Annotated in this window: 46 protein-coding genes (1 of these 46 running past the window's edge); 8 read left to right on the top strand and 38 right to left on the bottom strand. The window is 38.0% G+C overall.

Going from position 1 to position 57671, the window contains the following annotated elements; genetic code table 11:
- A partial coding sequence (locus tag VZD24_RS02455; RefSeq protein WP_342686955.1) for an FIDD domain-containing protein occupies positions 1-1915 on the bottom strand: 1915 nt, incomplete at its 3' end.
- A gap of 76 nt (positions 1916-1991) precedes the next feature.
- Between VZD24_RS02455 and VZD24_RS02460 the strand changes: the two genes are divergently transcribed.
- From VZD24_RS02460 to VZD24_RS02480, 5 genes are all read left to right on the top strand, one after another.
- Positions 1992-2912, top strand: coding sequence for a NifU family protein (locus VZD24_RS02460; RefSeq protein WP_342686954.1), 921 nt, complete (start codon positions 1992-1994; stop codon positions 2910-2912).
- Positions 2913-3023: 111 nt separating this feature from the next.
- The gene (locus tag VZD24_RS02465; RefSeq protein WP_279449955.1) at positions 3024-3227 is read left to right on the top strand and encodes a dodecin family protein; all 204 of its coding nucleotides are present in this window, start codon (positions 3024-3026) and stop codon (positions 3225-3227) included.
- 71 nt (positions 3228-3298) lie between these two features.
- Complete coding sequence (locus VZD24_RS02470) at positions 3299-5413, top strand: thioredoxin domain-containing protein (RefSeq protein ID WP_279449954.1); 2115 nt, start codon at positions 3299-3301, stop codon at positions 5411-5413.
- A gap of 6 nt (positions 5414-5419) precedes the next feature.
- The gene (locus VZD24_RS02475; protein WP_279449953.1) at positions 5420-6265 is read left to right on the top strand and encodes a mechanosensitive ion channel family protein; all 846 of its coding nucleotides are present in this window, start codon (positions 5420-5422) and stop codon (positions 6263-6265) included.
- Positions 6266-6315: 50 nt separating this feature from the next.
- A complete protein-coding gene (locus VZD24_RS02480; protein ID WP_342686952.1) occupies positions 6316-7020 on the top strand; it encodes a hypothetical protein in 705 nt (234 codons plus the stop codon).
- On the opposite strand, the gene tsaB is transcribed toward VZD24_RS02480, so the two are convergent.
- From tsaB to VZD24_RS02535, 11 genes are all read right to left on the bottom strand, one after another.
- A complete protein-coding gene (tsaB, locus tag VZD24_RS02485; RefSeq protein ID WP_342686951.1) occupies positions 7021-7680 on the bottom strand; it encodes a tRNA (adenosine(37)-N6)-threonylcarbamoyltransferase complex dimerization subunit type 1 TsaB in 660 nt (219 codons plus the stop codon).
- Positions 7681-7684: 4 nt separating this feature from the next.
- Entirely contained in the window at positions 7685-8959 is a 1275-nt protein-coding gene (locus tag VZD24_RS02490) for an efflux RND transporter periplasmic adaptor subunit (RefSeq protein WP_342686950.1), read from the bottom strand.
- A gap of 2 nt (positions 8960-8961) precedes the next feature.
- Positions 8962-10293 (bottom strand): TolC family protein, encoded by a 1332-nt coding sequence (locus VZD24_RS02495; RefSeq protein ID WP_279449949.1) that lies wholly within the window; start codon positions 10291-10293, stop codon positions 8962-8964.
- Positions 10294-10396: 103 nt separating this feature from the next.
- Complete coding sequence (locus tag VZD24_RS02500; protein WP_342686949.1) at positions 10397-11566, bottom strand: efflux RND transporter periplasmic adaptor subunit; 1170 nt, start codon at positions 11564-11566, stop codon at positions 10397-10399.
- A gap of 32 nt (positions 11567-11598) precedes the next feature.
- Positions 11599-12870 (bottom strand): ABC transporter permease, encoded by a 1272-nt coding sequence (locus VZD24_RS02505; RefSeq protein WP_279449947.1) that lies wholly within the window; start codon positions 12868-12870, stop codon positions 11599-11601.
- Positions 12863-14107: an ABC transporter permease gene (locus VZD24_RS02510; protein ID WP_279449946.1), complete on the bottom strand. Its 1245-nt coding sequence runs from the start codon at positions 14105-14107 to the stop codon at positions 12863-12865. The genes VZD24_RS02505 and VZD24_RS02510 overlap by 8 nt, the downstream gene beginning before the upstream one ends.
- On the bottom strand, positions 14100-14807 hold the full coding sequence (locus VZD24_RS02515) for an ABC transporter ATP-binding protein (protein ID WP_342686948.1): 708 nt from the start codon (positions 14805-14807) through the stop codon (positions 14100-14102). Before VZD24_RS02515 ends, VZD24_RS02510 begins: the two co-directional genes overlap by 8 nt.
- A 138-nt stretch (positions 14808-14945) precedes the next feature.
- The gene (locus VZD24_RS02520) at positions 14946-15182 is read right to left on the bottom strand and encodes a CAMCR motif-containing small membrane protein (RefSeq protein ID WP_279449944.1); all 237 of its coding nucleotides are present in this window, start codon (positions 15180-15182) and stop codon (positions 14946-14948) included.
- 59 nt (positions 15183-15241) lie between these two features.
- Positions 15242-15769 carry a DUF420 domain-containing protein gene (locus VZD24_RS02525; protein ID WP_279449943.1) on the bottom strand — a complete coding sequence of 176 codons (528 nt, stop codon included), beginning with the start codon at positions 15767-15769 and terminating at the stop codon, positions 15242-15244.
- Positions 15770-15772: 3 nt separating this feature from the next.
- Positions 15773-16396, bottom strand: a complete 624-nt coding sequence (locus VZD24_RS02530) for an SCO family protein (protein WP_342686947.1) — start codon at positions 16394-16396, stop codon at positions 15773-15775.
- A gap of 55 nt (positions 16397-16451) precedes the next feature.
- On the bottom strand, positions 16452-17096 hold the full coding sequence (locus tag VZD24_RS02535) for a hypothetical protein (protein ID WP_342686946.1): 645 nt from the start codon (positions 17094-17096) through the stop codon (positions 16452-16454).
- A 247-nt stretch (positions 17097-17343) separates the two neighbouring features.
- On the opposite strand from VZD24_RS02535, the gene VZD24_RS02540 reads away from it, so the two are divergent.
- Positions 17344-18720, top strand: a complete 1377-nt coding sequence (locus VZD24_RS02540; RefSeq protein ID WP_342686945.1) for a T9SS type A sorting domain-containing protein — start codon at positions 17344-17346, stop codon at positions 18718-18720.
- 1 nt (position 18721) lies between these two features.
- On the opposite strand, the gene VZD24_RS02545 is transcribed toward VZD24_RS02540, so the two are convergent.
- The 6 genes from VZD24_RS02545 to cyoE form a co-directional block, all read right to left on the bottom strand.
- The gene (locus tag VZD24_RS02545; protein WP_342686944.1) at positions 18722-19090 is read right to left on the bottom strand and encodes a helix-turn-helix domain-containing protein; all 369 of its coding nucleotides are present in this window, start codon (positions 19088-19090) and stop codon (positions 18722-18724) included.
- A 1-nt stretch (position 19091) separates the two neighbouring features.
- On the bottom strand, positions 19092-19388 hold the full coding sequence (locus VZD24_RS02550) for a type II toxin-antitoxin system HigB family toxin (protein ID WP_342686943.1): 297 nt from the start codon (positions 19386-19388) through the stop codon (positions 19092-19094).
- Between the two features lie 203 nt (positions 19389-19591).
- On the bottom strand, positions 19592-19981 hold the full coding sequence (locus VZD24_RS02555; protein ID WP_279449940.1) for a cytochrome C oxidase subunit IV family protein: 390 nt from the start codon (positions 19979-19981) through the stop codon (positions 19592-19594).
- Positions 19982-19999: 18 nt separating this feature from the next.
- Positions 20000-20983: a cytochrome c oxidase subunit 3 gene (locus tag VZD24_RS02560; protein ID WP_279449939.1), complete on the bottom strand. Its 984-nt coding sequence runs from the start codon at positions 20981-20983 to the stop codon at positions 20000-20002.
- 46 nt (positions 20984-21029) lie between these two features.
- Entirely contained in the window at positions 21030-21611 is a 582-nt protein-coding gene (locus tag VZD24_RS02565) for a cytochrome c oxidase subunit 3 (RefSeq protein ID WP_342686942.1), read from the bottom strand.
- Between the two features lie 44 nt (positions 21612-21655).
- Positions 21656-22552 carry a heme o synthase gene (gene cyoE, locus VZD24_RS02570; protein WP_342686941.1) on the bottom strand — a complete coding sequence of 299 codons (897 nt, stop codon included), beginning with the start codon at positions 22550-22552 and terminating at the stop codon, positions 21656-21658.
- A 125-nt stretch (positions 22553-22677) separates the two neighbouring features.
- On the opposite strand from cyoE, the gene VZD24_RS02575 reads away from it, so the two are divergent.
- Positions 22678-23661, top strand: coding sequence for an MBL fold metallo-hydrolase (locus tag VZD24_RS02575; protein ID WP_342686940.1), 984 nt, complete (start codon positions 22678-22680; stop codon positions 23659-23661).
- 6 nt (positions 23662-23667) lie between these two features.
- Here VZD24_RS02575 and remB read toward each other — a convergent pair whose 3' ends face one another.
- The 18 genes from remB to VZD24_RS02665 all read right to left on the bottom strand — a co-directional run bounded on the left by remB (position 23668) and on the right by VZD24_RS02665 (position 52650).
- Positions 23668-25755, bottom strand: coding sequence for a gliding motility outer membrane protein RemB (gene remB, locus VZD24_RS02580; RefSeq protein ID WP_342686939.1), 2088 nt, complete (start codon positions 25753-25755; stop codon positions 23668-23670).
- 107 nt (positions 25756-25862) lie between these two features.
- The gene (locus VZD24_RS02585; protein WP_342686938.1) at positions 25863-26645 is read right to left on the bottom strand and encodes an energy transducer TonB; all 783 of its coding nucleotides are present in this window, start codon (positions 26643-26645) and stop codon (positions 25863-25865) included.
- A gap of 115 nt (positions 26646-26760) precedes the next feature.
- On the bottom strand, positions 26761-27483 hold the full coding sequence (locus tag VZD24_RS02590; RefSeq protein WP_279449933.1) for an energy transducer TonB: 723 nt from the start codon (positions 27481-27483) through the stop codon (positions 26761-26763).
- 54 nt (positions 27484-27537) lie between these two features.
- Positions 27538-27924, bottom strand: coding sequence for a VanZ family protein (locus tag VZD24_RS02595; RefSeq protein ID WP_342688761.1), 387 nt, complete (start codon positions 27922-27924; stop codon positions 27538-27540).
- Complete coding sequence (gcvH, locus tag VZD24_RS02600) at positions 27914-28294, bottom strand: glycine cleavage system protein GcvH (RefSeq protein WP_279449931.1); 381 nt, start codon at positions 28292-28294, stop codon at positions 27914-27916. Before gcvH ends, VZD24_RS02595 begins: the two co-directional genes overlap by 11 nt.
- Before the next feature lie 26 nt (positions 28295-28320).
- On the bottom strand, positions 28321-35538 hold the full coding sequence (gene sov / locus VZD24_RS02605; RefSeq protein WP_373693809.1) for a T9SS outer membrane translocon Sov/SprA: 7218 nt from the start codon (positions 35536-35538) through the stop codon (positions 28321-28323).
- A 3-nt stretch (positions 35539-35541) separates the two neighbouring features.
- Positions 35542-36123 carry a Holliday junction branch migration protein RuvA gene (ruvA, locus tag VZD24_RS02610; protein ID WP_342686936.1) on the bottom strand — a complete coding sequence of 194 codons (582 nt, stop codon included), beginning with the start codon at positions 36121-36123 and terminating at the stop codon, positions 35542-35544.
- Between the two features lie 85 nt (positions 36124-36208).
- Positions 36209-38503, bottom strand: coding sequence for an NADP-dependent malic enzyme (locus VZD24_RS02615; protein WP_342686935.1), 2295 nt, complete (start codon positions 38501-38503; stop codon positions 36209-36211).
- A gap of 129 nt (positions 38504-38632) precedes the next feature.
- Entirely contained in the window at positions 38633-39556 is a 924-nt protein-coding gene (gene queG / locus VZD24_RS02620; RefSeq protein WP_342686934.1) for a tRNA epoxyqueuosine(34) reductase QueG, read from the bottom strand.
- A 45-nt stretch (positions 39557-39601) separates the two neighbouring features.
- Positions 39602-40624, bottom strand: a complete 1023-nt coding sequence (gene ruvB / locus VZD24_RS02625) for a Holliday junction branch migration DNA helicase RuvB (protein WP_342686933.1) — start codon at positions 40622-40624, stop codon at positions 39602-39604.
- Between the two features lie 240 nt (positions 40625-40864).
- Entirely contained in the window at positions 40865-42694 is a 1830-nt protein-coding gene (locus VZD24_RS02630; RefSeq protein WP_279449926.1) for a cytochrome c oxidase subunit I, read from the bottom strand.
- Between the two features lie 17 nt (positions 42695-42711).
- Positions 42712-43782, bottom strand: coding sequence for a cytochrome c oxidase subunit II transmembrane domain-containing protein (locus VZD24_RS02635; RefSeq protein ID WP_279449925.1), 1071 nt, complete (start codon positions 43780-43782; stop codon positions 42712-42714).
- 28 nt (positions 43783-43810) lie between these two features.
- Positions 43811-45187 carry a quinol:cytochrome C oxidoreductase gene (locus tag VZD24_RS02640; RefSeq protein ID WP_279449924.1) on the bottom strand — a complete coding sequence of 459 codons (1377 nt, stop codon included), beginning with the start codon at positions 45185-45187 and terminating at the stop codon, positions 43811-43813.
- 25 nt (positions 45188-45212) lie between these two features.
- Entirely contained in the window at positions 45213-45872 is a 660-nt protein-coding gene (locus VZD24_RS02645; RefSeq protein WP_342686932.1) for a c-type cytochrome, read from the bottom strand.
- 1 nt (position 45873) lies between these two features.
- Positions 45874-46410, bottom strand: coding sequence for a DUF3341 domain-containing protein (locus VZD24_RS02650; protein ID WP_279449922.1), 537 nt, complete (start codon positions 46408-46410; stop codon positions 45874-45876).
- A 2-nt stretch (positions 46411-46412) separates the two neighbouring features.
- Positions 46413-48212, bottom strand: coding sequence for an NrfD/PsrC family molybdoenzyme membrane anchor subunit (nrfD, locus tag VZD24_RS02655; protein WP_279449921.1), 1800 nt, complete (start codon positions 48210-48212; stop codon positions 46413-46415).
- Positions 48213-48246: 34 nt separating this feature from the next.
- Entirely contained in the window at positions 48247-51312 is a 3066-nt protein-coding gene (locus tag VZD24_RS02660; RefSeq protein ID WP_342686931.1) for a TAT-variant-translocated molybdopterin oxidoreductase, read from the bottom strand.
- A gap of 30 nt (positions 51313-51342) precedes the next feature.
- Positions 51343-52650: a c-type cytochrome gene (locus tag VZD24_RS02665; RefSeq protein WP_342686965.1), complete on the bottom strand. Its 1308-nt coding sequence runs from the start codon at positions 52648-52650 to the stop codon at positions 51343-51345.
- A gap of 315 nt (positions 52651-52965) precedes the next feature.
- Between VZD24_RS02665 and VZD24_RS02670 the strand changes: the two genes are divergently transcribed.
- The gene (locus VZD24_RS02670) at positions 52966-53361 is read left to right on the top strand and encodes an SPOR domain-containing protein (RefSeq protein ID WP_279449919.1); all 396 of its coding nucleotides are present in this window, start codon (positions 52966-52968) and stop codon (positions 53359-53361) included.
- Between the two features lie 4 nt (positions 53362-53365).
- Here VZD24_RS02670 and VZD24_RS02675 read toward each other — a convergent pair whose 3' ends face one another.
- Both VZD24_RS02675 and infB read right to left on the bottom strand, forming a co-directional pair.
- Entirely contained in the window at positions 53366-55864 is a 2499-nt protein-coding gene (locus VZD24_RS02675) for a DUF5916 domain-containing protein (RefSeq protein ID WP_342686930.1), read from the bottom strand.
- A 136-nt stretch (positions 55865-56000) separates the two neighbouring features.
- Positions 56001-57671 carry the 3' portion of a translation initiation factor IF-2 gene (gene infB / locus VZD24_RS02680; protein WP_342686929.1) on the bottom strand. Its footprint extends 1161 nt past the window's final position, so the window shows 1671 of its 2832 coding nt (coding positions 1162-2832); the start codon falls outside the window, past its right edge — the gene reads right to left on this strand; its stop codon occupies positions 56001-56003.

The following is a 57671-nucleotide window of genomic DNA, read 5'->3' on the forward strand; positions in this document are numbered from 1 at the left end:
CGTTGTCCGCATCGGCCTGGCTGCCGTGGTAGGTAATGTTGTAGCGCGAGGAGGGCTCGCCGTCAAGGACAAGGGAATTGAACTCCGTGGCAAGGTCCACGAACTCCCCGCCATCGCCATCGGAATCGCAATAACTGGCCGTGGCGGGCACCAGACCGGCAATGGCGCGGCTGAAGTAGATCTCAAAATCGGTCAGGTCAAAACAGCTCCCGCTGTTGTCCTCGATACGGGCATAGATCGTCTGAGGCGAAGGGGGAACTATAATATGTACCCCGCCAAGGATCTCGTTGGTGTCGTCAAAACTGTCCTGGTAGCTCTGGTAGTACTTTATCGTGAACTGCGCCGGGTCCTGCGCCCCCAATATGTTCGCGTCGTTGTCAGTTAAATTGAAAACGCCCGCCGTGGTGCCATCGTCGCACTGGTAGAGATCTACAGGTGGGTTGGCCGTGGGCTGGGGTCTAAAAGTAATTACCACTGAATTACTATCCACCCTACAGATACCATCTACCGCTTCCACTCTATAAATACCATCTGTAGTAACCACCAATGTTGAGTTTGTAGCACCAGGAATAGCAATATTATTTCTAAACCACTGTATATTAAATGGTGGATCTGTAACCCCAGAATCTAAAATAACCGGTCTCCCCAAACAGGCTGGGCCTGGGTTAAGTAAAATACCAGCTGCACTAAGATCAACGGGGTAAACGTCTTCATTATTACTCTCGTTGGTTTCTGAAACAATACCAGTTCCATTCCCAATATCATCAACTACAGCTCTTAAATTAAAGTTATTCGGGGTGGCAACGGGAATATTAAGTGTAATAGTACCGCTTTCAGAGCCACCTATCGGTATAATGTTGTTTGTAGTGGTTTGGCCAATCAATACTGCATCGGCATAAAATGCGATAGGTACATTGGCAGGTAACGGACTCGTACTATTTACATTGTAAACTGTATATTCAACATCAATATCATTGTTTTCACAAAGTACGCCAAGATCATCAATTTCTATGGTAGCATCTGGTAATTCAGAATTTACGCTGGTGATAATATTATTCACCATTATAAAATCTTGGTGAGATTCCAATTCAATGAGAATACTCGTATCTCCTTGGGCTACGATTCCTGTTAAATCGTAAAAATCCAAATCCATATTATAGTTTTGGGCATTACCTGGCGGTCCTATGTAAGAATTTGTACCATTAAATGCATTGGTTGGAGGATTTAAAGCATTTGAAATTAAAGTTCCATTTATGAACAGACTTTCACCATTTGCAATTTCTTCCTCGCCTTCCCAAGCCAAAAATCCGATCTTTGACAAAACATCGGAACTTACTTCAATATTGGTTAAAGTTATATTTAAATTATTGTTATTAGCCGAAACACTTTCCAAACCATCAAAAAGACTTATCTGATTTAATCTAAGCGATGGATCTTCAAAAATTACATAGATAGCCCAACCACCAAAATTAGTACCACAATACTGAGGAAGCAATGCCTGCACATCCATATCAGAAAAGGTATAGGTGCCGTTTCCAGTAGCACCCACCAAGGCAGTTACATCCGCATAGGCAGAAAAATATGGATTGCCGTTAAAGGTATGGCTAAAAATTCGCTGGGCAGAAATAGCAGTTCCGTTTAAAGCAACATCAAAATCGCCAGTTCCAATAGACCCCCAATAGAGATGTGCAGAAACAAACGTTTGTCCCGGATTCAGATTTAACGTGGCACTGCTCTGTAACAACTGCCCACAATAAACATTACCATTGTTATCCGGAAAGTTTGGGAATTCATTTAAGGTATTTCCTACAGCTGTAAAATCATACCTCCCATTAAATTGCTGAAATAGATCAATGGGTTGTGAAAAAACAAAAACGGGAAAAATTATAGTAAAGAAAAGTATTAATTTTTTCATAAATCTGGGTATTACAGTGCCAAATATATTGAATACATTGTTTTTCTTTTTATATTTTCGCAAAAAAAACAGCTTAATGTCCCAATTTAACATAGATATTTCAGAAACCTCGAATCCAAATATCATAAAATTTGTTGCAAATTCCTTCTTAACCCGCTCTACCAGCTACGAATTTAAAAATATAGACGAGGCAAAACCGAGCCCTTTGGCCCAACAGCTATTTTACTTGCCCTTTGTAAAAACTGTTTATATTTCGCAAAATTTCGTCGCAATTGAAAAATATAATATTATTGAGTGGCAAGATGTGCAAGAAGAGGTTGCCGACTCTATTTTGGAATACCTCAATACGGGAAAATCAGTAATTGTTGAAGATAGCACTCCCAAAAAAGCTGCCGTTACAATCTACGCCGAAAGCACTCCAAATCCTTCGGTAATGAAATTTGTAGCAAATAAATCTTTATCATCTGAAATTTTAGAGTTTAAAAACATAGACGAAGCTGCAAATTCGCCCTTGGCAAAATCGTTATTTAACTTCCCTTTTGTAAAAGAAGTTTTTATTAGCGGCAATTATATTTCAGTAATGAAATACAATATGGTTGAGTGGCAAGACATTGTTTCAGAAATGCGCGACTTTATTAGAGTTTACCTCTACGAAGGGAAACCAGTTTTAAACGAAGAAACCGCAGCCACTGCAAATCCCGCAGTAAATAATGATTTATCTGAAAACTATTCAGAAAACAGCACACATAGCTATTCAGCACTTGAAAAGGAAATAATTTCAATCTTAGACGAGTACGTAAAACCGGCTGTTGCCAAAGACGGAGGAAACATTCGCTTTGAATCGTTTAACAGCGAAACCAAGACGGTTAAGGTAATCTTGCAAGGTGCTTGCAGCGGCTGCCCATCGTCTACCATTACCTTGAAAAATGGCATTGAAACTATGTTAAAGCAAATGCTTCCAGATCAAATAAACGAGGTAGTTGCAATTAATGGATAAACTGTTCAGAACACACATCAATAATTCCTTTTAACTTAATTTTCAGAAAATTGACCGTTAATAGTTGTACTTTGAGGGTTAATCATTTTTTTAATTTAAAATCTAAAAATTATGGCAGTATTAAAAGTTATTGAAGTACTCTCAAGCTCACCTAAAAGCTGGGAAGACGCCACCAGAAACGCAGTTAAAGAAGCATCTAAAAGTGTGAAAAATATTCGTTCAGTATATGTTAACGAGCAGAGTTGCGTTGTAGATGGCGGCGATAATATTACCCAATTTCGCGTAAATGTAAAAATCACTTTTGAAGTGAACTAATAATTAAGAATGTACAATAAATACGCTTTTGGCACCTCAAAAGCGTATTTTTGTTTTCCGGAAGCCTAACTATGCGATTATTAATTACACTTTTTACATTACAAATTTTAATATGTTGTAATTCTTCAACAAAAAATACTTTGGAAACACACAGCTTCACCAACGATTTAATCACTGAATCCAGCCCGTATTTATTGCAGCACGCCCACAATCCAGTTAATTGGAAACCTTATAACGAGGCTGCCCTTCAGCAGGCTAAGAAAGAAAAAAAACTTGTAATTATAAGTATTGGCTATGCTGCATGCCATTGGTGCCACGTTATGGAACACGAAAGTTTTGAAGACAGCACCGTTGCAGCGGTAATGAACAAAAATTTTATCTCAATAAAAGTAGATCGCGAAGAAAGACCCGATGTAGATCAAACTTATATAAATGCCGTACAGTTAATGACAGGTAGTGCGGGTTGGCCATTAAATGTAGTAACGCTTCCCGATGGGCGCCCAGTTTGGGGCGGCACCTATTTTAGAAAAAACGATTGGATAAATGCTTTGGAACAAATTCAGGAAGTTTACAGCTCCGAGCCAGAAAAATTAATTGCTTACGCTAACCGATTGGAAGAAGGAATTAAAAGCATGGATTTAATTAATCTAAACACCGAAGATATAAGCTTTAAAGATTTTCCTACTGAAAAAATCGTCGCAGCGTGGGCGCGGAAATTCGATACAGAAAATGGCGGTTTTAGTGGCGCTCCAAAATTTATGATGCCCAATAACTTGCAGTTTCTATTACGAAAAGCAGTGGTAGAAAACGACACCGAACTGCTAAAGTTTGTAACCTTAACCTTAGATAAAATGGCCTATGGAGGGCTTTACGATCAAATTGGCGGTGGTTTTTCTCGCTATAGTACAGACGAAAAATGGCACGTGCCACATTTTGAAAAAATGCTTTACGATAACGCGCAACTGGTTAGTCTGTACAGCAACGCTTTTCTAATTACAAAAAATCCACTTTATAAAGAAGTAGTAGAAGAAACCTTAAATTTTATAGCAACAGATTTAACCAATGAAGAAGGCGGTTTTTACTCGTCGCTCGATGCCGATAGCCTAGATGAAAACGGCAAACTTGAGGAAGGAGCGTTTTATATTTTTACTTTGGAAGAGTTGCAGGAATTATTACAAGACGACTTTAATATTTTTAAGGAATATTTCAATATAAACAGCTACGGAAAGTGGGAAAACAACCACTATGTTTTAATTCGGAAGAAAACGGATGCTGAAATTGAAAAAGAATTCAATCTTACTACTGAAACGTTACGGCAGAAAAAAGAAGGTTGGAAAAAAACACTGCTTACCTATCGCAATAAAAGAGATAAACCTAGGCTTGATGACAAGACCCTAACCTCGTGGAATGCGCTAATGCTAAAAGGGTATGCCGATGCTTATAAAGCATTTGGCACTCGCAAATATTTAGATGCGGCCGTAAAAAATGCAACGTTTATTGCTAATAAACAACTTCAAAAAAACGGAGCATTATTTCACAATTATAAAAACGAAAAAAGCAGCATTAACGGCTTTTTGGAAGATTACGCCTTCACTATTGAAGCATTTATAGATTTATACCAAATAACACTGGATGAAAAATGGTTGCTTCTGTCTAAAAAAATGACAGAATATACAATTAACAACTTTTTCGATTCGGAAAAACACATGTTTTATTTTACATCCAAAAAAGATCCGGCCATCGTTTCCCGAAATTTTGAATACCGCGACAATGTAATTCCCGCTTCAAATTCTGTAATGGCAAAAAATTTATTTCTGCTTTCAAAATATTTTGAAGAAACGGGCTATGCTGAAATTTCGCATCAAATGTTGAAAAACGTTTCCGGAGAAATAGAACAGTATCCTAGCGGATTTTCAAATTGGTTAGATTTGTTGCTCAACTTTAAAAACAGCTTTTATGAAGTTGTGGTTGTGGGCGCAGATGCACCAAAAATAGTAACAGAGCTCAACACCAACTATTTGCCAAATTGTATTATAGCGGGCACCAAAACCGAAAAAAACAACCCGCTTTTCACAAACAGATTTGTGTCCGGCGAAACCCTTATTTACGTTTGCGAGAATAACACTTGCAAATTACCCGTAACAGAATCAAAAATTGCAATTGAATTAATAAACAAAAAAGAATAAGTTTTTATGGATAAATTTAGTGACTTAGATATTTATATTGAAGAATATGGTCAAAAATTAATAGATTTTCTACCAAGCGTAATTGCCGCAGTTTTAATGTTGGTACTTGGTTGGTGGTTAATTAAAATCATAAATAGATATACAAGAAAGTTTTTCGACAAAAAAGATTACGATCCCACTTTAGAAAATTTTGTTGCGAGCCTTATAAACTGGGGATTAAAAATCGTGCTCTTTGTATTGGTAATTACCCAACTTGGCGTAGAATCTGCTTCGTTGGTTGCGATTATTGGTGCAGCTGGTTTAGCGGTGGGCTTGGCTTTGCAGGGTTCGCTTGCAAATTTTGCAGGAGGTATTTTAATCTTACTCATTAAACCATTTAAAGTTGGCGATTTTATCAGTGCCCAAGGCGTAGATGGAACTGTAAAGGATATTTCAATCTTTAATACAAAACTCACCACTTTTGGCAATCAGCTGGCTATTATTCCCAATGGGAAATTGAGTAACGACAATATTATTAATTATACAGTTGAAGGCATTCGCCGAGAAAATTTAACTTTCGGCATAGGTTATGATGATGATATTAAGCTGGCAAAAGATATACTCTTAAATTTAGTGAACGAACAGGAACCAGTACTTAAAATTGAAGATAAGCTCCCAATGATTGTCGTTGCCGAATTGGGCGACAGTTCGGTAAACCTCAGCCTGCGTTATTGGGCCAAAAATGAAGATTTTTGGACGCTCCGATGGTTAATTTTGGAAGAAGGGAAAGCAAGGCTTGAAGCTGCAGGTATTTCAATACCATTTCCACAGCGTGATGTTCACCATTTCAATTTGGAAAAACTCCAAAAATAATTTCTTAATTTTGTAGGAATTATAATTATTTTAACAAAAAAATAAATGCGATGAAAAAATTAATATTTACAGCGGCATTTGCCCTACTAACGGTTTCGCTATTTTCTCAGGAGCGACAAAGCTCTTATACCAGTATTTACGACCGTACCATAGATTTAAACCAAAAATCTTTGGCATTCGGACTTACGGAAGCACAATTTGAATCTATTAAGGACGAAGCTTATGCAAACCCTAATTTTGTACAAGGAAAGATTTTTCAGGACGATCAATTAATAAAAGACGACGTTCCAATGCGGTATAATGCCTTTGCAGATGAAATAGAAATAAAGAAATCTGCATCCGATGTAAGCTATGGCGCCTTGATGAAATCTCCAGACATTTATGTGAAAATGTTTAGAGATATTTACGTTTTTATTCCTTTTGAAGGAAGCAATGCAAAAGGCGGCTATTTTAATGTACTCACCGATGGAAAAACATACGACCTGTACAAGAAAACGAAAGCGGTTTTTAGAGAACCACAAAAAGCAAAGACTAGCTATCAACGAGATTCTCCGCCATCGTTTCCAAAAACCGTAACTTACTACTTAGTTCAGAATGGTGCTTTTTTAGAAATGCCAAGCAGCAAGTCTAAAATTTTAAAGATGATGGATAAGAAGAAAAGCGAAATGAAACGTTTTATTAAAGACAATGATATTGATTTAGACAAAGAAGCCGATTTAATAAAAACGATTAGTTATTTTGACTCAATTCTGTAATTATCCCAACATAAATTCCTTTAAATAAAAAGGTTCAAAATAAGCGACATTTTCTGTGTCGCTTATTTTGTATTTGGCTTCTGCCAAACTTGCCATTCCAGCAGCCGAAGGATAATTATTCTCTAAAAAAAATGCATTTTTATGGCTCGTTAGTTCTTTAAACTTAGTAGCGCCATCGCCGAGAAAAATGGTTTTGCGCTCTTCCAAATATTCACTAAAAGAATTTTCATTTACAATTTCAGCCTTTATATCCCTTATTTGTTTTTTTTCAGAATTAAATACCGCGGCATACACTTCCATCCGTCGTGCATCTAATAGCGGAATTATATAGCAATCTGATTGTTTTACTTGTCGCGCCAGTATTTCTAATGTTGAAATTGAAAGCAACGGAATGTCTAAAGCAAAGCACAGTCCTTTTGCAGCCGAAACGCCAATTCGGAGCCCAGTATATGACCCCGGTCCTTTGCTAACGGCTATAACGTCTAATGTGTTTTTATCTATTTTGGCTTCTGCTAAAACTTCTTCAATAAATACGTGAAGCTTTTCGGCGTGTGAAAACTTTTTATTATTCTCTTCGCGAATAGCCTTCATCTCCCCATTAACTGCAATAGCAACAGAACAATTGGTGGTAGCCGTTTCAAGGCAAAGAATTACAGCCATTGTCTTATTTTTTATCTGTTTTAGGTTCGATAACTTCTACTTTATCGCCCTGTTTAAGCTGTTTTGTTACAGTGTTGTAAGGCCCGATAATAACTGTTTCGCCTTCTTTTAAACCAGAAATTATTTCAATATTGGAATCGTCTTGGATACCAGTTTTTACGACGCGTAACTTGGCTTCATCGCCTTCTTTTAGGTAAACGGCTTCAAATTTTTGGTCCGTGGCGGTTGTGGTTTCACTCAGGTACGATTTTTTAGTATCTGTGGTATCTGTTTTAATTACGATGGCGCTGATTGGCACACCGATAATATTTTTTTTGGTATTGGTAATAATATCCACGGTAGCGGTCATACCCGGTCTAAACGGCGAATAACTCTCGGGTTTTCCTTCGGTTAAGTTTTTATACGAATCGGGCAAAATTCGCACCTTTACTTTAAAGTTCGTAACCTGATCTGCGGTTAATGCACTTTCGGCACTGTTTGCAATTTCGCTAACTACTCCTTTAAATTCGCGTTTTAAATACGCATCTACCTCCACAATAGTAGAGTCGCCCACGGCTACTTTTACAATATCGTTTTCGTTTACATCAACTTCAACCTCCATATTTTGAAGGTTTGCAACACGAACAATTTCGGTTCCCGCCATTTGTGCAGTTCCTACCACACGTTCGCCCAATTCTACCGAAAGTTTTGAAATAGTACCGCTCATTGGCGCATAAATAGTAGTTCGTGCAAGATTATCTACAGACTGTTTTACATTTGCCGAAGCACTCTGAACGTTAAAGTAGGCCGCTTTTGAGTTTGCTTTGGCCATATTGTAGTCGGTGACAGATTTATCCCACTCGGCTTTAGAAATAACCCCTTTTTCAAAAAGTATTTTGTTGCGTTCAAAATTTTGTTTTGCGTTTTGCTCACTGGCTTCTGCTTGTGTTAATTGAGCACGAACGTTTTGCAAACCAGCTTGAGATTGGCTAACTGCCGCTTGAATAAGATCGGGGTTTATCTTTACCAAAAGATCGCCTTTTTGTACCGTCTGACCTTCCTTAACGGGAAGTTCAATAATTTCACCCGAAACTTCAGAAGAAAGAGCAACTTCAACTTCAGGTTGAATTTTTCCGGTAGCGGCAACGGTTTCAATAATAGTTATTGGCGCAATTTGGGTGATTTCAACTTCTTTAAAATCGCCCGTTTTGCCAAACAAGCCCGCTTTTTTTCCCACAATCAATAGTACAATTAGCAACGCAAAGCCAATTATAACCCAAAGGAGTGTTTTTTTCTTCATATTTAAAATTTTAATTCGCTCGCCGGAACACCAAAATATAGCTCCAAAACCTTCAATTTAAAAATATATTCAAATTTAGTTCTGTTTTCTTCAATTTTAGCATTGTCATAGCGCAATTTTGATTGGCTAAAGTCGAAAGCATTTGTAAGTCCCACATCGTAACGATCTTTGGCATACTGATATGCGAGTTCTTGTGATTCAAGCGCAACGGTAGCCGCCTCATATGCTTTTAAAGCTCCTTTGGCATCTACGTATGCTTGATAAACATTTGATTCTAAATCGAGCTGTGCTTGCTCAAGTTGGTACTCGGTATTTTTTAGATTTATCTTGTTTCTCTTTACGCTGCTTCGAACTGCAAAACCGTTGAATATAGGCACATTTAACTGTAAACCGTAACCAATACCATCATTTAAATACAGTTGTTCAACAAATTCTCTATCCAGCGGATCGTTATCTGCATACCGGGTGTTGTAGCCAAAAAATGCTGAAAGTGTTGGATAATATGCCCCGCGTGAAATCTGCAAATCCTTTTGGGCCAAAGCCACGTTTTCCTGCGCTATTTTTACTTCCGAACGCGTTTCCTTTGCGCTAGCTATAATTTCAGAAACATCCTTTTCTGCAATGCCACCGTCTATAATATTATATTCTTCGTCGGCAATGTCAAAATTTGCATAATCTTTAATTAATAATAGCTGTGCCAAGCTAATTAGTGATATTTTTACTGTGTTTTCGGCTACGGCAATTCGTTGTTTTTCGCCAGCGTCCGTGGCCTTTATTTCTAAAAGATCTCCCCTCGGAAGCACTCCGGCATCTACCAAATCATTTGTTCTGTCTAATTGCTGCAGGGTTACTAAATTTTGTGATTGAGCAACTTCTAAATTTGCTTTATTCAATAAAACTTGCAAATACGAATTTGCTACTGCAAGTGCAATATCGTCCTTCATTTTATCTAAACGGTATTGGGCTGCCAGTTGCGATAACTTAGATCGCTGCAATTGGCGCACATTTCTTAGCCCGTCAAAAAGCGTTAATCCTACATTAATTGATCCTGAAGCAGATCCAAAAGTTGTGTTTTCCAGCTGGTTGTTTGTAGGATTTAAACTTAAACCGGTATTTTTTGAGGCACTCGCGTTTCCGTTAATGGAAGGTAAAAAATTACCAATGGCTTCCATTTTATCTATCTCGCTATTTTCTAAATCTAATTCGCTCTGTTTTACCGAAATATTATTCTCCAAGGCGTGATTTACACATTCTCGAAGGGTCCACTTTTTAGTTTGTGCGTGTAAGGAAACACTTAGTATTAAAAAAAAGAAAGGAATTATTAGCTTCTTCATACGTTTTACTATTATTGAATAAGTCTTTTGCTTTGTGGTTGCGTTACAAGTTTTTAGAATTTTAATTTTTAATTGAAACTTGTTCGCTACTTAAAAAAATGTGCTAGCCTCTGCTACTAGTTGCAGTTGCCGGTTTCAATTGGTTCCATACCTTGATTTTATCGTCTTTAGAAATGCCGTTTTTTACTTCAACGTCTATTCCATCGCTTACGCCCAATGTTATATCTCGTCTTTCAAATTTTTGGTCGCCAACCAAAATTTCAACAAAAGGCTGTTGGGTTTTTGGATCAAATTGCACCAGTGCTTCTTTAATGGTTAATACGTTTTCGGCTTTTGCCAAAATAATAGAAGCATTGGCACTAAGCCCCGCACGAATAAAAGTAGTGGTGGTATCTAAATTTTTCATCGTCCCTTTTATTTCAAATTGGATTGCGCCATTTTCGTCCACTCCTTTTGGCGCAATGTAATCCAGTTGGGCATTAAATGAATTATCTGGCAGCGCACCCACGGTTATTTCTAACGGAAGGCCTTCTTTTATTTTGCCCACTTCGCTTTCATCTACTTTCCCTTCAAAAATCATTTTATCTACGTCGGCCAAGGTTGCAATGGTAGTACCGTCGTTAAAATTGTTTGCCTCAATTACTTGGTTTCCGGTTTTAACGGGAACGTCGAGTACCATTCCAGATACTGTGGCCCGAATTTCGGTATTTGCCGATGCACCCATGCCACTGGTGGTTCCGGTTTTTACGATATCGTAATTTTGGCTGGCAGCTGTAAGCCCAACCTTCTCCTGCTTTAATCGTTGTTCGGCTTGATTGTAAGACAGTTGGGCATTATCAAATTCATTGGCAGAAATCACTCCTTTTTCAAACAATTCCTTTTGACGGTTGTAAATGCTTTTTTGATTTTCGAATGCTAATCGCGCAGTTTCTACTTGAGTACGTACGCTATTAATATTGTTTTTGGCACTATTTAAAGAGGAAACATTGGGTACCACTTTTACTTTAGCAATAAGGTCACCAGCTTTTACAATTTCGCCAGCTTCTACAAATATTTCGTCTATAATTCCCGAAATATTTGGTTTAATAAGTACTTCTTCTTTTGGTACAATACTTCCGGTGGCTACTGTTTTTTTTACAACCGTGCCCATTGCCGGGGTTTGTGTTTCGTAAACAACTGGATCTTCAATATTTTTTGAATAAAGCCAATACATAGAAACTGTAAATAGCACTGCAATTGTTGCGAGAATGATTATGGTTTTTGTTTTTTTCATTTTTATAAGAAATATTCAGTTTTCAAATAGTTTTATTCTGTACGTAATGCTTCTACGGGTTTAATTTTAATAGCGTTCTGCGCCGGAATTAAACCCGCCAAAAGTCCTGATACAATTAATATTGTTAGCGCAATAAATACAACTCCAATATTTACCGATGGATTAATAAACATCATTTCGCTGGTGTCCATCTCATTCAATTTATAATTTACAAGCCATAGTACACCCGAGGCCAATACAATGCCTGCCATACCCGAAACGATGGTTAGGAAAATAGATTCCAATAATATTTGCGATCGAATGCTCCACGGTGTTGCCCCCAGTGCACGGCGGATACCGATTTCCTTTGTTCGCTCCTTTACAACAATTAGCATAATGTTACTAATGCCTATAATTCCTGAAAGCAGCACTAAAATACCAACAAAATAGGCAACAAAGTTAAGTGCGGTAAACAGCCCCGTTATCTTGCTAAATTCTTGATAAAGGTCGAAATTTCCTATGGCGCGATCGTCGTTGGGATTTATAGTGTGCCGGGTTTTAATAACATCAAAAACCTGCGATTTTAATTCGGTAATAGAAAATTCATCTTGAGCAGTAATAGCCATCCATCCTACAATATCGCCCATATTAAAGGCTTGGGAGAAGGAAGTAAACGGAACATAAATTTCCTTTTGCATTTCTTCGGGATCACCGTTATTGCCTTTCTTTTTGTAGGTGCCGATTACCATAAAATTTACACCATTTATCTTGAGGTAGGAGCCAATAACTTCTTCTCCGGGATTGTACAATGCGCTCTGAACACCACTGCCAATAATTGCCACTTTGCGTTTTTCGTTTATATCTGAATAATTTATAAATCGGCCGGAAGTGATGTCCATGGGTTGTTGCTCAATTATTTCGGGATAATCGCCATAAACATTAAATGCCCCCGTTTGAAGTCCGCGCACAACATTGTTACTTCCGCGAAAACCTCCCAATTGATTTCTGGGCGAAACAAAGCGCAAGCCTGGCACATTTTGTTTTATAGCAGCAATATCGTCTGTTTTAAAGTTATATCTGCGCCCTTTAGGCAAACCTTTATAGGGTTGTGAGGCAGTTTGCGACCACATAAACATTGAATTAGTAGCCATTCCGTTGAATCCTTGCTTAATACCATTCTCCAAACCATTACCTGCAGCCAATAAAATCACCAAAATAAAAATCCCCCAAAGCACTCCAAAAGCCGTCATTACGGTCCGGAACCAATTGCTGCTAAGGGCTTCAATTATTTCGGCCCAACTGTCTCTACTAAATAGTTTACTCATCGCGCAAAGCATCTATGGGTTTAATATTTGCAGCTCGGTAGGCGGGAAAGAATCCAGCTACGGCCCCAGCCACTACAAGAATAATTACGGTGGTAATTGCTACCGAAAAATCTACGGACGGATTTCTAATGTATTCCGTTTCAATAAAGGGCCCCACTATTTGTAACAGTACCAGACTAAAAATTAAGCCAACAAAACCTGCAATTGCAGTTACAAAAATAGACTCATGAAGAATCATACCAATAATAGACCAGGGTTGGGCGCCAATTGCTTTACGAACTCCGATTTCTTTGGTGCGTTCCTTTACAATAATTAACATAATATTACTTACCCCCACAACACCAGCAATGATGGTACAGATTCCCACTCCCCAGAAAAACCATCGGATCATATTGTTAAGGTCGTAAAAACGCTTAGCTCGTTCTAAAGTGTTATTCACGTTTACTGCTCTGGTATCACCGGGTGCAATTGTATGTCTGGCCTTTAAATCTGCTTCTAATGAGGCCGAAAAAGCTTCAGAAGCCGCTAGTGCATCTTCGTATTTATCGTGCTTTTGAAGGGTAAAGGCAATAGATCTAAGTTTATCGCCTGCGTTATAAACACGTTGTGCCGTTGTTAATGGAATAAAGATTCGCGTTTCTTCGCGCTCTCCTCCTGGATCGGTGTAAATTCCTACTACTTTAAACTTAATTCCAGTAATATCAAGGTATTCGCCAATGGCATTTTTTCCTTTAAACAGATCTAAATAAACTTGATTTCCTATTACGGCGTTTTTTTCGAAAGCATTTATATCTATTTGGTTAATATATCTACCCGCCACCAAGGTTGCGTTTTCAAGAAATTGATAATCGCCACCAACGCCTTCAATTCGGTAACTTCCGCTTTCCTTTTTATATGTAGTTAATTGCCCCCATCTGCTGTACACTCCAGATTTAAGTTCTATTTTCTCGCTGTTTTTTTTAACCGCCATATCAAAATCGCGATTGTCAATTTCTATTCTGCGGCCTGGGTTCATCCCTTTGTATTCTACTGAAGTAACATTTGTCCAAACACTAATACGATTAGTTGCATCGCTTTCAAATTGCTTAGCGACACCATTAGACATGCCTTGCCCAATTGCCAAAAGAATAACCAAAATAAAAATTCCCGAAGCCACGGAAAGCCCTGTTAAAAAAGTACGCAATTTGTTTTTACGAATCGCTTCAAAAATTTCTTGCCAGCGCTCGAGACTAAACATATGCTTCGCTTTTTGCTCTAACTTGATTTACAACCGAATCATCTATAATTAGGCCGTCTTTTAAGTTTACAATACGTTTGGTCATATGCGCAATATCTTCCTCGTGAGTTACAATGAGTATTGTTTTTCCTTCGTCGTTAATGCCTTGAATAAGTTCCATTACCTCGTACGACGTTTTAGTGTCTAAAGCTCCGGTAGGTTCATCGGCCAATAGCACTTTGGGGTCGCTAGCAAGGGCTCGCGCAATTGCCACTCGTTGCTTTTGTCCTCCAGAAAGTTCGTTGGGAAGGTGCGAAGCCCAATCTGCCAAGCCCACTTTTTCTAAGTAATGCATAGCTTTTTCTATTCGAATATTTCGTTTTACACCTTGATAGTATAGCGGCATCGCCACATTTTCTATGGCAGATTTATAATTTATAAGATTAAAAGATTGAAATATAAAACCAAGAAATTTATTGCGATATCGGGCGGCTACCTTTTCATTTAAATTTTTAATAAGCGTACCGTCTAAATTGTAAGTTCCCTCATCTGCTTCATCTAAAATACCAAGTATATTTAGCAAGGTTGATTTTCCAGAGCCGGAAGACCCCATAATGGAAACCATTTCGCCTTCAGAAACCGAGAAATTTATTCCTTTTAAAACATGAAGCGAATTTTTGCCCATGTGATACGATTTGTGCAGATTTTTAATCTCTATCATTCTGAAAATTGTTGATTTGCAAATTACAAGGGAATCCTCTCCCAAATGTGAAATTCTTGTTAAGACTTAAAAATAAAGTAATAACAGTTTTTTATAAGACTCAATTTGTGGGAAAGTGTTACAAATTCTTTTAAAAATCTAGAGTGTATTTTCTGCGCGGGCTTTTTTGCGGCTTCGGTAAATTGCGTAACCAATACCGGCCACCAACAAATACGGAAAAATCATTAGATAAACTATGCCGTTGTTAATACCTTTTGCTGCTTGACCGCCTTCTTCACTTTCCAAAACTGCGCGACACATGGCGCATTGAGCTTCGGCAGGAGTTGCAATAAGCAGAAAGGCAACTAATATTATGAGAAGAATTTTTGTATTCATGTTTAAACAAATTCTGAAAAATTATAGGTGAAAAAAATTCACCCGTTGTATTTTTTTATTTAATAATAAGGCGAAATCAATAGGTAAACAACAACGCCGGAAACTGCAACATACAACCAAAGCGGGAATGTAATTCGCGCAATTTTTCTATGTTTATAAAACTGTCCTGTAACGCCCCTCACAAAGGTTATCAGTACAAAAGGGATAACGATAATAGACAGCAAAATATGTGTTAAAAGTATAAAATAATATACATATTTAATAAAACCTTCCCCACCAAAGGGCGTTGAATCTGAGGTCATATGATACGCCATATACATTATTAAAAATAATGCCGAAAACACAATCGCAGTTTTCATAAGGCGTTCGTGCAGTTTCCTATTTCCCTTTCTAATTTGAAAAACGGCGGTAATTAATATAACTGCGGTAAGTGCATTAATGCTTGCGTAAATGGGTGGTAAAAAACCCAAACGCTCTACTCCCGGAATTTTTACGGTGAATAAAACCGCCACTGCCACCGGAATAGCAATGGAGAGTATCCATATCCACACATTGTAAGTTTTAGGGGTTTGCGGAGAAGATTGCATGGCTTACAATAGTTTTTTAATATCTTCTTTTAGCATTTGAATGTTCTTTTCGTCCAACCCATCGTAGTAAATAATTGGGTTGCCGTGTTCGTCTATTCTGGAGCGGATATTTCCCTCTTGATCAATGAGTGCAAAATAGCCCGAATGCTCAAAACCACCTTCAACTTCGGGAGCGTCGCCTACGTAAAGGTTAAACCCTTCGTTTGCCAATTTAAAAATCTTTTCTTTATCACCCGTTAACAAATGCCACTGTGGCTTGGTTATTCCTTTATTTTCGGCATATTCTTTTAAGATCGCAGCGGAGTCGTGTTCGGGGTCTATGGAAAAAGACGCAATGCCTACCTTTGGATTTCCGAAAAATTCCTTTTGAATTTTTATCATATTTTCGGTCATAATTGGGCAAATAGACGGGCAGGTAGTAAAAAAGAATTCAACTACATAAACCTTATCTTTATAGGTGCTGTTCGTAATTTCCTTTCCGTTTTGATCTGTAAAATTAAAAGATGGCACTGTTCCAATGGTAGCAAGATCTGGCTCTGAAATTGTTTTTACAATTTTAGGAACTGCCCAAATACCAAAAACTAAGATGATAAATGAAATACCTATGTATGAATAATTCTTGTTCACTTTTAATATTATTTATTGTTAATTCTCGCTAATATACTGGATTCTTGGCAGCGGGTTATATTTCCCTATTTGAGTTGTACTTTTTTAAAGCTCTTCGGTATTCTGCCAAAAGCACTTTTACGTCATCGCTCATTTTGTTGTTTATCTCGGCAATATTGCTAGCGTCAAAACCATACATAACACCCGCTTCCTCATCTTCCTTTCGGCCGCGAAGGCTTCGTTCTTTGTCAATTATAAAAACATACGGAGTACCGTAATCTGAGTTTAAAACCAGATTGGAATTAAGCGAATGAAAAACCCTTTCAATATTTTCAGTAGTGCCAAAAGCAAAGAACCAAGCATCTGTGGGTGCTATTTGCTTGAGTTTTTCTTCAATTTTTTCGGCTTGTTTTTCTGTGCCTTCTGGTAAAAGAATTACAAATTGAAATTCTTTAAACTCGTGGTTTTTGCTGTATATTTTTTGGGCAAGATTATAGGCATACGCTCTATGTGCTTCCAGATTACTTCCAAAAAAACCTAAAACCGATATTCTATTTTCGAGTTGAACGGAGTTCCCATCAAGATCCTTAAAACCATCCAGCTCGGCCACTGCTGGAGTTAACACAGGCAAAGGTTTAAAATAACTGGTACTCATTGCGAAAAAAATATACACCGTAATGGGTAGAATAAACAGGATGCCAAGAACCAAATACTTCTTCATTATTACAAATTTTACACTTCATTAAAAAGCGTGTATTGCTAGTTTGCAAAAATACAGGGTAAAAGGGGGCTGGACAATGTTTTGGGTGTTAATTTTATTTTTTGGGAAGGTTTTTAAAACCTTCTATATCACAGCTGCGAAGAATGATGATTACTATATTTTATTTATGCATTTTAGGGTGTTGAAAATACAACTTTTAGCAAATTTTCTTGTATTTTTAGAAGCCATTCTATTAAATTAAACACCAATGATGAAATACCTATGTTTAAGCATTTTTATTCTTTATAATATAAATGTAAATTCTCAGTTTGGCCCACAACGAATAATTTCACAAAATGCAGACGGAACTCAAATTATTTTTTCTGCAGATTTAGACGGTGATGGAAAGAAAGATATATTGTCGGCAAATAAATTCGGAGATAATTTAACTTGGTATAAAAATATGGACGGGCACGGTAATTTTGGACCTCAAAGTATCATCGGTAATTTTGCTCGGGCAAATTCTATATTTGCGGCAGATTTGGATAATGATGGAGATTTTGATGTTATTGCTACATCATCTTTTTTAAATCAAATTGTATGGTACGAAAATGTAGATGGTCAGGGAAATTTTGGACCGAAACAGATTATTTCTTCAACAGCCCAAGGTGCCTTCTCAGCCATTGCTGCAGATTTAGATGGTGACGGTGATTTGGATCTTGTTTCAGCTTCTGGATTAGACTCTACTATAGCCTGGTATGAAAATTTGGATGGTCAAGGTAATTTTGGACCGAAAAAAATAATTTCGTCGAGCAATGACAATTGTAGAGTTATAGTAGCAGTTGATATTGATAATGATGGAGATTTAGATATTGTCGCTAACGGAACGAATGGAATAACGCTATCGTGGTTTGAAAATTTAGATGGTCAGGGAAATTTTGGGACAAAAACGGCTATTTCTTCTACTGCGATTTATCCTAATGGGTTAGCGTGTATTGACTTGGATGGTGACGGCGATTTTGATATCTTAATTGTTAGTCCTGCAAGTAATAGTATTTCGTGGTTTGAAAACTTAAATGGTATGGGCCAATTTGGTGCAGAAATTATTATTGCAGCTGACTTAAGTAATGCTTGGTCAATTTATTCTACTGACATTGATAATGATGGCGATAATGATATTTTAGCTACTAGTGCGGGACCAGCTGGGGGCGAAGTAGTCTGGTTTGAAAATTTTGATGGCCTAGGCAGCTTTAGCACCAAAAAGATTATCAGTCGCGAAGTGCAGTCGCCCCGTTCCGTTATAGCCGCAGATATAGATAACGACAGCGATATGGATGTGATTGCTTCTTCCCAAAACGATGATAAAATAGCGTGGTATGAAAATTTTACCATTTTGGGAGTTGAGGAAAACAAGAGAGCTACTTTTAAAGTTTATCCCAATCCCGTAAAAAATATTTTAAATATTGAGGCTCAAACAGCAATGTCGGTAAAAACCACGATGCTCTATGATGTTTTTGGCAGATTATTATTTAAAAAAGAAGGGATGGCTTCACAACTAAATTTTGACATTTATGCTGTTGGTATTTATCTTCTTAAATTGGATTCTGGTATGGGCGAGCAGAGCTTTAAAGTGATAAAGGAATAGATTAAACCGATAGCTCATAATCCCTAATTAAAATATCGGCAGGTATTTTTAAATGTTCGTGGATTTTTTTTATCATCCCAAGGCTGAGGGGTCTTTTTAAATTTAGTATCTCAGATACCCGGCTCCTACTTTTAATGATCACTCCCAATTCTTTATCATTAATTCCCTGTTGTTCCATCATAAATTTAATGGCCTCAATTGGGTGCGGTTCTGGCATAGGAAATTCCTTGGCTTCATACTTTTCGATTAAAGTAACCAACAGCTCCAGCTCATCACCTTCTGGAGTATTCTCTTCAGCATCAAAGAGCGCATCGACCCGTAGCAAAGCGTTTTTATAATCTGTTTTTGTTTTTATGATCTTAATTTCCATGTCAAATGTTTTTTATATCTGTTATTTTATCATACTCTTTATGGGTTCCAATAAATCGAATATATCCAAATTGAAACTTATAATTAAATTTTACAATTAACCGATATTCATTTCGGCAAATATTAAATACTATTCTTCCGTTGCCCACATTATCGGCACTTCTATAAACTTCTCTTATTTGGTTTGGGTTAAGATAGCTTGATTTTGAGAAATTTTTATACCAAACTACTAACTGCTCCTTTGAATCTGGATGTTTTAACCAAAATTGCCGCAATGTACCCAAAGCGATTATCCTCATACAGCAAATGTATAAATTTCCCATCACGGGAAAAAATATTAGACTGGTATTTTAACATCATATAAGTACCTCCAAACTTACTAATAGCATTTAGTATTTGCTTATTTATTACGAAGAGGCAGCAAATTTGAGAGCAATAATTATCATAAACCATAAAAAAAGCCCTCGCAAAGAGGGCCACTTTTATAACTTAATTTTTCTACTTAGAAGTTGAATTTTATAAATCCGTTTTTATATACTTCATAAATATAATCGCCTTCAATAAGTATAAGTAGCACCATATAGGCAATTAAAAATACGCCTGTCCATACTGCCGCTCTTCGCAAGCCAACGGTTTCGTCGCGCATGTGCATAAAGTCCCAAGTAATATAATACGCTTTACAAATAGTAAGTAGGATAAAGATCCAGTTGAGTAAGTTTAGCGATAAAAATTTATGAGTAACCAAAAAATCGGGTCTTAGAATACCCAAAGCAACTTCAATAATCGTGATAATTGAAAGTACAACAAATACCCCCCAGATTTTGCTAACGTTGGATTTAAATTTTAGATTGCCTCTAAATATTGCTAGTTTATGTGCTTGTTCGTGTGCCATTTTTTAAATATTGAAAATCTATACAAGATAAAAGAATGTAAATACAAATACCCAAACCAAATCTACAAAGTGCCAGTAGAGACCTACTTTTTCTACCATTTCATAATGGCCGCGGCGCTCGTATGTACCTATAATTACATTAAAAAATACAATAATATTAAGTAATACCCCAATGGAAACGTGAAATCCGTGGAATCCTGTTATAAAGAAGAAAAAATCTGCAAATAAGGGATGTCCATATTCGTTATGGCGAAGGTTTGCCCCTTCCACAACCAGATTACCATCGTTTACTAGCTTAGTAATAGACTCTTCTCTACCTAAAACTATATGCTTTCCGTGCTCATCTTTGTACGGAAGCCTAATTAAAAGATTGTCGTTGGCTAAAAATCCTTCTTTTACTTGTTCAAAAGAAACGGTGGGTAAGTATTCTGACTCTTGCTGATACCAAACCCCAAGTTGTTTGGTCTGCTCAACACGTGCTCCATTATCAACCGCCGCAAAATCTGCTAGTGCTACACGATCTCCATCTTTATCTAAAAATTGAATAATCTGCCCTCCGTGAGTTTCCACGGCACCATAATCGCCTTTAATAAATGTATTCCACTCCCACGCTTGCGAGCCAAGGAAGATTAAACCTCCGATAATGGTTAAAAATAGATAGAAAATAACTTTCTTTTGCTGCATTTTATGACCAGCATCTACCGCCAATACCATTGTTACGGAAGAAAAGATAAGAATAAAGGTCATAAATGCCACGTAATACATGGGCGCTTCTACCCCATGTAGAAATGGAAAGTGGGTAAAGACTTCATCGGCAATTGGCCAAGCGTCTATAAATTTGAAACGGGACATTCCGTAGGAAGATAAAAATCCTGCGAACGTCAATGAATCGGAAACGATGAAAAACCACATCATCATTTTGCCATAACTGGCTTTCAAGGGTTCGTTTCCGCCGCCCCAGGTTTTTCCTTCGGTACCTGTTTTAACAACAGTAGCTTCCATAAAAAGTGTTTGGTTTTAAATAAAGGTTCAAAAATACGTTTAATTTTTATTTAACGAAATATAAAAATAAAAAGAGGTAAATCCATACTATATCTATAAAATGCCAAAAAGTTGCAGCCAGTTCAACGCCAAGGGTTTTACCGTTTTTATATTTTTGTTTATAATGATTATAAATTACAATTAAAAGGGTTATCAACCCCGCAAAAACGTGTGCAACGTGCAATAGCACCACCAAATAAATAAATGATGTGGTGATACTACTGGTAGGCCCCGTAAAATTATAACCTTCTCTAATTATTTCCGCAAAGCCAACAAATTGAAAAATTACAAATAAAAGTCCTAAAACAAAAGTGGTAATCAATAAAACCATACCACGCGCGCTTTTCTCCTTTTTTATCGCCCTAAGTGCAAAATGTACTGTAATACTACTAACAATTATAAACACAAGGCTTATGTAAAAGGCCGGAGGTATTTCAAAAGATGCAACCCAATCTGGGCGTTCTTTACTTACTACGTATGCACTTGTTAGGCCAGCAAAACTCATTGTTAAGCTTATAATGCCAAACCAGAGCATATTTTTTTTTGCTCTGTTTATTTTTAGTTCTTGACTACCTTGTGTTAAATCCATCCTATTTATTTCTTATATATTTTCCGAAGCCAATATTGTTTCGGTTATCTTAAAAATTTATCGACCACATAAATTATTTGCAACAATGTAATATAACTTACACTTGCAAGCATGAGCTGCTTAGCAGCTACCGAAGTTTTTTCTTTATACAATCTAATTGCATAATACAGTAATCCAACGCCCAACACACCTATTAAACTTGCCGAAAGGGGCGTTAAATATAGTTTTCCCGTAATTCCTAATACCGGAATCAAAGAAATTAATACTGTCCAGATTGTATATAAAATTACTTGTATGGCTGTTCCCTTATCGCGTTTTCCATTTGGAAGCATAAAAAATCCCGCTTTTTTATAGTCGTCATATAAAAACCACCCTATTGCCCAAAAGTGCGGGAATTGCCAAAAAAATTGAATCATAAACAAAGTTCCAGGTTCAATCCCAAATTCACCAGTTACCGCAACCCACCCCAACATAAATGGAATGGCTCCCGGAAAAGCTCCTACAAAAACCGAAAGCGGAGTTTTAGTTTTTAAAGGAGTATAAAGGCTTACATACATAAAAATAGATATGGCGCCAAACATTGCCGTTATTGGATTAATAGAGTACAATACCGCAATACCGAGTACGGTTAAAACAATAGCCAATATAAATGCCGAACGAACAGTCATTTGCCCGGCCGGCAAGGGTCTGTTTTTGGTACGGTCCATTAATGCGTCTAAATCTCTTTCAATTATTTGATTGTAAACATTAGAAGCCCCCACCATGCAATAGCCACCAACGCATAATAAAAATAACACGAAAAAATCAATGGAATCTGCACCCAATAAATATCCAGCCACCGAAGAAAAAACGACACTTACGGAAAGCCGAAATTTGGTAATTTCGGTGAAAGTACCAATGAGGGATTGGTTGGGTATCGACTTTGAATTAGAAACAGACAAGTTCTTATTTTTAGGCGGTGCAAAGATACGCTTCCTGTATTTTCTTTACAATATATTTTAAACAATCTTGTGCCATTATTTCGGCAATTTTAGTAATTTCAACCAATATTTAAAATTTAAAAAATATGATCTCAAAAATATTTCTAAATACCTTCCTTTTATTTTCGGTGCTAACCGTGTATTCACAAAGCGATACCGGCGAGAAAAACAACACAAAACTTTTAAAAATAACCAGTAAAATATACATGTTGCAAGGCAAAGGCGGTAATATTGGGCTAAGCTTTGGTAATGATGGCATTTTTATGATAGACGACCAATATGCGGAAGATATCGAAGAAATTCAAAAGGATATTAAAAAAATAAGTAAAGAACCCATCCGGTTTCTGGTAAACACACATTTTCACGGAGATCATACGGGCGGTAACGCCGCACTAGCTGAAACTGGAACGGTTATTTTTTCGCAATCGAACGTACGGGATCGCTTGCAAAAAATGCTTAAAAGAGAAAGCACAAAAATATCGGAAGTGGCCCTACCTGTGGTTACTTTTAACGATGACCTTACCTTTCACTTTAACGGAGAAAAAATTTACGTGTTCCATGTGCACAATGCACACACCGATGGCGATGCCATGGTGTATTTTACCGACAGTAACATTTTACACACCGGAGATGTTTTTTTTAATGGAAAATATCCTTTTATAGACACAGAGAACGGAGGAAGTGTTAAAGGCTATATCGCTGCGCTGGAAATGGCAACCAAAATTATAAATGAGGATACAAAAATAATACCTGGCCACGGAAATTTAGGAACCTTTAAAGATTTGAAAGACACGATTATTATGCTCCAAACGCTTTATAACCGTGTTGCAACCGCTTATGTAAACAGAAAAACCGAAGCCGAAGTTTTAAATATGCCCGACATTACTAAAATGTATGACGACCAAGGATATGGCGAAGGTTTTATTAGTACCGAAGCTTTTGTGAAAATGCTTTATAGTGAAGTTGAAAAGAAGCGCGCATCAATTGATCAAATTGAAGAAACCAACAAAGCCGCAAGAGAAAAATACGATAAAATGATGAAGGATAGAGAAGAAAAACAAAAGGATTAGTTACTTCTAAAAATCGTAATACCAGTTAAATAAATCTGTTCGTATTCCAAAATTTAGCCAGGTAGTTTCATTTTTAAAAACGCTTTGGGTATTTAACGTGGGATCAAAACTTCTAAATATAAAATTTCCGTAGATCTTCAAATTAGTGGCAGTATTAATAATGTAGCCTGCCTGTAGTTCGGCATGGAAGAAATTGGTTGTGTTTCCTTGGGCCAATTCGTTGCCATTGTCCGAAATACGGTCATCTTCGGTGCCGTAAATATTTCCGCCGTAAAAAAAGGAATCTTCAGGCGTATTAAACTCAAAGCCGCGCTTTGCGACAATAACTTTGGCATCGCCATAGAGCCTTCCTCTTTGGTAACGGGCAATTCCTATAAATTCTGAAAAATTAGCGCCCAAAGTATGTGCCAACGCCTGATTGTTGTGCCCGTAATTTAGCACAACGGTATTGTGCGAATACGTATACGGCCGTACACGATTGTACTCAGATTGCAGGTAGAGATTCTTTATTCCAAAAGCATCGTAATACTTTACACCGAGTTGAATGCCCGTTTTGTTTTTATAACTTCCTTGTCCGCCAAAAACATCACTTTTAGAAAATTCATCTATAATTAATTGTCCATAAATGTTGACCCGATCGTTCACTTTATATTTTGAAGCAAGCCCAATTAATGCGTTGCCACCACGCGAACCCGTTGAAAATTGAATGGCTTGGTAAAATATAATCGGGTTTAAATAATTCATATCAAAGCCGCGATTATTGTCGTTCTCCCAAACAACAGATTCAAAAAAACCCACATTCAATTTTTTGGTAATGTTGTAGCTTAAATAATGGTTTGCAACATATTTTGTTCTAAACGAACCATCTGCTGTAACTTCCGGACGTACATCGCGGAGAGACATCCAAGTATTGGTATATTTTAATTTCCAGAAGGTGGTGTTTAATTTAAAATATGGATACGAAGTTGCATTGTCGCTCATTAACAACGATCGGTACCCATCGCCCAAAAATGTTTTTCCGTGACCAAGCTGCAAATTAAAATATTTTGATGGTGTGTAAGATAGGTAACCCGTAGTCATTGGATAGTCGTAGGAATCTGTTTTGAATTCCTTCGCAATACCCCGTCCGGGAATTATTGCAGGATTACCGCCATCGGGGCGAATGGATTCTGCATAGCGGTTAAAATAATCTGCAAAACGCCCTTGACTTTCATAAACAACTCCAAAAAAGCCAATTTTATCGCCCAGCCCTCCTTGAAGGTAAACCAGTCTTGTATTGTTGTAAGTGTTAATATCTGCATCTAAATCCTTACCCAGTTGCAGGTCTACACCCGGGTCTAGTGTAATCCAATAATCTTTTCCTTTTATGGTAACAAAATGTTCGTTCCATAATTTTCGGCTAAACCACGAAGTTCCGCTTTTTGCTATTTCTGCATTCGCCGCCTGAAAATCATAATATTTATTTACTTCGGAATAAATATATGGTTTTTGCGCAGTGTGATTGTTTAATCCAACCCTGTTTAATGCGGGATCAAATACGCTATAATTATGGTGCGACAACGGAATGTTGATATTGCTATTATATTCTTCATTTAAATAGGGAAGGTTAACAAGGGCATCGTATTCGGTTGTTAGTCCATCTTTCTCGTTAATAGCCACCGTCGGAGTTTGAATAATACTGTCGCCCGGAGCAACCAAGGGAATGGCAATTGGCAACGTAAATTGAATATATGTAGGCCTTCCGTTATGGGTTGCCGGAATAACCGTGGGAAGCGAATTAAAAACACGGAGCGTTTCGGCTCTTAATTCTTCATAGATTGCATCGGTATAAAGTACTTTGAATTTTCCATCTTTGGTAACTTCAAAAAGCACATTTACAGCGCCTTTATAATTTTTTGTAAACACAATTTCGGGAACTTCAAAATTTTCAAAAATAAATTGTTGCAGGGTATTGGTAAAACAGTTTTCCAGCAGTGCTTCCGAAACTGTTTCACATTCTGGAAAAACAGGATACTTTTCATACTGCGCTGTCGAAATTTGAGCAAAAGAAACTATTGAAAAACAAAAAACTAGAAGTAAGAGAATCTGCTTCATCGGGAACTATTTACTTTGAGGCCGAAAGATACAGTTTTTTTATAACGACAGAAATCAAAAAAAGCCCCCTTTTTACAGAGAGCTTTGTATGAAAATTACGTTTAAGTTTATTGAATCTCAAATACAATTGGCACGGTGTACATAACTGCTACATTTTTATCGCCTTGCTTTCCAGGTTTCATTTTTGGCAGGTTATTAACTACTCGTTGCGCTTCTTTTTTAAGATTGGCGTTATGCGAATTTGCCACTACTTCTGAAATAAAACCGTTAGAATCTATTTTAAAATTTACATAAATTCTATATGTTTCGTTGGGATTTAGGTTTTCTAAATATTCCTTTCGGAAATTTTTATTGATAAAGGCGTTTATCTTTGAAGACATACACTCAATTTTTTCATTGTTTGTGGGTAGCGATTCGCAACCTGGAAACACAGGTACAAATTCAACATTCATTACTGTTTTTGTGCCTTCGTTAGTCGTAGGTGTTTCAAGTGCTGGTTTTGTGGTTATTGGGGTTTCAACTACGGGGCCATCGGTATTTGCAATTGGAGTTTCAATAACGGAAGCCGAATTAGGTTTTACATCAAAAACTGGACTTTTTACCGCTCTTTTAACAGGGGTTGGTTTTTTAACTATATCTTTTTTAGGAGCTGCTATTGTTGGTTTTTCAATTTCCAATTCATAGGCAATGGTATAAGGTTCCTCTATTCCTTTTGACGTATTTACACTAATTGTAGGATTACTTATTTCAAAGTCAGTTTGAACGATAAAGAAGACGGCCAACAAACTAACGATAACTCCAATCTGAAAAAACAATCGTGAGTTCCATGCAATATTTACACGCTTTTTATCTTCTCTTTTACTTTGGGTATTTTTTACAGTTGTTTTCATATTGAAGTATTTTAATGGTTTCTTACTTTACAATCAACAACTGTTGTGCCAAAACACGAAAAGCTCCGTCTTTACTGATAAAGACGGAGCTTTTAAAAAAATTTTATTTACAATTTTATTGAATATCGAACACTATCGGAAGCGAATAAAGAACACCAACTGGTTTTCCTCTTTGTTTTCCTGGCGTCATATCCGGAAGTGAATTTACCACATCTGTCGCTTCTTTTTCAAGTCTTGGGTGAGGCGCTCGAGCACGAACATCTACAACTTTACCGCTTTTATCAATTTTAAACTGAACGGCTATACGCTGTCTACCTTCCAATCCTAAATCTGATGCAAGATTAGAGTTAAACTTTTTATTAATAAAGGCGCTTATTTTTGACGACATACATTTTTTCTTCGCGTCATTTGTTTTTTCGCCTTCGCAACCAGGATAAACTGGCACATTTTCAATTACTGCAAATGGCACATCGGCAATTTCTTCTTCTACCACTTCTTCCTTAATTTCCTTAACCTCTACAATTTTCTCTTCTTGATTGGTTTCGGTAGATTCTATTATAGTTTCTTCAACGTCTTCTTCGTCTTCAATAACGTCAATAACCTCTGGCGCCGGTGGTGGTGGTGGCGGTGGTGGTGGTGGAGTTAATTGTTGTGTAATTGGAACTTCTTCTAAAAGTTCGTCACCTACGTCAACTTTTCCGAAATCGATATCAGATTTGTCGTAAGTTTTCCATTCAATAGCTTGCCATGCAAGAAAAAGCATTAAGACCATTCCAAGCTGAAAAAACAACATGCTTTTTCGGCTTACGTCTGCTTTCGGATTTTTTTTAGGTTCCATAATAGTGGGTTTATCGTGATGCTAAAATATAGAAATTATCATTCAATTTAAAACTTAATTAAAATATTTAGGTTTTAATTTATGTTTTAGGTTTTTGAAAAAAAAGATTCCGAGAATGGCGCCTGTTAAATTTGCGGCTACATCTAGGATATCTGCACTGCGAGAGTCTGTAAACAGCTCTTGAAATATCTCAATTATTATGCCATAAAATAATACCGAAAGTACTACTATTAAAATCCAATTCTTTTTAAATTGAAATTTATTCTTTACAAAAAAGTACAATAGCCAAAGGTTCACTAAAATAAAATGAATGACTATATGAACTAATTTATCGGCTTCGGAAATCTGGGTTTTCGGTAAATCTTGACTCGAAAGAAAAAACAAACTGGTTATTACAATACTGTATAATAGTGCAATAAACAATAAGGTTTTAACCGCCAATAAGCTCTTTATAAGCGGCATCGTCAAGTAATTGGTCAATCTCGTCTGGGTTTGCGATTTTTAGCTTAATCATCCAACCTTCTCCATAGGCATCGGTGTTTACCTTTTCGGGTTCAGATTCTAGGTTTTCATTAAATTCAATAATCTCGCCCGTAAGTGGCAGAAATAAATCCGAAACTGTTTTTACCGCCTCTACCGTGCCAAAAACTTCTTCTCTATCCATAGTATCACCAACGGTTTCAACTTCTACATATACAATATCGCCAAGTTCGCTCTGTGCAAAATCTGTAATTCCGATGGTAGCAACATCGCCTTCAATCTTAAGCCATTCGTGATCTTTTGTGTACTTTAAATTAGATGGTATATTCATAATAATAATATATAAGTGTTTATTTCTTAGTTTCCAAAGTTATATCGCAAGGTAAATCCACTTCTAATGGTTGTTTGTGGAAAGGCCGTTGAAATAGCGTATTCAGAGAAGGTATGATCGTAGTAGAACAACGCGGTTAGGTTTTTGCTAAGCGCATAATCTATAGAAAGTTGCGCCCCGTAGATGGTTTGACCCGCTGTGGTTTGGTTATTTTCAATATCTAAATACCTAATGATAGTTATGTTATCGCGTCTAGAAAGATCTACCTTAAAGTTTAAGTCGCTAGTAATAACCGACTTTTTCCCGCCAAAATTGGTTGAAATCCTAAGATCTTTTATTCGATAGCCCAACCCGATTATGTATTCGTTTCCTTTTATTTCTGTAAGTAGATTGTTTGCGAAACTCATTGACAAGGCTCTATCTTTTCGCATTTCGGCAAGTATTTTAACCGAATTGTTCATCTCAAAATCCATTCGCAATAATGGTGAAAATTGTTCGGTTAAATTCACATTGGTCAATAATGTTTTCACCTTAAAATTACCAGATTGATCTATCTCCTCAGGCGTATTTGGATCGTAATCTAAATTAGACTGGAATTGGTTTACGGTATATGCAGCGCGATAACCGTGCGTTAGTGAAAAACGTTTAAAGTTTTTCTTAAACCAAGGCAGGTTCATTAAGCCGGTATATTTTATATCCCAGTTTGGAAGGGGTATGTCTCTAAAAATTCCGGTTTTTTCTTTTGAAGCATCGCTGCCTTTATACGCCGCCAGAAATGCAGGCAGTAAAACATCTTGACTGTTCCGACCAAAACCTACAGGAAAGCCCAGCGAATCGCGCGGTATTGCGCGGCCTTGATAATGCTCTTCTGCCAGCCTGTTTGCAACTAGTAATCTATTACTTCTGAAATCATCAAAAGCAGCCGAACCTGTTTCATCGCTTGAACCAAAGGCCGTTTTAATTAATAAGGTCGAAATATTAAAATTACCAAATGTATTAGGCGTTAACGATTGGTAGAGATCGTTCTGAACAATATAATTTTCAGAGTAATTTTCAGAATAAATTCGGCTTCCATTTACATCAATAGTTAAATCTTTAATGGGCTCCAGATTAGCTTGGATATCCATTTGTCGGCTTTCAACTTCTGTATATTGTTCGTTAAATTCGGGATACAAAGTTAACCAACCTTTGCGGGCGGCCAACTCTCTTACCTCGGCTTGGCTTCCCAAAACAAAACCTGCAGTAGGCTTTAATGTACCAATAAAACCAATTGATGGAAGGTAACCCGGCAAGTAAATACCGTTATTTTCTTGATAATTAAATTGTACTTTCTTAAGCATTGTTGCTAAACCAATAGCGGTATTAATGGCTTTATCTCCCGCATTTAATCCTCCGCCAGAATTTGCACCACCACTTAAAACACTTGGCACACGCGATTTTCCGCCGGCCAGGGTATTATTTTGCTCGGCCTCCAGCTTACTTTCTCTGCTCGCTTTGCCCTCTCTTTCAGAACCTCCGCTAGCACCGCCTCTTTCTTCACCGCCACTTCTAGACTTACTTTTTCTAATTTTAGTAAGCCCTATGTAACGATAAAAACCGTTCATATCTAAACTAGAATTAATTTGATGTGTACTTGCGTTCTGGATAGAGTTCCCCAGATTATAAACATTTTTGCTACCATCGCTTAGCTCAATTTCAATTTCGTTGAATTGCATACTACCGCGCTCCCACTGATAATCACCAGTATAAGAATACGTAGCTCGAAGGAATTTTAAGAAAGGAAATTTACTAAACGGCAAATCGTAATTTAGTTGAAGCGACTGAAAATGTTGGTTCGGATCTCCTACATCAAAGAAGCCATCCCAAACGCCAATTTCATTATTAACGTCGCCATTTTCGTCTAAATAATTATTGACAACCATATTGTTAGACGACGTAAAATTAAGACGCAACGATTTGCTCAAGTTATGGTTGATGGTGTATTGCCAGTCAAAAAGATAATTGCGCTGATATAAAACAGGCAATCCTTTATTTCCGGGAAGTAAGTTTATTTCTCTAAATTTTTGTTCGTTATATTGGCGCGTAATATTAGAGCTAACCGAAATATTTGTCGGTAAGTAATTAAAGTTGAAATCTTTTAAAAACTGCCAATACTTCCCTGTAAATAGAGAGTCGTTCTTTTTAAATGGCTCCACCGGCTTTGCCGTAAAATTATAGTTATACGTTGCACCTGCGCGCACGCTCTGCTCTAAAGCATCTTCCACTTCAAAATCGTGATGATCTGTTTGATTGTATGAGAAAGAGCCCGTTAGGTTTTCTACATCATAAACTTTGGGCTTGCCCTCACCAGTACGCTCTTTTCGCACCCCAATAAAGTTTACGCTCTGACGCTTGGTATAATCTACGGCCTGTTCTTTAATTCTATCTCTTTCGGCTTCATCTTCTGTATTATCCAGTCGGGTATCGAGCTCGATATCCTGGAATTCCGGATCGTATTGCGGGGTAATTAATTCTTCCGAACGACCATAATTAAATGGCAGTTGAATACCCCATTTCTTTGGTAATAATTGCCCAAGGTTTACATTGGTAACCACATCGTACTGTTGCAGATCCTCGCGGCTACGTTGGTTCGGCCCTTGTTCAATAGAACCAAAGCCAACGGTACTTCTTTTTCCTGTGGCACTAATGGTAGCAAAATCGGCAAGGTTAGCGTCCATACTAACTACCGCAGCCCATCCGCCCTCGTTTTTAAGCTCAGACATTCTAAGTTCGTTAAACCAAACTTCACCACATAAATCGTTGTTTGTACTGTTTCGTACCCCAATCATGATGGTACGGACGTTTCCAAAACTTGGATTACCCTTAATTCCAATGGTAAGTTCATTTTCGCCACCGGGCAGATCTCCCTCGAGTTCCGATTGGGTATAATACACAACATCGGTAGAGTTTAATGGAGTTCGAGTTTTAACCTCCTGTAATAATGCCAGGGGAAGATTTAATCTATTTGCTACTGGCCAAATTTCTTCGGCGCTTCTCGCCCCAAAATTAGTCGGATTTAATGGAATTTGAACTTCATAATAGTTGTTTGTAAGGTCATTCCCCAACCGCATGAATGCCACCAATTGCCCATCACTTAGCGCGGTTTCATTTTGTAAAGATTCGGCGTGTATAAACATTTCCAGATTTTTGTACTGGCGCATATCTACATTAAAGTTTTTATAAACAGCTCGCCCATCATTAGGTTCCAACCCGCATACCCGCAACGAAAGTGATTGTTCGTTTTCGCGAATAATATTGTTATTATTGTTTAATTCCTCGCGTTCAAGTCCTGGAGGCAGTCTGTAAGGAATTGGCTCTCTATTTTCGTTTTCCTCAATACTTACAGCTTCCACCTCAAACAGCGTATCGTCGTTTGCGGGATCTTCAAAAGTTACCTCGTCTAAAGTTTTTTGGAATTTTCTATAATCGCCTCGCACCAGTTCCATGGTTCCAAAACGCAAAACGGTGTTTTCTGAAAACTGTGAAAGGAACATTCGCATAAACCGAATAGATCTATAATCAGAGATACCTCCTTTAGCTTGGTCTGGCTTGCTAATTGGTACTTTAAACTGAACCCAACGTACTGGAATTACGTTATTATTTTGTGTAGTAACCTCCAATTCCTTTACGTCAGAAATATATCGGTTATTATCTCTGTTCATTCCAGGATAAACAGGTACGTTGTATTCAAAATAGCTATTAATCGTGTTCATGGTATTGTCTCGATTAATATCTTCTACATCGGGTTGTGCAGTGCTTCCGCGATTTGTATTTGTAACTTCTACTGGAGAGTTGCCTTCGGTTCCGTTGTATTTTAAATAACGATCTAAAATACTTCCCTCGGCTTGTAGAAAATATTGATAATCGTCATTTGAAGGATCATCACCAAACTCACCGCCAAACTCTGCAATTTCTTGCGCATTATTTAAACCATCTAAACCTATATCTTGATTTATTCGTTCTTGGCCTTGTGTATCGAAGGTATAAACCAGTGATTGGTTTAAAGGAACTTTACCCCAAGCGGTTGAAGTGGTATTGGCTGTTCCACCATCTGCTGGCAAGCCATTTTCGTATTGTTTTCTACCATCTTTTAAGATATCTTCAGAAATACTACCTAAGTTAAAATTAATATTTCCACCTTGATTACCACTCGTTTCCTCGTAAATAAAAGGATCCATTACCCAGAATTGAATATATTCTACATTAGATTGTTCAAAATCTGTAGTGGTAAGTGGCCTCATAATTCCACCGAAATTATCCTCGGGGTTTGGAAGAATATTGGTGCCGGCAGCCTCAGGATTAAAATTATATTCCCCACGTTGCGAAGGGTAATACGCCAAATCTAAGGTAAATAAAGCTTGTGTTTGCCCTTGAATAATATCTTGATTCGGGAAGATTTCATCTCTAAAAACCCGACGTGTAAATGGCGAGGAAAGTTCTTCATCATTAATTCCTTCGGGGCGCTGACTACTATAAAAAATTGGGTCTATTGTGTACCAAGCCAATTTGGCTCGTTTGTAATTATACCGAAGATTATCATTTTCCAATTCACCTCCATAGTCTAAAGGTGTGCTTGCCAAGAACCAACTTGAAGGCGAACTAATATCGTTGCCTGTTTGCGACGCTTCAAAATCATCTACATAAACGGTTGTTTTTCCATCAAAATCCGAAACTTTTGGAGCTCCAGGTTTTAGATAGGCAAATTCGCCCCGTAGTGAAATATTAGATTCCACATCAGTATCTATATTTGGAAGTTTATTCACCAAACGCGTTAAAAACGGCACTTCGGTTGAATAATTGAGATTCATTCCAAAAATAGTGTTATTAATAGGCTCAACTCCATAAGAAGATTTTTGCGTTAGCGGGCGTTCATTAAGATTTAGGTAAGTAGCGCCAATTAAAAATTTATCGCTGAATTTATGCTCTACATTCAATCCGGTAAAACGCTTGCTCTGTTGCCCAAATAACGAATTGTTTTCGGTACTTACAGAAATTGGTATGTTACTATTTAATAAGGCAGGATCTAAAATTTGAACCCTTCCCAATTGATAGTTTACGGTGTAATCTACCCCTTCAACCAACGTTCTTCCACCTGCCGTAACAGTTACCGAGCCCTGTGGAATATTAAAAGCGCCAATAGGAATTCCATCTGCTCCCGTAGATTTATAACTTCCTTTTAATTGAAATTTATTTTTTTCACTTTCCTCCTGCTCTGCTTGTGTTTTTGTTCCCGTATAAAGCGTTCTAAATACATACTTTGCCTGGTTTGGATTATATGTTTCGGGCATTGAATAGTTAGCTGGTGCAGAAGGCAAGCTCAATTCATCAAACAAGTGTTTTCCAAATGGCTCTACGGTTGTAAAGATAATTCGTCCATTTTGTGCGTCGACGGTTATGCCAGGTAAAAAGTCAAAGAACCCATCGCCACCTTGTTGTGGGTCATTATTAAAGTTTAACCTATCGAGATTAAATACTTTTAAAAGAATTTCGTCTTTAACGTCTGGCGGCAGTTCTGCGCCAGCTTCGGTTAAATAATTTAACGGGGAAGGGTCGGTATAAAGAATATTAAGTTTGAAGTCTTCCTTTTCTAGTTGGTAGCCACCAATGGGATAGATGTTTTTCATCATTAAATCCCAGATTGGTTCATTTACATTCGTGATACTACTCTTTAACAGTTTTACCACTAAGTTTTGTGCAAGTCCAGTTTCTTGTTCTGGCGGGTTACCTGTACCTCCACCGTTTCCTCCAGGCTGAATACCACCATTGGCTTCTACCCCGTCATTCGAAAACTCACCTACCTGATACACCTTTCCGTTTACGGTAAATTGATAGGAAACCGCCAACACTTCATCGTTAGATAACCGTTGATTTAACGAAATATACCCCAATTGCGAATTTAATGTATATTCCCCTTGATCTAACCTTCTGGCACTTTCGAGGGTCACATAGTCTATTCCTTCATTTACCTGAACTCCCGTAAAACCGTCGCGTACTCGTGCAACATCTCGGATTAATGGGTTTAACAACGATGGGGGGCCACCATTTATTCCGAAAGGATTGAAAAGGTTGTTGTTATTATCTGGGTATGCATTTCTACTAGCTCGTATAAAACCACCAGGAGGAACGTCTAAACCAATATTTGTTGGGTCTGATTCACCAATATCTTGCAACGCCACTATATTGCGAACATTATCAGTACGACTGGTACGGTTGGTGATCCAAACCTCCATTCTTGTAATTTGCACATTACTATTTATGAACGGATATTGCTTCAAAGCACGGTTATAGTTATCTCTAAAATAATGCCCTAAAAAGAAGTGACGGTTATCGTCATAATCTAAGGCAAACAACTCGTAATCTGTGATGGTTGCACCCCCCTCAGCCGTAACTGTACGGGTTTCGGATTTTTGCTCTGAGAAAACCCCTGTAATGGTTGTATTACCAAACTGAAGCTGCGTTTTAACACCAAAAAGGCTTTGCGCACCTTGAATTAGCGAGCTATTGAGCGGCATACTAACGTTACCCACTTCAATTTTTTGAATTATATCGTCTTCGGTTGGTGTGTATTCTAACTTTATTTGATTTTGAAAATCGAAGGTGCTTTCCGTGTCGTAGTTTGCATTTACTTGGAGTCTGGTTCCTACTTTTGCCAAAAGACTTAAACTTATTCTCTGGTCAAAATCAAACGAAAAATTACTTCGGTTTCTAGGCGAATATTGTGGGTTATCCTGCTTTGTATACAGCAAACCAAGATCCATTTCTACAGATCCCTGTGGAATTACTTCAATAGAATTTCCGCCAAAAATAGACTCAAAAAAGTCTGAATTCACGTAAAAGGTGGGCAATAGATTTTTTTGTTGTTCTTCCGCTCCTTCTTTCCTTCCATCGGCAGCGTCAATTTTTTCTTTAAAATACGCCTTCATCTGCTCCTCTTGTATAAGGCGCTGATATTCCTCTGGCGTAAGAATAATGGGATAGGTAATTTTAAAACTACCCAAAGTTTGTGAATAAATATATCTATCTGTTATAGGGTCGTAGGTATACAGATTCTGAATGCTCGTAGGATTCGGAAGATCCAATCGCCCCATTTCGTTGCCAACAGCTGTGGAATCTTGTGCCAACGAAACATTGCCAACAAATATAAAACTTACTATTGCTAACAGCTTAAAAAAGCCACCCTTGTAAACGTAATTTTTTGCCTTCAAATTTTACAAATTTTTTAAAGCTTGTTTAATGATCATTTCTACTGAAGCCAGCGGATTTTTTTTCACAATTCCATCCACTACTTTTTCAGACTGTTTGCGAACAAAACCCAGCGTCTCCAAAGCAGATAACGCTTCATTTTTATTAGTATTGCTTGCTCCAACAGAAATTGATGACAAACCATACACTTTTAAAATCTTATCTTTTAGGTCTAAAACTACACGTTGGGCGGTTTTAGCTCCTATTCCTTTTACCGATTGTATAGTTGGTAAATCGTTTTGAGCAATTGCGTCCAGCACTTGCTCTGGCGTTAACGAAGACAGCATTGTTCTGGCAGTACTGGCTCCAACCCCCGACACACTAATTAACAATCTAAATATTTCACGTTCTGTAACACTGGTAAAACCATACAAAATATGGGCATCTTCCCGAACGATTAGATGGGTATATAATTTTACATTTTCACTAGAGGGGAGTTCGGAAAATGTGTGCAGCGAAATATTGATAGCGTACCCTACTCCATTGCAATCTATAACTACATCGGTAGGGTTTTTTTCAACCAGTCTTCCCTGTATATGGGTTATCATGTGTTAACGAAAACTTAAAGGTTCAAATATAGTATAATTATTTGCAACTGCCATTGAGGTTTTTGGGAAAATATTGCCGTAAAAACTATGCTTTTGCCTGCTCCCTTGCGCGCTTTTCCTTCTGCTGGGCATCTACTACCGCTACCGCACTCATATTTACAATTTCCTCTACACTTGCACCTAATTGTAATATATGCACAGGTTTGCGCATTCCTAACATTATTGGGCCAATAGATTCTACACCGTTAAGCTCTTTTAATAATTTATAGTTGCTATTTGCCGAATCTAAATTTGGAAATATTAATGCGTTTACTTTTTTGCCTGCCAATTTTGAAAATGGAAATTTTTTCTGAAGCAGTTCTGCATTTAGTGCAAAATCTGTTTGCAGCTCGCCATCTACAACCATATCTGGATTGCTCTTATGAAGCAAATCAACAGCCTCGCGTACTTTTGTGGCGTGCGGATCTTTTGAAGATCCAAAGTTTGCGTAAGAAATCATGGCAATTACCGGATCTAACCCAAACATTTTCATTGTATAATTGGTCATCTGGGCAATTTTTGCAAGTTCTTTTGCAGTAGGATCAATATTTATGGAAGTATCTGAAATGAACAACGGCCCACGTTTGGTTAGCATCACATTAGTAGTTGCAACTTTAGTAACGCCTTCAAATCTTCCTACTGTTTCAAAAACCGGCACTACCACCGATGGATACGAACGTGCATAGCCCGAAATCATACAGTCCACATCGCCTTCGCTAAGCATCATTCCGGCAAAATAATTTCGTTCGGTCATTAACTTTTGGGCAGTGTAAAGCGAAATACCGCTTCTTCTTCTTTTTTCCCACAGTTTTTGAGCATAGTGTTGAAGTTTATCGGCATTTTCATCATTTTTAGGATCAATAATTTCTAAGTCTGCTTCAAAATCAATTTGCTCCATTAGTTCAAGAATAATTTCTTTTCTTCCTAATAAAACAGGAATCCCTATGCCTTCTTCAAACACTATCTGCGCTGCCTTTAAAACGTCTAAATGATCGGCTTCGGCAAAAACAATACGTTTGGGCGCTAATCTGGCACGGTTTAATAACAATCTAATTATTTTGTTGTCGCTACCCATGCGTTCGTAAAGCGCGTCCTGGTATTTTTCCCAATCCGTAATGGCCGAAGTGGCTACACCGCTTTCCATCGCTGCTTTTGCAACTGCAGGCGGAACGGCAGCTATTAACCGTGGGTCAAATGGTTTTGGGATAATATAATCTCTTCCAAAAGCTAATTTTGTTTCGCCGTAGGCAATATTAACTTGTTCGGGCACGGGTTCTTTTGCCAGATGGGCAAGTGCTTTTACAGCTGCCATTTTCATGGCTTCATTAATTTTGGTGGCTCTAACATCTAACGCTCCGCGAAATATAAACGGAAAACCAAGTACATTGTTTACTTGGTTGGGATGATCGCTACGGCCGGTTGCCATAATAATATCCTTGCGCGTTTTAATGGCCAAATCGTATTCAATTTCTGGATCGGGATTGGCCATTGCAAAGACAATAGGATTGGAGGCCATGTTCAAAAGCATTTGTGGGGTAACAATATCTTTCACCGAAAGTCCAACAAAAACGTCGGCATCGACCATGGCTTCTTCCAAAGTATCGATTTTTCGATGCGAAGCAAACTCGGCCTTTTCTTCAGAGAGATTTTCACGGTCTTTGCGTATTACACCTTTACTATCTAGCATTACTATATTTTCGTCTTTCGCTCCAAAAGATTTGTATAGTCTAGTACACGATACGGCTGCCGCCCCCGCCCCGCTGATTACAATTTTAACATCTTCAATATTTTTTCCGGATATTTCCAAAGCATTTAACAGCGCTGCGGCCGAAATAATAGCCGTACCATGCTGATCGTCATGCATTACCGGAATATTGAGTTCTTCTTTGAGCCTTTTTTCAATTTCAAAAGCTTCCGGCGCTTTTATATCTTCTAAATTTATGCCTCCAAAAGTTGGGGCTATATTTTTTACCGTTGCAATAAAAGCATCTATGTTCTCGGTATCAATTTCAATATCAAAAACATCAATGTCTGCAAAAATTTTAAAGAGCAAGCCCTTCCCTTCCATAACCGGTTTTGAAGCTTCGGGACCAATATTACCCAAACCTAAAACAGCAGTTCCATTAGATATTACTGCAACTAAATTACCCTTATTGGTGTATTTATATACATTATCTACATTTTTTTCAATTTCCAGACAGGGTTCTGCAACACCTGGTGAATAGGCCAAGCTAAGATCGCGTTGGGTAGAATAACTTTTGGTGGGTACCACCTCTATTTTTCCCGGTCTTGGTTTTGCGTGATATAAAAGGGCTTCTCTTCGTTTGCTCTGTTTGCTCATATTTTAGGGATAATTTTGCCGTTACAGCTATGGCTTATTTTGCCACAACCGATGCGCTTGTTCTATAAAAAATAAAATAACGCAACCAACAAAGATAAAAGGTTATTGGCAAAGTAGAAATTTAAACGGCTAATCTTTCACGAAGTTTATATTGCGTGTAAGTCCGGAAAATTTGGTTCTTTTTACTGCGCTTTTCTTAAATATTTTCTGAAAAACCTCTTCGGTTATTTCTTCCCAATCCTTTTTAGTCATAGAAAGCATTTCGGGATGTGGATTAAAAAGCGGCTGGTTGTGGGGTTTGCTAAAACGATTCCAAGGGCACACATCTTGACAAATATCGCAGCCAAATATCCAATCTTCAAACTTACCTTTTACCGAAGTGGGGATTTCATTTTTAAGTTCTATTGTATAGTACGAAATACATTTGCTGCCATCAACAACCTTATCTGAAACGATGGCTTGGGTTGGGCAAGCGTCAATACAAGCGGTGCATGTACCGCAGTGGTCGGTTACGGGAGTGTCGTATTCCAACTCCATATCTACAATGAGTTCGGCCACGAAGAAAAAGGAACCCACATTCTTAGTTAACATAAGACTGTGTTTTCCTATCCAGCCCAACCCACTTTTTGCAGCCCAAGCTTTGTCTAAAACCGGAGCTGAATCTACAAAGGCACGTCCGTGTACTTCACCTATTTCTTCGGAAATAAATTGCATTAATTGCTTCAACTTATCTTTTATGATAAAGTGATAATCGGTGCCATAGGCGTATTTAGAGATTTTATAGGTATCTGATGGCTGCCTTTGGGAAGGATAGTAATTTAGCAGTAACGAAATAACACTTTTTGAGCCTGGAACTAAAATGGTAGGATCCAGTCTTTTGTCGAAATGATTTTCCATATAACTCATTTCGCCATTCATATTATTATTGAGCCAGTTTTCCAATCGTGGCGCTTCTTCTTCTAGAAATTCAGCTTTGCTTATTCCACAGGAGAGAAAACCGAGACGTTTGGCTTCGGTTTTAATTAGGCTTGTATTTTTTGAGGTATTCTTCACTTTATGAAGTTACGAAGCATTAATTTGGCTATGTACCTACAATGTTTAAAAGAGTCCGCCCTGCGTAGAACCTTTTATTTTACCAAGGTGTTTATAGGCGGCTTCGGTAACTTCACGGCCGCGGGGAGTACGCATTATAAAACCCTGCTGAATTAAAAATGGCTCATACACCTCTTCAATTGTTTCGGGACTTTCGGAAACGGCCGTTGCAATAGTGGTGATGCCCACAGGACCCCCTTTAAATTTTTCGATTATAGTGGATAGGATTTTATTGTCCATTTCATCTAAGCCGTGCGCATCTACGTGGAGGGCATCTAAACCAAATTTAGCTATTTCAACATCAATTTTTCCATTGCCTTTTATTTGTGCAAAATCGCGAATTCTACGTAATAATGCATTTGCAATTCTGGGAGTTCCTCGACTTCTACCCGCTATTTCTATAGCGGCTTCCATAGTTATGGGAACGTGCAAAATGCCTGCGCTGCGCTGTAATATTGTGGTTAATAAATCGGTCGTGTAATATTGCAATCTAGACGAAATACCAAATCGCGCACGCATTGGCGCAGTTAATAATCCAGAGCGTGTGGTAGCCCCAATAAGGGTAAAGGGATTTAAGTTAATTTGAACCGAACGGGCATTGGGTCCCGATTCAATCATTATATCGATTTTATAATCTTCCATCGCAGAATAAAGATATTCTTCAACAATGGGGCTTAGTCTGTGTATTTCATCTATAAAAAGCACATCGCGCTCGTCTAAATTTGTTAGCAATCCGGCAAGATCTCCAGGTTTGTCTAAAACTGGGCCAGAAGTTACTCTTATATTTACGTCCAGTTCATTAGCTAAAATATAGGCAAGGGTCGTTTTTCCCAAACCTGGTGGACCGTGAAAAAGTGTATGATCCAAAGCTTCGCTTCGTAAATTTGCCGCTTGAACAAATATTTGAAGATTTTCTAAGGCCTGATCCTGCCCCGTAAAGTCGCTAAAACTTAAAGGCCGCAGTTTTTTTTCAATATCCAGCTCCTGTGGGGTGAGGTCTTCTCCAGAGGGATTGAGATGTTCATTCATATCACAAATATAACAATCCTTTAGATGCGCTATAAAAAAAGAGAGCCATACTTTTCAGTATGGCTCTTGAAATAAATAGTAGATTCCTCACTTCCTACATATTATTAACTCAATATGGTAAAGATAAGGCAAAACTTTTAAAAATATACTACGTAGAAGTACGAATTCTTTACGTAGAATAATAAGCGCCCTTTTTTTTTCAAAAAAAGGGCGCTTGCTAAATACTTTATATTGAATTACTTAATGATCCAATTCATCTTCATTATCTTGAAGCGGTACGTTCTGCGGAATGAAATCCTGACCAGGTATTACAAAATCGGTTTCATCCTTATTTAATTTGCTGTAGTCATAAGCCCAACGATAAACGTGTGGAATAGGACCATCCCAGTTTCCGTGAATGTGCTTTAATTCTGTAGTCCATTCCAAAGTTGTTGCATTCCAAGGGTTTTTTCCCGCCATTTTTCCGTAGAACATGGAGTGAATAAAGTTATAAAGAAATACTACCTGTACTGCAATAGTGATAATGGCAAAAATGGTCATAACCACATTTATATCAGCCAAATCATCAAAATAAGGGAAGCTCGTGTTATTGTAGTATCTACGTGGAAGTCCAGCCAATCCTACAAAATGCATAGGGAAGAAAATTCCATATGCTCCAATTGAGGTTACCCAAAAGTGAATATAGCCCAGTTTTTTGTTCATCATTCTGCCTTCAAACATTTTTGGGAACCAATGATACACACCGGCCAAAAATCCATAGGCAGCAGAAATACCCATTACAAGGTGAAAGTGAGCCACGATGAAATATGTATCGTGAATATTAATATCTAAGGCACTATCGCCCATGATAATTCCTGTAAGACCACCCGTAATAAAGGTTGAAACGAACGCTATACACCAAAGCATAGCTACGTTCATTTGCAGCTTACCTCGCCATAGGGTTGTGATCCAGTTAAACGATTTTACCGCTGAAGGAATTGCAATTAACAGCGTTGTAAAGGTAAATACAGACCCCAAGAACGGATTCATTCCCGAAATAAACATATGGTGCCCCCAAACAATGGTTGATAAAAATGCAATTGCCAAAAGGGAAGCAACCATTGCACGATAACCAAAAATTGGTTTTCGCGAGTTAGTTGCCATAATTTCAGAAACAATTCCCATTGCGGGCAGAATTACGATATAAACTTCCGGGTGTCCTAAGAACCAAAAGAGATGCTCAAACAAAACCGGAGATCCACCTTGATGGTGCAATACTTCACCTGCAATATAAATATCTGATAAGAAGAACGAAGTACCGAAGCTTCTATCCATAATTAACATTAAGGCCGCTGAAAACAAAACTGGAAACGAAACCAACCCAATCATGGCTGTTATAAAAAATGCCCAAACTGTAAGCGGAAGTCTCGTCATAGACATTCCTTTGGTTCGTAAGTTTATTACAGTTACAATAAAGTTTAGTGATCCAAGTAATGATGATGCAATAAAAATTGCAATTGAAATTAACCATAGCGTCATCCCTGTACCCGAACCTGGAATAGCTTGCGGCAAGGCACTAAGGGGCGGATAAATAGTCCATCCGGAAGAAGCTGGTCCAGCTTCAACAAAAAGGGAGCACAGCATTATAAAACTAGATAGGAAAAACAACCAATACGAAACCATATTTAGGAATCCTGAGGCCATGTCTCGCGCGCCAATCTGTAAGGGTATTAACAGGTTACTAAACGTTCCACTTAGTCCTGCGGTTAAAACAAAGAAAACCATGATGGTTCCGTGAATGGTAACCAATGCTAGGTATACACTCGGATCCATTACACCGTCTGTACCCCATTTGCCTAAGAATATTTCATAAAGAGTAAAAGTATGGTCTGGCCATGCCAATTGCAATCTAAAAAATAAAGACATCAAAATACCGATAACACCCATAAATATACCGGTGATCATGTATTGCTTTGAGATCATTTTATGATCTGTACTAAAAATATATTTAGTTACAAAGGTTTGTTCACTATGATGCCCGTGATCGTCGTGGTGATCTTCTACTGCGTGGACCTGTGCGTTTGTTGACATATCTAATTAAGCTAATATTATTTAGTTTCTTTGCTAAGCTGTTCTCCTAAGGTAGGTTGTTCTGCCAACCAAGCCTTGTAATCTTCTTCAGACTCTACAATTATTTTCATCTGCATATTGTAGTGGCTTATACCACATATTTTGTTACACAGTACAAAATAGTCAAATTCATAAGTTTCTAAAGGTTCTTCTCCTTTGGCTGCAAGTTCAACAGATTTTTCCTTTCTAATGGTATTGATGTTCGCTACCTTATCGATAATATAATCATTTTGTCGCATTTCTTCCGTAGTAATAGTAGGAGTAAAAGCGAATTGTGTAATCATTCCTGGAACACAGTTCATTTGCGCTCTAAAATGAGGCATATAAGCAGAATGCAGCACATCTTGTGATCGCATTTTAATTAATACTTTTCGTCCAACCGGCAGGTGAAGTTCGGTTACTATTTTATCATCCTGACCGTTTGGATCTGCAGGATCTACCCCCAATTGATTAACACCTTCTATTAAGCGAACGTTTGCATTTCCGAGGGTATTATCATTTCCACCATAGCGAGCTTTCCAGTTAAATTGCTGCGCATAAAGCTCAACGATTAATGGATCGTCATCTTTGTCAACATTCATAATATCGGTCCAAGTAAATAGACCGTAAATGATGAGCCCCGCCAATACAATTACTGGAATAATAGTCCAAATAAATTCTAATTTGTCGTTATCGGCATAGAAAGTAGCTCGTTTAACCTTGTTGCCACGGTAAATGAAAGCAAAATAATGCAACACTCCTTGCGTAAGAATTCCAACAAAGAATATAAGAATCATAGAGATTAACATAAGGTTGTCAATCTTAGAACCATGTTCAGATCCAGATTCTGGCAATAGGGTATCAAACCACAACCAAAAGGAAACAATGGTTAAAATATAGATAAATGCCAGAAAGCCTAACATTAAGTACCCTTGGGTGTTATTATCCTTATCTGATGCTATTTCAGAATGGCCGGTAGGCTTTGTCTTTGCTAACTGGAAAATTCTGTTCATTTGCCATACAGAAATTCCAAAAAGGACGATTACTAATATTACTAAAAATGCGGTCATCTTACAATATCTTCTTTAAACTAAATGATTAAAAATGGTAGTTTTCACTTTCTTTAATAAACGGATCATTCTTTGGTCTGAGAGAAACTTTCCCTAATCCCGTTCCGACAACTAATATGAAAAGTCCTGCAAAAAATAACAATGCTGCTATTTCTGGTATTCCAAAGTACCAGTTATGGCCTACAGTTGAAGGCATCACTAATAAGAACACGTCTATATAGTGGCCTACCAAAATAAATACTGCAGCAATAACAACAAACCACGGTACTCGCTTGTAGTCGCTATTCATCAATACTAAAATAGGGAATACAAAATTAAGTATAAGCATTCCGAAAAACAATACTTTATATTCTTGAATCCGTATTATAAAATAAGTCACCTCTTCTGGAATGTTTGCATACCAAATAAGCATAAACTGACTGAACCATAAATAAGTCCAGAATATACTGAATGCAAACATATATATAGCTAAATCGTGTAGATGTTTATCGCTCACAAAGGGTATAAGGCCTCGGCTCTTTAAATGTATTGTTACCAATGCTATTACTGTAATAGCCGACACAAATAAACTTGCAAAAACATACCAAGGAAATAACGTACTGTACCAGTGCGGTGTCATAGACATAAACCAATCTATAGCCATTGAAGCTTCTGTTACAAGGAAGAAGGCCAGGAAGAAAACTGAGATTTTAAAGTTCTTTCTATATGGCCCATAATTATTAACCTCGTCTTGCGCCAATGAATTTTTTCTGGAGAAGTATCTATATAGGTTCCATCCTAAAAGATAGATAAAACCACGAATTAAAAAGAATGGAAGGTTAAGATAACCTGCCTTTCCTTGCAATATTTTATCTCCTGCTACCAACTCCTCGTTCTGCCAAGGAAAAAAATGAGTTCCCGCAAAAGCAACTATTAAAAATACAATAATAGAACCAGGCAGTAAATAGCTAGTAATTCCTTCCATAATTCTATAAAGTGCCGGAGACCAACCTGCCTGAGAAGCATATTGAATAGCATAAAACACCAATACTCCTAAAGCAATCATCATAAAGAAAAATGCCGCCACAAATGTAGCAGACCAAGGTCTGGTTTGCATCTGGTGCAAAACATGCTCATCGTGTGAGCTCGCACCATGACCTTCAGGTTTTAAATCGGTAGCGTGTTCCATCGCGGCTTCTGAATAACCTGCTTCACCACGAGCAGTATCAACAAAGTTCGCCGTATTATCTTCGCCGTGTCCTGCATCTGCATGTCCCTCAGCGTGATGGCCTTCTTGTTGGGCCATTATTTTTTTAACATCCTCAACAGTCTTTGGGGTTGTAAGAAAACCATAGGCCATTCCTGCCAGTCCAAGCACCATTATAATGATAGAAAACAGTTTTAATTTACTAGGTAGCGTATACATATCTTTAGCTATTCTCTTTAATTTCTTACTTATTATCTACTTCGGAAGCAGTACCTGCATCCATATTCTTTTCTGACAAACTACTAATAGAGTCTGCGGTAGCTTTAGCAGTTTCTAGGACTCCAGGCTCACCTTTTAACGATGCCTTTAAATCCATAACATGCATTGCTATTTGCCAGCGCTCCTTTTCGTCTACTTGCCCGGCATAGGAGCCCATTGCATTTAAACCGTAAACTTGTACATGATAGGTACCTCCAGGTGTAATAGTACGTCCTGCATCTGCATAGCTGGGAATTCCTAAGAATTTTTCACGAGTTGCCAATATTCCTTTTCCATCGCCTTCATCGCCATGGCATACAGCACAATAAAGTGTATAAAGCTGGGCACCCGTTGCCAAATTTTCTTCCGTAACAGGATATGGATTAGTTAACTCTGCTTTGGCAAGTAATAATCCTTCCGTACTGTTTTCATAGTCATAAGCAGAATGGCCACGTGCAACAGTGTTAGCCGGCGGAATCATTGCCTCCTGTTGATCTGGAAATATATCGTATTCACCATATGTTTCGTAACCAACCGGCTCGTACATATTTGGAAAATATTGATAGTTTGGTTTTTTATCGTTAAAACAAGAAACCATGGTTGCAGATGCAATAATGGCGATTCCTATGTTTATTAATGTTTTCATATTAATGGTCTTGCTCGTTTTCAATTAGACTAATTTCCGATGCGCCCGTATCATACAAGAACTTGGTTAACTTTGCAACGTCGTGGTTTTCTGCATCAACCTCCATTAGAAAGTGATCGTCCGTAGTACGTAAATCTGGATTTTCAGCTTTTTTGAAAGGCCATAGTTTACTTCGCATATAGAACGTGATAACCATTAAGTGAGCCGCAAAAAACACGGTAAGTTCAAACATAATTGGTATAAATGCCGGCATATTTTGATAAAATGTAAAGCTTGGTTTACCACCAATGTTCTGCGGCCAATCTTCAATCATTATAAAATTCATCATCCAAACCGCAAAACTTAATCCCACAAGACCGTAAAGGAATGAGGTTATTGCTATACGGGTTGGCGCCAAACCTACAGCATGGTCCAAACCGTGTACCGGAAACGGGGTAAAAACCTCGGAGATATGATAGTTTGCCGCGCGCGTCTGCTTAACGGCTTGCATTAGCAGATCGTCATCAGTGTAAATTGCGTGTATCTTTTTAGAAGCCATAATTAGTTTTCGTTTTTTAAAATTAGTGCTTGTCCAGCCCAATCGTCTCGTTTGGCTCTTCCTGGGAATTCACTAATTATCTCATCCAATAAATCGTATTCGCGATCGGTCATTCGGCTAACCTGTTCAAAAGTAAATATTCCCAATTGGTGAAGCTTCTGTTCCATCACTGGTCCAACTCCGTTTATCTTTTTAAGGTCGTCCTGAGATTGTGTTTCTGGGTTAAAGACACCTACGGCACTTAGCAGATTATCTATTTTCCCTTTATGCATTTCAAAATCAACTGCATTATTTTCAACTTCATCTTCAGCCGAATTAAATGGCGATTCAAAATTTTTATCTAACGTATTTGCGGCCGGACCGGCATCAGCAGGATATTCCTCTACTGTTTGTACGTGACTGTGGTCATCGCCGTGAATTGCGCGTAATTTTTTAAAGGATTCTCCCGAAGATTTTAAAATTGTTTTTACTTCTGCTTGTGCAATTACTGGGAAAGTACGAGCATATAGTAAGAAAAGCACAAAGAAAAATCCGATGGTTCCCATAAAGGTACCTATGTCTACAAAGGTTGGTTGAAACATAGCCCAAGTAGAGGTTAATCTATCTTTACTTAAATCTATAACAATAATATCAAAACGCTCAAACCACATTCCGATGTTAATTATAAGAGCTACGATAAACGTCCAAACAATATTTCTTCTTAACTTTTTCACCCAAAGTGTAAGTGGCACAATTAGGTTACAGATTATTAACGCCCAAAATGCCCACCAGTATGGTCCAGTTGCAGCACCAAAGGATAAATAAGCGTAATTTTCGTAAGGCACACCAGAATACCAAGCTATAAAATATTCAATTAAATACGCAACGGTAACTATTCCTCCGGTTAGTAAGATTACTTTATTCATATACTCAATATGAAGTACAGTAATATAGTTTTCTAGGTTAGAAACTTTACGCATAATTATAAGCAGGGTTTGTACCATAGCGAAACCAGAGAAAATTGCTCCTGCAACAAAGTAAGGCGGATAAATGGTACTATGCCAGCCCGGAACTACCGAAGTAGCAAAGTCAAAAGATACAATGGTATGTACCGAAAGTACCAGTGGCGTGGCCAAACCTGCCAAAACAAGTGACACTTCTTCAAAACGTTGCCAGTCTTTTACACGGCCGCTCCATCCAAAACTAAGTATGCCATATATTTTTTTCTGAAATGGGCTTTGGGTTCTATCGCGTATCATTGCAAAATCCGGAAGCAACCCTGTCCACCAGAATACAAGTGATACAGAAAGGTATGTTGAAATTGCAAATACATCCCAAAGCAATGGTGAGTTAAAGTTTACCCATAACGACCCAAACTGGTTAGGGATAGGTAATACCCAATACGCCAACCACGGACGCCCCATGTGAATAATTGGAAACAATCCAGCCTGAACAACTGCGAAAATAGTCATCGCTTCCGCAGAACGGTTAACGGCCATCCTCCATTTTTGGCGGAAAAGTAATAATACGGCAGAAATAAGTGTTCCGGCGTGACCAATACCTACCCACCAAACAAAGTTGGTAATATCCCAAGCCCAACCAATGGTCTTGTTTAATCCCCAAACTCCAATACCGGTTGATACGGTGTAGATAATGCATCCCAACCCCCATAAAAATGCTATTAGGGCGATGGTAAAAACAATCCACCAAGATTTATTGGCCTTTCCCAGAACGGGTGCCCCAACATCTACACTGATGTCATGATAGGACTTCTCTCCCAGAACCAAAGGCTCTCTTATAGGTGCTTCGTAGTGTGACGACATATATAATTCTTAAATAATTGGTTTTTATTAGTTTTTATGCTTCTGTGGTGTTTTTTATAATAGCGTGATAGAATACATTCGGCTTTGTACCAACATTCTCTAACAAATGATACATTCTATCATCCTTTTTCAGTTTTAACACTTCAGATTCTTCATCGTTTATATCTCCAAATACCATTGCTCCAGTGTCGCAAGCTTTTGAACAAGCAGTTTGGAATTCGCCGTCCTTAACAGGTCTTCCTTCGCGCTTAGCATCTAGAATTGTTTTCTGTGTCATTTGGATACACAACGAACATTTTTCCATTACCCCGCGAGAACGCACCACCACATCTGGGTTAAGCACCATTCTTCCAAGGTCATTGTTCATATTATAATCAAAAGCATCATTTTCGCTATATAGGAACCAGTTAAAACGACGAACCTTGTAAGGACAGTTGTTTGCACAATAGCGTGTTCCAACACAACGGTTGTAAGCCATATGATTCTGACCCTGGCGACCGTGCGACGTGGCCGCAACAGGACAAACAGTTTCACAAGGTGCATGATTACAATGCTGACACATTACAGGCTGAAATGCAACCTGTGGATTTTCATATGCAGGAACTTCAACTACTTTATACGAATCAAAAGCAGGAAGATTTTCTAAAGTTTCAATTTCTTCTTTAAAGGTTTCACCAGCAGCATAATATCTATCTACGCGCAACCAGTGCATATCGCGGAACTTTCTAACTTCTTCTTTACCAACAACGGGAACGTTGTTTTCTGCATGGCAAGCAATTACACAAGCTCCACATCCTGTACACGCATTTAAATCTATAGAAAGATTAAAATGATGCCCAACACTAGTATCGAACGAGCTCCAGATATCTGCCTTTTCATCGCGTACCGAAGTTGGACTGTGATCGTAGTCGGTTACAGGAACAGAATTCCAGTGTGATTTATCTTTAGTATTGAAAATTTCAAGAGTTGTTTCCTTTATAATATCTTCACTACGTCCGGCCATTGTACTTTGCAACTGTACGCAAGCAAATTCGTGCATTCCGCTAGCTTTTTCAATAGATACCTTCTGAATGTTTGAGAAGTTTTGATACAGCGCATAGGCATTAACTCCCGTTTGCATTTCTTCTTGAATTGCAGCCGTTTTACCATATCCCAATGCCAGACCAACAGAACCTTTGGCTTGCCCTGGTTGAATGATCACTGGAACGTTTTCAATAACTACGTTTCCTAAAGTTACATTTGCATAACTTCCGTTTAAAGCACCATTAGATACATGTTTGTTTACTAGACCGAGAGCTTCAGCATCTGATGCCGAAACCGTAAGATAGTTGTCCCACGAGGCTCTTGTAATAGGATCTGGAAATTCTTGCAGCCAAGGGTTGTTAGCTTGTTGGCCATCTCCCAAACCAGTAGAAGTGTATAAAGTAAGATCGTAATTACCGTCTTGTGAAAGAAACGAAAGTGCACCGTTAGAAGTACTTTCCTCTAAAACGCCAGCTCCTTCTGAAGCAGATTTTACAGACTCCATGGACACTTCAGAATCACTGGTAACGAAACCATCGTGAAGCGCTTGACCCCATGAACCACCACCTAAAATTGAAGATATCCAAGTTTCTTTTACGTAATCGTAATATTTTTTTGAATTGCCAGTCCACTGCAACAAACAATCTTGAAACTGACGTGTATTAAACAACGGACGGATTGTAGGCTGTGTAAGACTATAGTGGCCTTTCTTTATTTGTGCATCGCCCCAAGACTCTAAGTAATGAGGAACAGCGGCAACCATTTTAGCCAATGAAGCAGTAGCATCCTGTTTAATGGCGAATGCAAGACTCATTTCCAATTTTTGGTATGCCTCGGCAAATTCCTGTGCATTTGGCAAGGAATAAACAGGGTCAACACCCACCGTTATTAAGCCTTTTATATTTCCTGAAATAACACCGTTTACAACAGCCATTACTTCACTATTACTGCCCTGTCTAGTCAACAATGGTTTGTTAACATCCATAGCCTCACTATTGGCATTAAATTTTAACGCCATTGTTTGCGAAGCTACATCGGGTAAGTTTGTTATCAATAAAGCTTTACCTCCAGCTTTTTGAAGTTGGGCTTTCGCTTTATTTACAGCATCGGCTATATTTTCTGGCAAACCAGAAGCACTTCCACCGGTTAAAGCTTTTAAAATTTCTATTTGTTGGGTAGGTGTAGCCGGAACTCGCTTATCTGCCTTTCCACCGGTTAAGGTAAGATTTGCTTCAAACTGAATATGGCGAGACATTTTTCCGTTTTTTGGAATACGGCCTTTAGCATATCCTTTGCTATAGCTTCCACCTTGCCAGTCGCCCAAAAAATCGGCTCCTACAGATACAATTAATTCGGCTTTTGAAAAATCGTAATCTGGCAATGCACGGCTTCCATATGTATTCTGAAATGCATCTAAAGCGGCCGAACAAGATACTGTATCATAAACAACATGCTTTATGTTCGCGTATTTAGCGGTAAATTCAGAAATTAATTTTGAAGTAGAAGGGCTCGCGAATGTTTGCGTAAGCAAAACAATATCTTTTCCAGACATTTCATTCATTTTCTGCGCCATAGCCGTATCAAACTCTGGCCAACTCACAGCAGCACCGTTTAACAAGGGGCCAGTTAATCTGTTTTTATCGTATAATCCTAAGATCGAAGCATGCACACGTGCATTTGCGCTTCCGCCATTTTCCGAAAGGTCATTTCTTTCAATTTTAATGGGACGTCCTTCACGAGTTTTTACCAAAACATTGGCAAAATCGAAACCGTCGGCCATAGTTGAAGCATAATAATTTGCTACTCCAGGCACTATTTCGTGAGGCTGAACAACATAAGGAATTGACTTAACCACGGGACCCTCGCAAGCAGCCAATGTAGCCGCAGCTGTAGAAAAGCCCACATATTTTAAGAAATCACGACGCGTGGTTGATGAAGATTCTAAAGCTTTTTTATCGCCAAGAAACTCGTCTGTAGGGATTTCAGTTACAAACTCATTATCCTGCAGCGCCTTCACAATTGCACTGTCTTCGTTCAGCTCTTCAACACTTCTCCAGTATTTCTTGTTTGATGCCATATTGCTATCTGTAATTATCCTTTTATTTTATTAATAGTGACATTTTCCACATTCCAATCCGCCCATTTCGGCGATTGTTAACTTCTCAACTCCATACTTTTTAGAAAGCTCCTCGTGTATTTTGGCATAATATTCATTATTCTCCAAATTAACGTTCGTTTCTCTGTGACAGTCTATACACCACCCCATTGTAAGTGGAGCAAATTGCTCTACTACTTCCATTTCCTGAATTTCACCGTGACATTTTTGACATGCGATCCCGGCAACGGTAACGTGTTGTGAGTGGTTAAAATATACAAAGTCAGGAAGGTTGTGAATACGAACCCATTTTACAGGCTCCGTTTTTCCGGTGTATTCTTGGTTCTCGGCGTCCCAGCCTACGGCTTTGTATAATTTCTGGATTTCTCCGTCGTAAAATTCTTTTGAATATTCTTCAGTGGCCGTTTCAGGAGCTACTTCTGAAATATTTTTATGACAATTCATACAAACATTTAATGAAGGTATTCCGGAATGTTTACTTTTTCTAGCAGAACTATGGCAGAAATTACAATCTATCTGATTGTCGCCAGCGTGAATTTTATGTGAGTAATGAATTGGCTGCACAGGAGCGTACCCCTGATCTACACCTACCTGCATCATATACCCAAACCCGAAATATGCCGCGGAAAGCAATAAGAATATTGAAAACACCAAAACCAAAAATTGATTTTGAACAAAAGCTTTCCAAATAGGGGTGCCCTTTTCCTTTTCTTCATAAACAACACCATTTGCTTCTGCAATTCTTTTAAGCGTATTGGTGACCAAATAGAGCATAATAACCAGCAACAAGAAAATAAGCGCCAGTGCTCCTACCACCAATGTGTTAGAAACAGAACCTCCGCCTGAGGCTCCACCCCCAGCAGTAGCTTCTGCGCCCGGTGCTGCTGCAATCGGCTCCGCTTTAGGCTGATCAACGTATGCCAAGATATTATCCATATCTGTTTCCGAAAGTGCCGGAAAGGCCGTCATTATAGCCTTGTTGTTTTCTTCAAAAAGCTTTACAGCTTGTGGATCGCCAGCGGCAATTAGCGCCTGACTGTTCTGAATCCATTTGTACAACCAATCACGGTCAAATTTATCGCCCACGCCTCTTAGTGCGGGACCCACTGCCTTTTTATCTAGTTTATGACACGCAGCACAATTGGCCTTAAACAAAGCTTCCCCCGCAGCAACGTCTCCTCCGGCAGCATTGCCTTCTGCTGTTTCTTGCGAATAAATGGAAGTTGAAAAAGTTAGTAAAAACACTAACAAAAGAAGTGGCAATTTTGAGCGTAGATGTATTAAATTCACCTTTTTCATTTGTTGATTGTATAGTTTTTTATTGGTCAGTGGAATTTGCAGATAAATCATTTCGGTTTAGCTCGAAACTCATTGATATGCGCATTTCATTACTAATGATTAATTTTTCTCGATAGTTTTGGAACAGAATTAATTACGATTTCCAGGATACTTAATCCCGATTCTGCACCACAAACAAAGGCACAAAAGTACATTATAAAGTCGATTTTGAAAATGCAAACAAAGTGTTAACTATTAATTTATATTAGTTCTAAATAATAAATCGGGTGTCCGCAATGTTATTAAGTTTTACCTTTGCAAGAAAGAAATAAGCTTATGAATCCACAATCCTGCTTCAAAATTTTAATAGTCAGTCTTTTAATCACTTTTTTTTCTGAAGATTGTATTGCACAAAACGCTACCTTGACGGTAAATACAGATTCAAAAATCACCCAATTGCTGGAGCTAAAGAAAAATCTGGAAAAAGACAATAAACTTTCTGATGGATACACCATACAGTTATATTATGGCGAGCTGGATAAAGCCAACCAGGTTATTAGCAAATACCGAAGCAGTTACGGTAATTGGCCCGCCTCTATAGGTTACGAAACACCAAACTTTAAGGTTTGGGCAGGAAACTTTTCTACGAGAATTGAAGCAGAAAGGGCACTGCTTGAAATACAAAAAACATTTTCTTCTGCTTTTATTTTAAAACCTGAACGCAGAAAATAATTTTCTATAATTTTTTTAATTTATCGTATTTCCGCTGCCTTGGTATTTTGCTATCATTAAAACCTACCGGATTGGCCTTTGAGCGATTGCCTACCCAACCTTTTATCCTGTTGTAATCTAAATAATAACTTACACGCAACGAAATACTATTAAGTGAAGGTTCATCAAAAAGATTATTGAAATTGTTTGATAAATTTATTCGCGAATCGTTTACAAAACTTTCCATAGCATTTCTATACAAGAGCGTAAGTTGGCTGCCTGGAGCAAACCACCACGAAAATCGCAGGTCTATATTCCAGTTATTATAAGTTGCATCGCGGTTTTCAGAATAAAATGAATTTTCCAATAATTCCCCATTGGGCTGTAACGTAAAAAATTCACTGTATGCTACTTCGGAATAATAATGGCGGAACGAAAAATTTAACGCCATTTTATTATTAAAAATATATTGCGATTCTACAGCATTCACAACCGTATTTCTGTCGCGCTTTCCGAAAATAATGTCATCATTTGTAATACCTACAAAACCATCTTCATTTTTTGAAAAAGTTACTGCCGCATTGAAAAATATTTTAAATTTATCTGAAACGCGATACTTCGGACCCAATTCAAAAATAAATCTATCTCGTCCGTTTTCATTGTATTTATACCAATCTACATTTACATCTAACGCCAATTTTTTTCTGTAATCTGTAGAAAACCACCCCCAAACATTGTAATAATCGGGCACTTGCAAATATTTACCCTTAACTCGTGGCTCGTAAAAGTCATTAGTTCCAAAGGGCGTCATTTCAAAACCACCCCCAAAACCCAAATATTCCTTAGTGGTAAAACTCGAATTAAAATTAAAAAGAAAATTGCTGTACAGATCGGTTTTTAGCCTTCGAGTGTAGTTTACATTAAAGTTTAAAAACAAATTATTTAAATTGCCTTTAGGTTGAAGATAACGGTACCCGTAATACGCGCCATATCTAATATAATTCGTTTCACTTGAATAGCCCATATCATTAATATCATAATCTTGGGTTCTAAAATCTACCTCTCCCGAAAGGCGATGACTACCATTTATTTTTGAAATTCCGGCATTACCTTCCATTCCAAACTTTGTAGAATCTTCCATGACCCAACTACCTTCGGCATTGGCAAAATAGTTAATGGTGTTGTTTTTATTTGTTAGGTCCATATATAAACCAGAAGCGTTCGCATCGCGAAAATAGCCTTCGCGCAAAACATTTGTATTTACGAATGAAATTGATGAATTATCGCCAAATCGCTGGTCTAAAACCAAGATGTTGTAATTGGCCAATGGTTCAACAACTTCCCGTCTTGTTTCGCCGGTTGTTACGTCTTGAATTTCGGCATAGGTCTTTTCAGTAATCGCATTAAAAATACCAATGCCTAGATTGCCATCGGTTCTCCCAGAAATTTTAAATGCATTAATTAAGGCTACCGAAGTTGGATAATTATTAATTTCCTCACTCTCGGAAAGATTCGGGTATTTAGAAGGATTACCACCTACTCTTCGCGAATAAAAGAGATTTCCCTTTGTAAATAGCTCGGTTCCTTCGGTAAAGAATCCGCGATTTTCCTCGTATTGGGTTTCGAAGGCAGAAAGGTTTAAAACCTCGGCATCAAATTTAGACTGTCCAAAATCCGGAATTAAAACCATATCTAGGGTAAACGCATCGTTTATACCGTATTTTAGGTCCATACCGCCGTTTAATATTGTTTCAGTTTTTCCATCATAATCATTTACATAAGCCGACAAATATGGTTGAAAAGACAGTCGGGTGGGCGCTTGTACATTTTCAATGCCATAGATTTCGCCATCGTAGATAGAATAGGCTCCTTTTGAATTATCAATCGGGCTCCAGGAATATCTGGTTCGTTTTCGTCTAAATTCACGCTCCATATTTAACCCCCAAACCTGCACACTTTTATTGGGAAAACGAATTTCGGAATACGGAATAAACATTTCGGCTACCCAGCCGTTCTCGTTAATTTTTACAGCACTGTACCAGATTCCATTCCAAGAACTGTCTTCATTGCCATTAGTCATTTTTGCATCGTATTGCACCCCGGCTGCCGTAACAATAAATTGCAAACTTTGTTGCCTGTCGTTATACCCATTTAAAAGTACAAAGAAGAAATCGTCGTTTCCAATACCGTCTCTTTCGGTAAGTTCCTTTAAAATTTTATCCGGTTCTGGATCTTTCAAGGTTGCGCCAAAATAAATACCCAAATCGTCATAAACAATTTTTACATCGGTTTGTAAACTATCGGGAATTGGCTTTCCGTTATTGGGTTGTCTTTCTACAAAATTGGTTGCGATTGGAGCATTTTGCCAAGCTGCATCGTTTAATACGCCATCAATTTTTGGTGCTTCAACTATACGCGGAATGGTAATTTTTTTCCGTGGAATGCTATCCTTTGTTTGCGAAAGGGCTACAAAATTAAAAAGCAGGAATGTGGTAAAGCAAAGCCTGTATAGCGCAAAATTCATTTGGTTTGGTTTTCTTAATAGACACCAAAAAAAACTGAATGTTACAGGAGGCTAAAAAAAACAGTGCGGATTCTAAACAAAAACGACCCGAAAATATTCACTTTCAGGTCGCTTTAATATAGAACTCAGGAATAGATTATTTTAATTTTTTCTTTACAGCAACCTCCTGGAATGCTTCGATAATGTCATTTTCATAAATATCATTGTAGTTTTTAATTTGAATACCACAATCGTATCCTTTAGACACCTCTTTAACATCGTCTTTAAATCGTTTTAAGGAAGCCAGTTCACCTGTGTAAACTACCACTCCTTCGCGAATTAGACGAATTCCAGAATTTCGGAAAATTTTTCCGGTCAATACCATACAACCTGCAATTGTACCTACTTTCGATATCTTGAAAGTTTCACGAATTTCTGCTGTTCCAGTAATTTCTTCTTTCATTTCTGGAGAAAGCATACCTTCCATTGCATCTTTTAGATCGTTTATAGCATCGTAAATAATGGAGTATGTACGGATATCTATTTCTTCTTTATCGGCAATCTGGCGCGCATTACCCATAGGGCGAACGTTGAAACCAATAATAATTGCGTCTGAAGCTGATGCTAGCAGCACATCGCTTTCGGTAATTGGGCCAACCGCTTTATGAATAATATTTACTTGTATTTCTTCAGTAGATAATTTCTGGAATGAATCTGTTAATGCTTCAACAGAACCATCAACATCACCTTTTAGAATTATGTTGAGTTCTTTAAATTCACCTAAGGCAATACGTCTTCCTATTTCGTCTAACGTAATATGGCGCTGTGTTCGTACAGACTGCTCTCGTTGCAGTTGGGTGCGTTTTGTGGCAATACTCTTGGCCTCACGTTCGTCGTCAAAAACATTAAATTTATCGCCCGCTTGCGGTGCTCCGTCAAGACCAAGCACAGACACTGGCGTTGATGGCCCAGCCTCTTTTACATTCTTGCCACGCTCATCTTGCATAGCTCTTACTTTACCGCTGTGCTGTCCTGCGAGTACGTAGTCTCCAACTTTTAATGTACCACCTTGCACCAAAACGGTAGATACATACCCTCGACCTTTGTCTAAGAATGCTTCTACAATTGTACCGTTTGCCTGACGATCTGGGTTTGCTTTTAGTTCAAGTAGTTCGGCTTCAAGCAATACTTTTTCCAGTAATTCCTTTACACCATTACCTGTTTTTGCCGATATATCCTGCGACTGAATCTTTCCACCCCAATCTTCAACCAGCAAATTCATTTGAGCCAGACCTTCTTTAATTTTTTCAGGATTTGCGGTAGGTTTATCTATTTTATTAATTGCAAAAACTATTGGCACACCCGCTGCTTGCGCGTGGCTAATTGCCTCTTTTGTTTGTGGCATAATGTCGTCGTCCGCAGCAACCACAATAATGGCAACGTCGGTAACTTGTGCTCCACGAGCACGCATAGCAGTAAACGCCTCGTGACCGGGTGTATCTAAAAATGCAATCTTTTGGCCACCTTCCAATTCAACTCCATAGGCTCCAATGTGCTGTGTTATACCTCCGGATTCACCCGCAATTACGTTTTCCTTACGTATATAATCCAATAGCGAGGTTTTACCGTGATCTACGTGACCCATTACCGTTACAATAGGTGCGCGATCTTCCAGATCTTCTGGCGCATCAATTTCGCGATCTATAGATTCTTCGAGGTCTGCTGTTACAAATTCTAATTCGTAACCAAATTCATCTGCAACAATACTTAAAGTTTCGGCATCAAGACGCTGGTTCATAGTTACCATCATACCCAAACTCATACAAGC

The organism is Aequorivita flava, assembly GCF_038742595.1.
Lineage (GTDB): Bacteria > Bacteroidota > Bacteroidia > Flavobacteriales > Flavobacteriaceae > Aequorivita > Aequorivita marisscotiae.

What these genes read in the sequence shown, in the direction of transcription:
- VZD24_RS02460 (WP_342686954.1), top strand. Translation starts at nt 1,992, where the DNA reads ATGTCCCAATTTAACATAGATATTTCAGAAACCTCGAATCCAAATATC.
- VZD24_RS02465 (WP_279449955.1), top strand. Translation starts at nt 3,024, where the DNA reads ATGGCAGTATTAAAAGTTATTGAAGTACTCTCAAGCTCACCTAAAAGC.
- VZD24_RS02470 (WP_279449954.1), top strand. Translation starts at nt 3,299, where the DNA reads ATGCGATTATTAATTACACTTTTTACATTACAAATTTTAATATGTTGT.
- VZD24_RS02475 (WP_279449953.1), top strand. Translation starts at nt 5,420, where the DNA reads ATGGATAAATTTAGTGACTTAGATATTTATATTGAAGAATATGGTCAA.
- VZD24_RS02480 (WP_342686952.1), top strand. Translation starts at nt 6,316, where the DNA reads ATGAAAAAATTAATATTTACAGCGGCATTTGCCCTACTAACGGTTTCG.
- tsaB (WP_342686951.1), bottom strand. Translation starts at nt 7,680, where the DNA reads ATGGCTGTAATTCTTTGCCTTGAAACGGCTACCACCAATTGTTCTGTT.
- VZD24_RS02490 (WP_342686950.1), bottom strand. Translation starts at nt 8,959, where the DNA reads ATGAAGAAAAAAACACTCCTTTGGGTTATAATTGGCTTTGCGTTGCTA.
- VZD24_RS02495 (WP_279449949.1), bottom strand. Translation starts at nt 10,293, where the DNA reads ATGAAGAAGCTAATAATTCCTTTCTTTTTTTTAATACTAAGTGTTTCC.
- VZD24_RS02500 (WP_342686949.1), bottom strand. Translation starts at nt 11,566, where the DNA reads ATGAAAAAAACAAAAACCATAATCATTCTCGCAACAATTGCAGTGCTA.
- VZD24_RS02505 (WP_279449947.1), bottom strand. Translation starts at nt 12,870, where the DNA reads ATGAGTAAACTATTTAGTAGAGACAGTTGGGCCGAAATAATTGAAGCC.
- VZD24_RS02510 (WP_279449946.1), bottom strand. Translation starts at nt 14,107, where the DNA reads ATGTTTAGTCTCGAGCGCTGGCAAGAAATTTTTGAAGCGATTCGTAAA.
- VZD24_RS02515 (WP_342686948.1), bottom strand. Translation starts at nt 14,807, where the DNA reads ATGATAGAGATTAAAAATCTGCACAAATCGTATCACATGGGCAAAAAT.
- VZD24_RS02520 (WP_279449944.1), bottom strand. Translation starts at nt 15,182, where the DNA reads ATGAATACAAAAATTCTTCTCATAATATTAGTTGCCTTTCTGCTTATT.
- VZD24_RS02525 (WP_279449943.1), bottom strand. Translation starts at nt 15,769, where the DNA reads ATGCAATCTTCTCCGCAAACCCCTAAAACTTACAATGTGTGGATATGG.
- VZD24_RS02535 (WP_342686946.1), bottom strand. Translation starts at nt 17,096, where the DNA reads ATGAAGAAGTATTTGGTTCTTGGCATCCTGTTTATTCTACCCATTACG.
- VZD24_RS02540 (WP_342686945.1), top strand. Translation starts at nt 17,344, where the DNA reads ATGATGAAATACCTATGTTTAAGCATTTTTATTCTTTATAATATAAAT.
- VZD24_RS02545 (WP_342686944.1), bottom strand. Translation starts at nt 19,090, where the DNA reads ATGGAAATTAAGATCATAAAAACAAAAACAGATTATAAAAACGCTTTG.
- VZD24_RS02550 (WP_342686943.1), bottom strand. Translation starts at nt 19,388, where the DNA reads ATGAGGATAATCGCTTTGGGTACATTGCGGCAATTTTGGTTAAAACAT.
- VZD24_RS02555 (WP_279449940.1), bottom strand. Translation starts at nt 19,981, where the DNA reads ATGGCACACGAACAAGCACATAAACTAGCAATATTTAGAGGCAATCTA.
- VZD24_RS02560 (WP_279449939.1), bottom strand. Translation starts at nt 20,983, where the DNA reads ATGGAAGCTACTGTTGTTAAAACAGGTACCGAAGGAAAAACCTGGGGC.
- VZD24_RS02565 (WP_342686942.1), bottom strand. Translation starts at nt 21,611, where the DNA reads ATGGATTTAACACAAGGTAGTCAAGAACTAAAAATAAACAGAGCAAAA.
- VZD24_RS02575 (WP_342686940.1), top strand. Translation starts at nt 22,678, where the DNA reads ATGATCTCAAAAATATTTCTAAATACCTTCCTTTTATTTTCGGTGCTA.
- remB (WP_342686939.1), bottom strand. Translation starts at nt 25,755, where the DNA reads ATGAAGCAGATTCTCTTACTTCTAGTTTTTTGTTTTTCAATAGTTTCT.
- VZD24_RS02585 (WP_342686938.1), bottom strand. Translation starts at nt 26,645, where the DNA reads ATGAAAACAACTGTAAAAAATACCCAAAGTAAAAGAGAAGATAAAAAG.
- VZD24_RS02590 (WP_279449933.1), bottom strand. Translation starts at nt 27,483, where the DNA reads ATGGAACCTAAAAAAAATCCGAAAGCAGACGTAAGCCGAAAAAGCATG.
- gcvH (WP_279449931.1), bottom strand. Translation starts at nt 28,294, where the DNA reads ATGAATATACCATCTAATTTAAAGTACACAAAAGATCACGAATGGCTT.
- ruvA (WP_342686936.1), bottom strand. Translation starts at nt 36,123, where the DNA reads ATGATAACCCATATACAGGGAAGACTGGTTGAAAAAAACCCTACCGAT.
- VZD24_RS02615 (WP_342686935.1), bottom strand. Translation starts at nt 38,503, where the DNA reads ATGAGCAAACAGAGCAAACGAAGAGAAGCCCTTTTATATCACGCAAAA.
- ruvB (WP_342686933.1), bottom strand. Translation starts at nt 40,624, where the DNA reads ATGAATGAACATCTCAATCCCTCTGGAGAAGACCTCACCCCACAGGAG.
- VZD24_RS02630 (WP_279449926.1), bottom strand. Translation starts at nt 42,694, where the DNA reads ATGTCAACAAACGCACAGGTCCACGCAGTAGAAGATCACCACGACGAT.
- VZD24_RS02635 (WP_279449925.1), bottom strand. Translation starts at nt 43,782, where the DNA reads ATGACCGCATTTTTAGTAATATTAGTAATCGTCCTTTTTGGAATTTCT.
- VZD24_RS02640 (WP_279449924.1), bottom strand. Translation starts at nt 45,187, where the DNA reads ATGTATACGCTACCTAGTAAATTAAAACTGTTTTCTATCATTATAATG.
- VZD24_RS02645 (WP_342686932.1), bottom strand. Translation starts at nt 45,872, where the DNA reads ATGAAAACATTAATAAACATAGGAATCGCCATTATTGCATCTGCAACC.
- VZD24_RS02650 (WP_279449922.1), bottom strand. Translation starts at nt 46,410, where the DNA reads ATGGCTTCTAAAAAGATACACGCAATTTACACTGATGACGATCTGCTA.
- nrfD (WP_279449921.1), bottom strand. Translation starts at nt 48,212, where the DNA reads ATGTCGTCACACTACGAAGCACCTATAAGAGAGCCTTTGGTTCTGGGA.
- VZD24_RS02660 (WP_342686931.1), bottom strand. Translation starts at nt 51,312, where the DNA reads ATGGCATCAAACAAGAAATACTGGAGAAGTGTTGAAGAGCTGAACGAA.
- VZD24_RS02665 (WP_342686965.1), bottom strand. Translation starts at nt 52,650, where the DNA reads ATGAAAAAGGTGAATTTAATACATCTACGCTCAAAATTGCCACTTCTT.
- VZD24_RS02670 (WP_279449919.1), top strand. Translation starts at nt 52,966, where the DNA reads ATGAATCCACAATCCTGCTTCAAAATTTTAATAGTCAGTCTTTTAATC.
- VZD24_RS02675 (WP_342686930.1), bottom strand. Translation starts at nt 55,864, where the DNA reads ATGAATTTTGCGCTATACAGGCTTTGCTTTACCACATTCCTGCTTTTT.